This is a genomic window from Nitrosomonas sp. (genome assembly GCF_019635155.1).
In the GTDB taxonomy this organism is placed as follows: domain Bacteria; phylum Pseudomonadota; class Gammaproteobacteria; order Burkholderiales; family Nitrosomonadaceae; genus Nitrosomonas.
The window spans coordinates 230,685-288,355 of sequence record NZ_JAHBZY010000002.1 but is presented as its reverse complement, the minus strand read 5'-3'; the positions used below and the strand labels follow the sequence as shown (position 1 = coordinate 288,355).

General features: G+C 44.1%; 56 protein-coding genes (2 of these 56 cut by a window edge). 17 read left to right on the top strand and 39 right to left on the bottom strand.

Annotated elements, in window-relative coordinates:
• A protein-coding gene (gene ftsH, locus KF839_RS02900; protein ID WP_292916321.1) for an ATP-dependent zinc metalloprotease FtsH crosses the window boundary here: on the bottom strand, nt 1-1,319 show its 5' portion. It extends 535 nt beyond the left edge of the window; only the first 1,319 of its 1,854 coding nucleotides appear in the window; it begins with the start codon at nt 1,317-1,319; the stop codon falls past the left edge of the window.
• A gap of 415 nt (nt 1,320-1,734) precedes the next feature.
• On the opposite strand from ftsH, the gene KF839_RS02895 reads away from it, so the two are divergent.
• The gene (locus KF839_RS02895) at nt 1,735-4,110 is read left to right on the top strand and encodes an EAL domain-containing protein (RefSeq protein ID WP_292916320.1); all 2,376 of its coding nucleotides are present in this window, start codon (nt 1,735-1,737) and stop codon (nt 4,108-4,110) included.
• A gap of 125 nt (nt 4,111-4,235) precedes the next feature.
• Here KF839_RS02895 and KF839_RS02890 read toward each other — a convergent pair whose 3' ends face one another.
• From KF839_RS02890 to KF839_RS02860, 7 genes are all read right to left on the bottom strand, one after another.
• Nucleotides 4,236-5,033 (bottom strand): carbonic anhydrase, encoded by a 798-nt coding sequence (locus KF839_RS02890; protein ID WP_292916319.1) that lies wholly within the window; start codon nt 5,031-5,033, stop codon nt 4,236-4,238.
• 389 nt (nt 5,034-5,422) lie between these two features.
• Nucleotides 5,423-5,947 carry a GNAT family N-acetyltransferase gene (locus KF839_RS02885; RefSeq protein WP_292916318.1) on the bottom strand — a complete coding sequence of 175 codons (525 nt, stop codon included), beginning with the start codon at nt 5,945-5,947 and terminating at the stop codon, nt 5,423-5,425.
• A 7-nt stretch (nt 5,948-5,954) separates the two neighbouring features.
• Nucleotides 5,955-6,338, bottom strand: coding sequence for a SirB2 family protein (locus KF839_RS02880; protein WP_292916317.1), 384 nt, complete (start codon nt 6,336-6,338; stop codon nt 5,955-5,957).
• Nucleotides 6,339-6,340: 2 nt separating this feature from the next.
• Complete coding sequence (locus KF839_RS02875) at nt 6,341-6,832, bottom strand: hypothetical protein (RefSeq protein ID WP_292916316.1); 492 nt, start codon at nt 6,830-6,832, stop codon at nt 6,341-6,343.
• Nucleotides 6,833-6,952: 120 nt separating this feature from the next.
• Nucleotides 6,953-7,303 (bottom strand): SpoIIAA family protein, encoded by a 351-nt coding sequence (locus KF839_RS02870; protein WP_292916315.1) that lies wholly within the window; start codon nt 7,301-7,303, stop codon nt 6,953-6,955.
• A gap of 84 nt (nt 7,304-7,387) precedes the next feature.
• Nucleotides 7,388-8,233 (bottom strand): DMT family transporter, encoded by an 846-nt coding sequence (locus tag KF839_RS02865; RefSeq protein ID WP_292916330.1) that lies wholly within the window; start codon nt 8,231-8,233, stop codon nt 7,388-7,390.
• Nucleotides 8,234-8,288: 55 nt separating this feature from the next.
• A complete protein-coding gene (locus tag KF839_RS02860) occupies nt 8,289-9,401 on the bottom strand; it encodes an aromatic ring-hydroxylating oxygenase subunit alpha (protein ID WP_292916314.1) in 1,113 nt (370 codons plus the stop codon).
• Between the two features lie 210 nt (nt 9,402-9,611).
• Between KF839_RS02860 and KF839_RS02855 the strand changes: the two genes are divergently transcribed.
• From KF839_RS02855 to KF839_RS02845, 3 genes are all read left to right on the top strand, one after another.
• The gene (locus KF839_RS02855; protein ID WP_292916313.1) at nt 9,612-11,027 is read left to right on the top strand and encodes an adhesin; all 1,416 of its coding nucleotides are present in this window, start codon (nt 9,612-9,614) and stop codon (nt 11,025-11,027) included.
• Between the two features lie 89 nt (nt 11,028-11,116).
• Nucleotides 11,117-13,306, top strand: a complete 2,190-nt coding sequence (locus tag KF839_RS02850; RefSeq protein ID WP_292916312.1) for a primosomal protein N' — start codon at nt 11,117-11,119, stop codon at nt 13,304-13,306.
• A gap of 59 nt (nt 13,307-13,365) precedes the next feature.
• Nucleotides 13,366-14,361 (top strand): zinc-binding dehydrogenase, encoded by a 996-nt coding sequence (locus KF839_RS02845; protein WP_292916311.1) that lies wholly within the window; start codon nt 13,366-13,368, stop codon nt 14,359-14,361.
• A gap of 49 nt (nt 14,362-14,410) precedes the next feature.
• Here KF839_RS02845 and KF839_RS02840 read toward each other — a convergent pair whose 3' ends face one another.
• From KF839_RS02840 to KF839_RS02820, 5 genes are all read right to left on the bottom strand, one after another.
• Nucleotides 14,411-15,481 carry an HlyD family secretion protein gene (locus tag KF839_RS02840; protein ID WP_292916310.1) on the bottom strand — a complete coding sequence of 357 codons (1,071 nt, stop codon included), beginning with the start codon at nt 15,479-15,481 and terminating at the stop codon, nt 14,411-14,413.
• A complete protein-coding gene (locus KF839_RS02835; RefSeq protein WP_292916309.1) occupies nt 15,465-17,639 on the bottom strand; it encodes a TolC family protein in 2,175 nt (724 codons plus the stop codon). Before KF839_RS02835 ends, KF839_RS02840 begins: the two co-directional genes overlap by 17 nt.
• A complete protein-coding gene (locus tag KF839_RS02830; RefSeq protein ID WP_292916308.1) occupies nt 17,636-18,961 on the bottom strand; it encodes a glycosyltransferase family 2 protein in 1,326 nt (441 codons plus the stop codon). Before KF839_RS02830 ends, KF839_RS02835 begins: the two co-directional genes overlap by 4 nt.
• Before the next feature lie 3 nt (nt 18,962-18,964).
• Nucleotides 18,965-20,347, bottom strand: coding sequence for a TackOD1 domain-containing metal-binding protein (locus KF839_RS02825; RefSeq protein WP_292916307.1), 1,383 nt, complete (start codon nt 20,345-20,347; stop codon nt 18,965-18,967).
• A 400-nt stretch (nt 20,348-20,747) separates the two neighbouring features.
• Nucleotides 20,748-21,323 carry a DUF2780 domain-containing protein gene (locus tag KF839_RS02820; protein ID WP_292916306.1) on the bottom strand — a complete coding sequence of 192 codons (576 nt, stop codon included), beginning with the start codon at nt 21,321-21,323 and terminating at the stop codon, nt 20,748-20,750.
• Between the two features lie 144 nt (nt 21,324-21,467).
• On the opposite strand from KF839_RS02820, the gene KF839_RS02815 reads away from it, so the two are divergent.
• Together KF839_RS02815 and corA are read left to right on the top strand one after the other, a co-directional pair.
• Complete coding sequence (locus KF839_RS02815) at nt 21,468-21,644, top strand: hypothetical protein (RefSeq protein WP_292916305.1); 177 nt, start codon at nt 21,468-21,470, stop codon at nt 21,642-21,644.
• A 160-nt stretch (nt 21,645-21,804) separates the two neighbouring features.
• Nucleotides 21,805-22,917, top strand: a complete 1,113-nt coding sequence (gene corA / locus KF839_RS02810) for a magnesium/cobalt transporter CorA (RefSeq protein WP_292916304.1) — start codon at nt 21,805-21,807, stop codon at nt 22,915-22,917.
• Nucleotides 22,918-22,991: 74 nt separating this feature from the next.
• Here the strand turns inward: corA and KF839_RS02805 are convergent, their stop codons facing one another.
• The 5 genes from KF839_RS02805 to KF839_RS02785 form a co-directional block, all read right to left on the bottom strand.
• On the bottom strand, nt 22,992-23,675 hold the full coding sequence (locus tag KF839_RS02805; protein WP_292916303.1) for a PEP-CTERM sorting domain-containing protein: 684 nt from the start codon (nt 23,673-23,675) through the stop codon (nt 22,992-22,994).
• 379 nt (nt 23,676-24,054) lie between these two features.
• Entirely contained in the window at nt 24,055-25,152 is a 1,098-nt protein-coding gene (gene amrS / locus KF839_RS02800; RefSeq protein ID WP_292916302.1) for an AmmeMemoRadiSam system radical SAM enzyme, read from the bottom strand.
• On the bottom strand, nt 25,145-25,735 hold the full coding sequence (gene amrA / locus KF839_RS02795; protein WP_292916301.1) for an AmmeMemoRadiSam system protein A: 591 nt from the start codon (nt 25,733-25,735) through the stop codon (nt 25,145-25,147). Before amrA ends, amrS begins: the two co-directional genes overlap by 8 nt.
• A gap of 10 nt (nt 25,736-25,745) precedes the next feature.
• Entirely contained in the window at nt 25,746-26,531 is a 786-nt protein-coding gene (gene amrB, locus KF839_RS02790; RefSeq protein WP_292916300.1) for an AmmeMemoRadiSam system protein B, read from the bottom strand.
• Between the two features lie 347 nt (nt 26,532-26,878).
• Nucleotides 26,879-28,108 carry a Tle-like phospholipase domain-containing protein gene (locus tag KF839_RS02785; RefSeq protein WP_292916299.1) on the bottom strand — a complete coding sequence of 410 codons (1,230 nt, stop codon included), beginning with the start codon at nt 28,106-28,108 and terminating at the stop codon, nt 26,879-26,881.
• Between the two features lie 431 nt (nt 28,109-28,539).
• Between KF839_RS02785 and KF839_RS02780 the strand changes: the two genes are divergently transcribed.
• Complete coding sequence (locus tag KF839_RS02780; protein WP_292916298.1) at nt 28,540-28,986, top strand: hypothetical protein; 447 nt, start codon at nt 28,540-28,542, stop codon at nt 28,984-28,986.
• Between the two features lie 209 nt (nt 28,987-29,195).
• Here the strand turns inward: KF839_RS02780 and lpdA are convergent, their stop codons facing one another.
• From lpdA to rpoE, 14 genes are all read right to left on the bottom strand, one after another.
• Nucleotides 29,196-30,656, bottom strand: a complete 1,461-nt coding sequence (lpdA, locus tag KF839_RS02775; protein WP_292916297.1) for a dihydrolipoyl dehydrogenase — start codon at nt 30,654-30,656, stop codon at nt 29,196-29,198.
• A gap of 100 nt (nt 30,657-30,756) precedes the next feature.
• The gene (nagZ, locus tag KF839_RS02770) at nt 30,757-31,809 is read right to left on the bottom strand and encodes a beta-N-acetylhexosaminidase (protein WP_292916296.1); all 1,053 of its coding nucleotides are present in this window, start codon (nt 31,807-31,809) and stop codon (nt 30,757-30,759) included.
• Nucleotides 31,810-31,811: 2 nt separating this feature from the next.
• Complete coding sequence (gene acpS / locus KF839_RS02765; RefSeq protein ID WP_292916295.1) at nt 31,812-32,189, bottom strand: holo-ACP synthase; 378 nt, start codon at nt 32,187-32,189, stop codon at nt 31,812-31,814.
• The gene (gene pdxJ / locus KF839_RS02760) at nt 32,186-32,911 is read right to left on the bottom strand and encodes a pyridoxine 5'-phosphate synthase (protein ID WP_292916294.1); all 726 of its coding nucleotides are present in this window, start codon (nt 32,909-32,911) and stop codon (nt 32,186-32,188) included. Before pdxJ ends, acpS begins: the two co-directional genes overlap by 4 nt.
• 44 nt (nt 32,912-32,955) lie before the next feature.
• Nucleotides 32,956-33,849 carry a GTPase Era gene (gene era, locus KF839_RS02755; protein ID WP_292916293.1) on the bottom strand — a complete coding sequence of 298 codons (894 nt, stop codon included), beginning with the start codon at nt 33,847-33,849 and terminating at the stop codon, nt 32,956-32,958.
• A 51-nt stretch (nt 33,850-33,900) separates the two neighbouring features.
• Nucleotides 33,901-34,614, bottom strand: a complete 714-nt coding sequence (gene rnc / locus KF839_RS02750; protein WP_292916292.1) for a ribonuclease III — start codon at nt 34,612-34,614, stop codon at nt 33,901-33,903.
• 14 nt (nt 34,615-34,628) lie between these two features.
• A complete protein-coding gene (locus tag KF839_RS02745) occupies nt 34,629-35,000 on the bottom strand; it encodes a DUF4845 domain-containing protein (RefSeq protein ID WP_292916291.1) in 372 nt (123 codons plus the stop codon).
• A 33-nt stretch (nt 35,001-35,033) separates the two neighbouring features.
• The gene (lepB, locus tag KF839_RS02740) at nt 35,034-35,837 is read right to left on the bottom strand and encodes a signal peptidase I (RefSeq protein WP_292916290.1); all 804 of its coding nucleotides are present in this window, start codon (nt 35,835-35,837) and stop codon (nt 35,034-35,036) included.
• Between the two features lie 94 nt (nt 35,838-35,931).
• On the bottom strand, nt 35,932-37,725 hold the full coding sequence (lepA, locus tag KF839_RS02735; protein ID WP_292916289.1) for a translation elongation factor 4: 1,794 nt from the start codon (nt 37,723-37,725) through the stop codon (nt 35,932-35,934).
• Between the two features lie 101 nt (nt 37,726-37,826).
• The gene (locus tag KF839_RS02730; protein ID WP_292916288.1) at nt 37,827-38,117 is read right to left on the bottom strand and encodes a glutaredoxin family protein; all 291 of its coding nucleotides are present in this window, start codon (nt 38,115-38,117) and stop codon (nt 37,827-37,829) included.
• Nucleotides 38,101-39,516 carry a DegQ family serine endoprotease gene (locus KF839_RS02725; RefSeq protein ID WP_292916287.1) on the bottom strand — a complete coding sequence of 472 codons (1,416 nt, stop codon included), beginning with the start codon at nt 39,514-39,516 and terminating at the stop codon, nt 38,101-38,103. The genes KF839_RS02730 and KF839_RS02725 overlap by 17 nt, the downstream gene beginning before the upstream one ends.
• 112 nt (nt 39,517-39,628) lie before the next feature.
• Nucleotides 39,629-40,609, bottom strand: coding sequence for a MucB/RseB C-terminal domain-containing protein (locus KF839_RS02720; protein ID WP_292916286.1), 981 nt, complete (start codon nt 40,607-40,609; stop codon nt 39,629-39,631).
• Nucleotides 40,609-41,178, bottom strand: a complete 570-nt coding sequence (locus KF839_RS02715; protein WP_292916285.1) for a sigma-E factor negative regulatory protein — start codon at nt 41,176-41,178, stop codon at nt 40,609-40,611. The genes KF839_RS02720 and KF839_RS02715 overlap by 1 nt, the downstream gene beginning before the upstream one ends.
• A 1-nt stretch (nt 41,179) precedes the next feature.
• Nucleotides 41,180-41,779 (bottom strand): RNA polymerase sigma factor RpoE, encoded by a 600-nt coding sequence (gene rpoE, locus KF839_RS02710; protein ID WP_292916284.1) that lies wholly within the window; start codon nt 41,777-41,779, stop codon nt 41,180-41,182.
• Between the two features lie 465 nt (nt 41,780-42,244).
• Here rpoE and iscR point away from each other — a divergent pair, with 465 nt between their 5' ends.
• The 8 genes from iscR (at nt 42,245) to KF839_RS02670 (ending at nt 49,223) form a co-directional block, all read left to right on the top strand.
• Nucleotides 42,245-42,706 (top strand): Fe-S cluster assembly transcriptional regulator IscR, encoded by a 462-nt coding sequence (iscR, locus tag KF839_RS02705; RefSeq protein WP_292916283.1) that lies wholly within the window; start codon nt 42,245-42,247, stop codon nt 42,704-42,706.
• A gap of 163 nt (nt 42,707-42,869) precedes the next feature.
• Nucleotides 42,870-43,217: a HesB/IscA family protein gene (locus KF839_RS02700; RefSeq protein ID WP_292916282.1), complete on the top strand. Its 348-nt coding sequence runs from the start codon at nt 42,870-42,872 to the stop codon at nt 43,215-43,217.
• 102 nt (nt 43,218-43,319) lie between these two features.
• Complete coding sequence (gene sufB / locus KF839_RS02695) at nt 43,320-44,756, top strand: Fe-S cluster assembly protein SufB (protein WP_292916281.1); 1,437 nt, start codon at nt 43,320-43,322, stop codon at nt 44,754-44,756.
• Nucleotides 44,753-45,547: a Fe-S cluster assembly ATPase SufC gene (sufC, locus tag KF839_RS02690; protein WP_292916280.1), complete on the top strand. Its 795-nt coding sequence runs from the start codon at nt 44,753-44,755 to the stop codon at nt 45,545-45,547. Before sufB ends, sufC begins: the two co-directional genes overlap by 4 nt.
• Nucleotides 45,548-45,549: 2 nt before the next feature.
• Nucleotides 45,550-46,839: a Fe-S cluster assembly protein SufD gene (gene sufD / locus KF839_RS02685; protein WP_292916279.1), complete on the top strand. Its 1,290-nt coding sequence runs from the start codon at nt 45,550-45,552 to the stop codon at nt 46,837-46,839.
• Nucleotides 46,840-46,844: 5 nt separating this feature from the next.
• Nucleotides 46,845-48,104: a cysteine desulfurase gene (locus KF839_RS02680; RefSeq protein WP_292916278.1), complete on the top strand. Its 1,260-nt coding sequence runs from the start codon at nt 46,845-46,847 to the stop codon at nt 48,102-48,104.
• Entirely contained in the window at nt 48,104-48,586 is a 483-nt protein-coding gene (sufU, locus tag KF839_RS02675) for a Fe-S cluster assembly sulfur transfer protein SufU (RefSeq protein ID WP_292916277.1), read from the top strand. Before KF839_RS02680 ends, sufU begins: the two co-directional genes overlap by 1 nt.
• Nucleotides 48,587-48,662: 76 nt before the next feature.
• A complete protein-coding gene (locus KF839_RS02670; RefSeq protein ID WP_292916276.1) occupies nt 48,663-49,223 on the top strand; it encodes a NifU family protein in 561 nt (186 codons plus the stop codon).
• Between the two features lie 57 nt (nt 49,224-49,280).
• On the opposite strand, the gene KF839_RS02665 is transcribed toward KF839_RS02670, so the two are convergent.
• The 4 genes from KF839_RS02665 to KF839_RS02650 all read right to left on the bottom strand — a co-directional run bounded on the left by KF839_RS02665 (nt 49,281) and on the right by KF839_RS02650 (nt 52,425).
• The gene (locus KF839_RS02665) at nt 49,281-49,844 is read right to left on the bottom strand and encodes an elongation factor P (RefSeq protein WP_292916275.1); all 564 of its coding nucleotides are present in this window, start codon (nt 49,842-49,844) and stop codon (nt 49,281-49,283) included.
• Between the two features lie 82 nt (nt 49,845-49,926).
• Nucleotides 49,927-51,063, bottom strand: a complete 1,137-nt coding sequence (gene earP, locus KF839_RS02660; protein ID WP_292916274.1) for an elongation factor P maturation arginine rhamnosyltransferase EarP — start codon at nt 51,061-51,063, stop codon at nt 49,927-49,929.
• A gap of 80 nt (nt 51,064-51,143) precedes the next feature.
• Nucleotides 51,144-51,926 (bottom strand): DUF4126 family protein, encoded by a 783-nt coding sequence (locus KF839_RS02655; RefSeq protein ID WP_292916273.1) that lies wholly within the window; start codon nt 51,924-51,926, stop codon nt 51,144-51,146.
• Between the two features lie 58 nt (nt 51,927-51,984).
• Nucleotides 51,985-52,425 carry a universal stress protein gene (locus KF839_RS02650; RefSeq protein ID WP_292916272.1) on the bottom strand — a complete coding sequence of 147 codons (441 nt, stop codon included), beginning with the start codon at nt 52,423-52,425 and terminating at the stop codon, nt 51,985-51,987.
• A 297-nt stretch (nt 52,426-52,722) separates the two neighbouring features.
• On the opposite strand from KF839_RS02650, the gene KF839_RS02645 reads away from it, so the two are divergent.
• A complete protein-coding gene (locus tag KF839_RS02645; protein ID WP_292916271.1) occupies nt 52,723-53,502 on the top strand; it encodes an SH3 domain-containing protein in 780 nt (259 codons plus the stop codon).
• A gap of 14 nt (nt 53,503-53,516) precedes the next feature.
• On the opposite strand, the gene KF839_RS02640 is transcribed toward KF839_RS02645, so the two are convergent.
• Nucleotides 53,517-55,085 (bottom strand): sensor domain-containing diguanylate cyclase, encoded by a 1,569-nt coding sequence (locus KF839_RS02640; RefSeq protein ID WP_292916270.1) that lies wholly within the window; start codon nt 55,083-55,085, stop codon nt 53,517-53,519.
• 128 nt (nt 55,086-55,213) lie between these two features.
• A complete protein-coding gene (locus tag KF839_RS02635; RefSeq protein ID WP_292916269.1) occupies nt 55,214-55,642 on the bottom strand; it encodes a group III truncated hemoglobin in 429 nt (142 codons plus the stop codon).
• 228 nt (nt 55,643-55,870) lie between these two features.
• On the opposite strand from KF839_RS02635, the gene KF839_RS02630 reads away from it, so the two are divergent.
• Nucleotides 55,871-57,481, top strand: a complete 1,611-nt coding sequence (locus tag KF839_RS02630) for an NAD-dependent malic enzyme (RefSeq protein ID WP_292916268.1) — start codon at nt 55,871-55,873, stop codon at nt 57,479-57,481.
• Between the two features lie 77 nt (nt 57,482-57,558).
• On the opposite strand, the gene serB is transcribed toward KF839_RS02630, so the two are convergent.
• Nucleotides 57,559-57,671: the end of a phosphoserine phosphatase SerB gene (serB, locus tag KF839_RS02625; RefSeq protein ID WP_292916267.1), read on the bottom strand. Its footprint extends 724 nt past the window's final position; the window shows 113 of its 837 coding nt (coding positions 725-837); the start codon falls outside the window, past its right edge — the gene reads right to left on this strand; the stop codon is at nt 57,559-57,561.

Genomic DNA, 57,671 nt, shown 5'->3' with positions numbered 1-57,671 from the left:
ACTTTATGGACCTCATCACTACCGGGCAAAGCTAAAGCCACCATTGCATGGCCTAGTTCGTGAAATGCTACGACCCGCCGCTCATCGGGATTCAACAAACGATTCCGTTTTTCCAGACCGGCGACAATCCGCTCAATGGCATTATTAAAATCTTCCATAGTGACGGCTGAAGCGGCTCGGCGTGTTGCAAGCAATGCGGCCTCATTGACCAGATTCGCCAAATCCGCGCCGGTAAAACCCGGCGTTAATGCGGCAATCTGCTCGATTTTGACATCATTAAACAGTTTAACCTTTTTGATATGTACAGCAAGAATTTGCTCGCGTCCGATTTTGTCCGGACGATCCACCAAGACTTGCCGGTCAAACCGCCCCGCTCGCAGTAATGCCGGATCGAGAATTTCCGGGCGATTGGTCGCTGCCAGTAGCACGATGCCACTACTCGAATCAAAACCATCCAATTCCGCTAACAATTGATTCAGCGTTTGTTCTTTTTCATCATGCCCACCGCTTAATCCTCCGTAAGCACCGCGTGCACGACCCAAAGCATCCAACTCGTCGATAAATATGATCGCTGGTGCCATCTGCCGGGCTTGCTCAAATAAATCGCGGACCCTGGCGGCACCAACACCGACAAACATTTCCACAAACTCCGAGCCGGAAATGGAAAAAAATGGCACGCCTGCTTCGCCGGCGACAGCTCGCGCCAATAACGTTTTGCCGGTACCGGGCGGCCCCACCAATAAAATACCCTTCGGCACCCGTCCGCCCAGGCGTCCATAGTCTGCGGGATTCTTAAGGAAATTGATAATTTCCACTAATTCGTCTTTTGCTTCGTCGACGCCGGCAACATCGTCAAATGTTACTTTGGTTTCTTTCTCGACAAAAACCTTGGCGCGGCTTTTACCGATCGACATCAAACCACTGCCCATACCGCTACCCATCCGGCGAATGATAAACAACCAAATGCCAATGAAAATTGCTGTCGGAACAATCCAGGAAAGCAGATCACGCAGCCAAGTACTTTGCACCACGCCGGTATAAACCACATGATACTTGTCCAGCATCTCGGCAAACTCAGGATCTACCCTGGTGGTTACAAATTCTTTAAAACCATCAGCATGTTTTTCTTTCAGAGTGCCTATGATTTGATTCTCGGTAATAGCAATCTCAGCGACTTGCCCTTGCTCCAATAGATGCTGAAAGCGGCTATACGGTATGGGCTCAATCTGGGTATAACGTTGATAAAAACTTTGAATCAGCAACAAACTCAGTAACGCCACGATAACGAACCAGAAGTTAAGATGCGTTTTATTGTCCATTAATTAACCTCCAATTATGATCGGCAAGCATTATTGATGCATGTTCTCTATTTTCACGGCTCACTTGCATGAGATACCTCGAAGCTTAGTACTCATAAAAGCCCATCTTAATCTTAATCAAGTACTAAAGATTGTTTAACTTAAAAAAAGAATATTAAGTATAATTTTCCACCAGTACAAATAAGAATATTCTGACGTCATTTATGTAACTGATCTTTGCTTAATAAATGAGAATAACCCGTTCAAAGATAGATCGCATTCCAACTTCGGTAATCTCGAAGCATTAATATGCCGGATCAATTACAAAAAAATAACATACTGTAGATCTCTCGAGTTTATCTGATCAAACCTAAATAAATTGTATCTTTTCCCGTATTAAGTAAATCACATACAATTTAACCTCAATAACAATAATGTGAATCACCAGCCACCCTCTACCAATCATTCTCTCGCGCTGTTAACCGAACAAGTTAAACTGCTCTACCAGCAAGCTCCAAGAGCGCTGATTGTTACTTTAATCATCGCAGTTACTTTGGTATACGTTTATTGGAATTATGTCGCAAAAGAATGGCTTCTTAGTTGGCTTGCAGCTATTGTTCTACTTACCTCGGTCAGATTCCTGCTGGTCCGGTCATATTTTCGAATTAAACCACCAATGGTCGACTCAGCGCGCTGGGGGCGATGGTTTATGATCGGTGTAGCATTATCCGGTTTACTATGGGGTACTGCCGGCGGTATTCTTTTTGTGGATGATAGTGAAGCACATCAATTCTTTTTGGCGTACTTGCTGGGTGGCTTGGTTGCTGGTGCAATGGCGACCTTATCGTATTATAAAGGAGCTTTCCTAACCTTTTCCATACCAGCCGTTCTACCATTTTCTTTTCAAGTCATCACTCATGACACTGGAACTCAGATAGTTGTCGTGCTGACATTCTTGCTGTTTACCGCCGCGATGGGCAGCATCTCGCACCAGCTATATCAGACGATGGTTGCCTCATTGAAGCTTCGTTTTGACAATTTCGATCTCCTCAAACGCTTAATACAGACAAAAAATGATTTGGAACAGCGTGTTACAGAACGAACCGAAGCGCTCACCACCGCCAACAATATCCTGCATCAGGAAAAAGAATTGTTCCAAGTCACTTTGGCAAGCATCGGGGACGCAGTCATCACAACGGATGCCGCCGGAAAAATCACTTTCTTAAACCCTATTGCCGAAATTTTTACCGGCTGGAGTAACCGGGAAGCACAAAACACATTTTTGCAACAAATCTTGAATATCCTAGATCCATCTACACGAGAACCGATTGCCGATCCGCTGGCCGAGCATTTTAATGGTTCCGAAAATGGATATGTTCATCGCGAGTGTCTTCTGATCCGGCGCGATCAAAAGGAATGGATTATTGATTATTCCGTAGCACCAATCCGAAACAAAGAAAAGCAAATTATCGGCACAGTATTAACCTTCCGCGACGTGACGGAACAGCGCAAATTGACTCAGAAGCTTGCTTATCAAGCAGCACACGATTCTCTGACCGGCTTACTCAACCGTAAAGAATTCGAAAACCGACTGAGCAAGATTTTAAAATCGACCCGTAAAAATGACACTCATGCACTGCTATATCTCGATTTGGATCAATTCAAAATTATCAATGACACCTGCGGACACAGCGCAGGCGATGAGTTATTGCGTCAAATCACTGCATTACTGCATGCCAAGCTACGAACTAGAGATACACTTGCACGCTTAGGCGGAGACGAGTTCGGCATCATTCTGGAACATTGTCCGCAAACTGAAGCCATACAAGTAGCGAATATCCTGCGAGAGTTGGTACAGAATTTCCGCTTTCAGTGGCAAGGACAAACATTCACAATTGGTGTAAGCATCGGATTGTTTCCTATCGTACATACCAATCAAGGATTGACACAAGCGTTGAATGCCGCGGACAGTGCTTGCTATGCGGCAAAAGAACAGGGACGCAACCGTGTACATGTTTATCAAGCCACCACACCGCCGCAAGCATCCGTTGAAACACAATGGGTGCCGCGTATTCAACAGGCTCTGGCGGAACAACGTTTTTGCCTTTTTTATCAACCGATCCGGTTGATATCCACGAATGGAAATCACGAACAACATGGTGAAATATTGCTGCGGTTAAAGGATGAACATGGTCAATTTATAATACCCGGCGCATTCCTCCCCGCCGCTGACCGTCACGACCAAATGCTGCTGATTGATCGATGGGTCGTACAGCAATCGTTACAATTGATCAAAGTACACACTGACGTCCAATCCAACACGGTCTATACCATCAATATTTCAGCGCGTGCGCTTGAAGATGCGGAGTTTCTGGATTTCACGATCAACCATATCAAAACCAGCCGAGTCAATCCAGCGTCTATCTGTTTCGAAATTAGCGAGCAAGTCGCGCTAACCGATATCAATCATGTCGTACGATTTGTCACCGCTTTAAAGGATTTAGGATGCCGTTTTTCCATCGACGATTTTAGTGGCAACCTGTCAACGTTTAATTTTATAAAAGATATTCCATTAGACTACCTGAAAATTGACGGGCGGTTAATCAAGAATATTGCGGCAGACCCGGTTAATCAAGCTATGGTGGAATCGATCCATCATATCGGTCATGTGATGCGTTTAAAAACAATCGCTGTTTGGGTGGAAAACGGTCAAACGATGCAAGCTTTGGAAAATATCGGCGTTGATTATGCGCAAGGTTATTGGGTCGCCGAACCGAGCGCATTCAATACAAACTCATCGATACCGGAATGAATGAAAGCGAATCTAATTGCCTGCTGCAATAAAAATTCAATCCACGCCCATGCCTGTAACAGCTAAACGTGGATTGATCGCAATTAATTCAGACTACGTGAACTCAAACTTCACATTTCCATGAATCATTTTGTTGAAGAAACAGTCCTGCCGTTCAGATTCTGAGTTTTCCTTACGTTATTGCTGTAAAACCCTTTCATCTGATCAAGCTGTGCTGCGGAAATGGTTATCGGATCCAGCATCAGATACCACTGCACGCCCTCGCTGCAAGGTGGTGTTGTCAAAGAGCCGGCTAAAGATACATAATCAAATTTCTGATGACGAAGCGAAGGCAGTAGTGTTGTCGGATCAATCGCGATACCGGTATCGGGATTTTGTCCCCCTTCGGTAGTTGGCATATTGTTTAAAATCGTTTGCATGGTCGCATTTTCTGCGCCAAGATTTATCGCCACTCCCAGCACAATCAACCTTCCATCTTGTCCGACGTGTACGAAATGTAACTCAGCTGGAAACTTTTCCCCGCCAACCGCATGCTCGCTGGGTTCGTGAAAATGAAACTGAACCAAAGGAAACGATTCTTCACCTATCTTTAATTCACCTTTATAACCGGACGAAGTATTGACCTGTATTGCATGACCCGTATTAAAGAAAACAGGCTTGCTATCAACATCATACCAAATTTCAAGATTGTTCAACTTTCTGGTGTTATCAATTTTTGCTTCAGCAAAATCAACGGGGGACTGATGGGCGCCGATACTACATTCTGCGAAGGGGTAATTTAATGGAATAACGGTTTGAGACGAATCTTCAATCGCGCCCCAATGATCTTGTTCATCATGATTCCAAGGCGGTGCGGCAACGATTGTGGACGCATAGCATGTAACCATCATGGCGATCAAACTGCTGAGTGTTTTATTTATCATCGATAGCTCCTAGTTATATCAACCGTAATTCAACATGTATGTTTTTTGCAATAATCAACCATCGGAGGCTTTTTATCCGATTCCCCTGTTGGGGCAGGTTTGGAGCTTTCTTTGGTAGTCGATGTAGTCGACGGAGAGGTTGTAACTGTTGATTTGTCGCTAGTGGATGAATTCGCTCGATCACCGCCTGTTTCCGCTAAACAGGACACACTGCTAAACAAGATTGCGGCTATTAAAATTTTCAAAGACATGATTTCCTCATCGAAAAATTGATCTTTTCATTCATATTCGAACATCTGGTAAAAGCTGCTCAGCACGATTCTAGCCAAAATACAGAAGAATGATATACGTGCAAATACGTATATAGATCAAACAACAATCTTGATCAATTAAACAGATTTCTCAAGATATTCAATGGTTAAACCTGAAATTTTAGGAATACCAAGAAACGATGGATAAGCTTCGACACGACCGGTACCGCGATAGCCGCGGCGGTGATAAAACGCAATCAACTCAGGCCGCTGCGATATTACAAACATCACCAGCTTTCGCGCACCCAGTGATTGATAAGCAAATACTTCCGCCTGCATGAGCATGAATTTTCCGAGTCCATGCTGCTGGAGACTTGGATGAACCGAAAAAAAGCCGATATAGGCATGTTCTTTTTCTTGCGCGACATAAATACATGACGCCAGCAGCTGTGGCAACTGCGCGATCAGAAAGCATCCGTTCGGATTGATAAGTGTATTTTCAATTTCCTGACGATTGGTGCGATCGCCTTCAATAATAGCTGCCTCGGTCGTCCAGCCATCTGTACCACGATACGTCAAATTAATTAAATCACTGATAGCTTGTGCTTGATGAAAAGCGGCTTTAGCAACATGAATGGAGGATAGATTAATGTTACCCCTCAAATTTCTATCAGCCGATTCCCAATGTCGGACTCTTGGTCAGTGCGACCAGTACAATATAGATAAACACACACTGTGCAGCCACCCATGCACTGATCCTGCTGGCACGGGTTCTACCAAAGCGCATCGCCACCATACCCAATCCGATATACAACAACAAACCGCATACTTTGGCAGTCAACCATCCGTGTTCAAGCGGATTCTGTTGAATCGCCAGTGCCAGTAAGATTGCACTAGTCAGCAATAGCGTATCATTGATATGCGGAAGAATCTTGACCCAGCGTTGACGAAGATTCGCCGAATCCTGGATCAACCAAATACCGCGCAAGAAAAATAATGAAAAACTTAAAACCACGCTACTGACATGAACCATTTTCAGAAGTGCGTAATCCATGATCAAAATCCGATCAACCAACCATGGCTACCTGCCACAGCACCGGCAATAGTGAGCAAACTCAAGATCAATAGAAACAGGTGCTTGCGCTGAATCCTGATGAATGTTTCAGACGTCACCTCCAGTTGCCCCGACAATGGCGCTGACACAGCCACCCGCCGACGGTTGCGAGGCTCCAGCACAAACAGCATTACACTGAAAAATAACCAGATCAATACCATCGCATGCATCCACCAGTATTGCCACTGTGTAAACCGTTGCCAAGCATCCAATGCGTACACCATGTAAAAGCCGCTCACACCGACCAACAGCGTGGAAATTCGCGCCTGCATGGCAAACCGCTGGCGAAATCCGGAGAAAAACCTCATCGCCTCAGCCGCGGATTGCATGCGCGCAAGTGTCGGCAGCAACACGGTGGTCACCATCGCAACACCACCAATCCAAAAAACAACACCCAGCACATGCAATACTCTGGCAATCACCAATTCATCCATAATATTCTCTTGCCGCTTTTTTTAAACTTCCGGGACTCTTGAATCCGAATAACTCGCAATAATTACAAGCAGTGCTGTCATTCCGTTTAATGATTCACAAAAATACCAATCCAATAAACGTTATTCACTTGCCGAAGCCCAAGCTTCGGCTTCGTTATAATCATGAAATGCTGCTACATTGGCGTTTATAAACAGATTAAACACCCAGGCACCCCACGCTTGCCATTCATCATCGGTCACAATAGCAACCCGGCTAAATTCGCTACCATGATCGCGCATGAATTTAACCTCCTCCCAGGCGACATCCACCGTGTAACTCAGCATATCCCGCCAATCAAATAATAAGTTGGCTTTCCCATCGAAATGCGGCTTATATAACACTTGCTGTTCAAATTCGTGATAATCGGTCAGTGTGAATTCGCCGATGATCGCAACAATAACGAGATTGTCTTTCTTCTGAATTGTAATCATGACTCCCCCTTTTGTAGTAACAGCTTCATCATAGGCAATTAAACCGCACGGTGCAAATTTCGCGTACCAGAAACAGCAACAAAGTTACTTTTGCGCAACAACGGGTATTCGTTTCAAACCCCAAATTCCGCTGAGCAATCCGCCTAGAATGATCAATCCCATTCCAAGCCATGCCACAGGCGGCAAGATTTCATTCCAAAGCAAAATACCCCAAACACAAGCGAACAACACGGTGCTATATCCCAACGAAGATACCACCAACGTAGCGCCGCGGTGATAGGCGCGTGTCATAGCCAGCTGCGCCAGAGTAGCGGTAAGACCAGTGCCGAGTAACAACAAAAACCCATCCCAAGAAATCGGACTGAAATTGGTAAACAACAACCACACGCCGGTAATTAAAGTACTAATCAAAGTAAAGTAAAACACCACATGCCATTCGGATTCCCCTAAACGACCCAGTTGCTTAACGTGCATATAGGCTAATGCGCCAAAGAAGCCGGATGCGATGCCCATCAAACCGGCAAACCACTGATCTTCAGGCACGCTTGGCCGCAACAACAGAATGACACCGACAAAACCAAGCAAGATCGCCCAAACCAGAGGCCAGTGAATGTGCTCTTTCAGAACAAAAGTCGATAAGAATGCAGCAAAAAGAGGCCAGGTGTAATTGAGCGAAACAGCAGTTGCCAACGGCAACTGCGTTAAGCAGTAAAAAAACATCAATAAACTGACCAAACCTGTAATACTGCGGCGAAAATGCATGCGCCAATGAGGTGTCCGCACCGACAATCGATAGTACCGGATAATCCAGTACGTTATCCACACGCCGAACATGGAGCGATAGAATACCAGCTCGGTACTGGAAAAATAAGAAGCGCTCAATTTGACAAGCACCCCCATGCAAGCGAACATGAAAGCGGCCGCCAGCATCCACAAGGATGCACCTTGAGTCTCTTTTAAACGCAAAATTTGTTATTAGCCAGCTTCAAATATGAGGCTCGACCACCCGCCGCAAAAATTGATGAAAATGCTCCATGCCTGTTTCCATCGGAATTTGATAAGGCCCTGTTTCATTGAGATGCTGATCGTATAAAGCACGCCGTCCAGCAGTCATTAATTGACAGATTTCGTCATCTTCCAGAGCCGTTTCTTTGTAAGCCGCCTGTTCCGCTTCCACAAATTCACGTTCGAACAATGCTATTTCTTCCGGATAGTAAAATTCAACGATATTGATGCAACTTTCAACGCCCGTGGGCAATATCGTGCTGACTACCAGCGTCTGCGGATACCATTCCAGCATGATATTAGGATAATACAGCAACCATATCGCACCATGCGGCGGCATTTCACCTTCCGTTTGCTGCAATACTTGCTGATGCCATGCCGCATACACCGGACTACCCGGTTTCTGCAAGCGTGCGTCATCGATCGCTACGGTTTGTACGCTATACCAATCGCCGAATTCCCATTCCAGTTCCTTGGTATTCACGAATTGACCCAAACCTGGATGAAAAGAATCCACGTGATAATCTTCCAAGTACACTTCGATGAAAGTTTTCCAATTGCATTGATAATGTTCGACTTTAACTCGATCCAGCACATAACCGGAAAAGTTAAGATCCTTGAGCACCTGCTTACTCAAATTCGCTAAATCTTTAACAACATTACGCTGACCGCTAAACAGCAATCCGTTCCAGTTTTGTAATGGTGTTTTATTCAGATTCAAACAAGGATTACGATCAAAATGCGGTGCACCGAGCAATTTACCATCCAGTGCATACGTCCAACGATGAATCGGACATACAATATTCTTGGTATTACTTCTACCTTTCAGCAGTAATGCTTGCCGGTGACGGCAGATATTGGAAAGTAACTCTATTCCTTGCTCGTTACGCACCAGCACTTTCGCGTTATTCATCCATTCCGGCACATAATAATCCCCAACATTGGGTACCATCACTTCATGCCCCACGTAACCCGGTCCCTGGTCAAATAACAACTGCTTCTCGATTTCCAGAATTTTAGGATCCAAGTACCACTCAATGGGAAGCTGTACTGACATTTCTGTCAGTTGTGAGATCTCGGCCATGTTAGACATATAAAATACCTTACATCCCTCCAATAAAATTTAGCGGCGAAAATACACGAAAAGTCAGAAATTTAAAACCTATTTTTATAAGAACAGAACGAAAAGTGGATTGCTTGGCTATAATAGCAACCTTGTTAGTAGAATATTAATATTCATTGATACACTATACAAATTTATCAATTTCAATAAATTGAATAATCAACAGAAGAGAGTAGCTTAATGAAATCTATAAACCGATTAAGAAAGAAATCATGGGTAGCCTTATTATCCACAGTATTCATTGCCGGTCTAGCAGCTTGTGACAGCGGTGAAGAAAAAGCAGTAGACACATCATCGTCTTCTAATGCCGCAGCGGCCACAAAAAGAGTAATGCCTACCGGACCCGCAACCGGTATTCTGGTTGATTCTCCAGTAGCGGGGGTTAGTTTTAATGCTTCTTCTGGCAAATCCGGAACCACTGACGAAAAAGGAATTTTTAATTTCAACCATGGTGACAAAATCGAATTCAAATTGGGCGGTTTGACACTCGGAAATATTCCAGGTTCTCAAATCGTAACACCAATCGAGCTCGCCGGGGATAGTAGCGATAAATTACATAACTTATTAATCCTACTGCAATCACTGGATTCCGATAGCGATCTTTCGAACGGTATTTCCATTTCACCGGATACTGCCGCCGCTGTGAAAAACTCTATCAATCTGGATACCAATCCGGAAACATTCGCCGAATCCGCAAAATTAAAAGATATCATGGAAGCAGGAGGTATTAGCGGCGATGTCAGGACTGTAGAAGAAGCCCGTAATCATTTTATGTCACAAGGCGTTGCACTACTCAGCGCTCAAATCTGGGTGAGCTACAGCAATCAAACTGCCAGTGTGCTGAGAGTTGCTTCAGATAATTCTGGAGAATACCTGAATGGTGAGGCCAGACCGGATGATTCTTGTGACGAAAACCGGGTTTGCGGTGGCAGGACAGTCTTCCAGGCCGGTGTCGAATACGGTGTTGCTAAAGCAGTCGATTTCGATACCCGTGGATTTAAATTGGTCGGAACACCTTCTGTCGACACGAATATCAAAGCAGGTTTGTCAAATCCGGGGCCGACCCGGCGCTTGCGTACCGATGGTTTCGAGTTGATTCATTCCGATATCGTTACGGTGCAAAGAGCACGTGAACAAAGCAGTGTATTCGGCGAACTGTTCCATATCGCCAAACCGATTCAATTGAGCGATGAAAATGAAGTTGCCGAAAAAGAGATCAAAGAAACCCGCTATTCAAAAATCGATAATGAGGCAAACGGTATTGTAGGCGCCTGGGCTTACGATAGCGAGGCAATCAACACTCCAACCCTGGTGTTCTTTCCGAACGGTAAATTCCTGATGATCGATCCAACCGGCGAGACGCAACGGGAGGATCAAGCAAAATGCGGCAAACCCGGTGTTGAGTTTTCATCCTATACCTTTAACAAAGGCGGCAACAATTTGAAACTATCGAGTTTCACCTACAATACCAACGGTTGTGCCGGTTTTTCCGATGTTGATGGCAATATCGGTTTTTCAATCAGCTCGGATGGCAACACCGCGAAGCTTGATAAACCCGGTGAAACATCGGTCACACTATACCGTGTTTCCAAATAACGCGCCGTCAGGCTCTTAACCTATTACTCACCGGCATTTAAGCGGATTCCGGTGAGTAATTACATTCTAATTTGTTGCTTCAACCGCTGATGCCCATCATCCGTGTCGCAATTAATGTTCCGGTCGACACACTATTTGATTATCTGGCCGAGGATGCCAGTCCTAATGATATTGGCCTGCGCGTAAGCGTGCCTTTCGGCAAGAAAAAAATGATCGGTGTCATCGTTGCGATCAGTGCTTCCACATCGATCGATGCCGAGAAACTCAAAACGGCTTACTGCATCTTCAGAGAAACAAAACCGCTGCCAGCCAGCTTGCTGGAATTATTTCAATTTTGCAGCCAGTATTATCATCATCCGCTCGGTATGGTGATCCTGAATAGCCTGCCTGCGAAAATGCGTCACAATAAAACCATTCAAATAAAAAAACCGGCAAGCGATCAAAGCTTCGAGCTCACTCCCATCGGAAAACAAATCGATGTAGCAGTCATTCCGGCGCGAAACCGTGTCGCTCGGCGCTTGCTCAGCGCTTTCTTACAAACCCCGCTACTCACGGAAACGCAAATAAAGCAAATCTCCCCGCGCGCCAATCAATGGTTGCCGCAATGGATTCAGCAAGGATGGATCACCGTAAAACCGGCTTCCGCAAAAACAACGGCAACCGCCGTTACCTCTCCTCCCGTATTAACAACCGACCAGGAAGCGGCTGTCCAGGCAATTACCTCCCATCTTAAGAAATTCAACTGTTGGCTTCTGCATGGCGTAACCGGCAGCGGCAAGACCGAAGTCTATCTGCGCACTATCGAATCGGTATTGAAGCAAGGCAAGCAAACCTTGGTACTGATTCCGGAAATCAGTCTGACGCCGCAACTGGAGACAATCTTCCGATCACGTTTTGCGGCAACGCCGATGGTCAGCTTACATAGCGGATTAAATGATACCGAACGGCTCTCGGGTTGGTTACAGGCACAAAGCGGCGTTGCAAAAATTATCCTTGGAACCCGGCTGGCCGTATTTACACCGCTTCCCAATCTTGGGCTTATTATTGTCGATGAAGAGCAAGACAGCTCGTTCAAGCAGCAGGATGGACTGCGTTATTCCGCCCGCGACATGGCCATTTTCCGTGCCCGGCAACATTCGATTGCAGTTATATTGGGATCCGCAACACCCTCTTTGGAAAGTTATCACAATGCGCTCAGTGGTCGCTATCATACTTTGCGTCTCCAATCTCGCGCTATCAGAAACGCTGTATTGCCGCAAATTCATTTAATCGACACCCGCACCAGCAAGATTCAGGATGGCTTAACCGAACCGCTGATTCAAGCCATCCATCAATGTTTAATCGATAAAAACCAGTGCCTGATTTTTATCAATCGGCGCGGATATGCGCCGGTGTTGTTATGCAAATCCTGCGGCTGGTCGGCGGTTTGTCAACGTTGTTCCAGCCGATTGGTCGTTCATCTTCGTGACAAACAACTGAGTTGCCATCACTGTGGTCATCAAGAATCATTCCCTCGTGCTTGTCCTCAATGCGGCAACCAAGATTTAGCGCCATTCGGACAAGGCACGCAGCGAGTGGAAGAAGCTTTGGCGGCCTCTTTTCCAGCTGCACGGATTTTGCGCATCGATCGCGATAGCACGCGCCGCAAATACGCTTGGCGAGACATGCTGCAAGCCATCCATAAGCAACAAGTCGATATCCTGGTCGGCACCCAATTGCTCTCGAAAGGGCATGATTTTCCTAATCTCTCGCTGGTCGGAATATTGAACGCCGATAGCTCGCTGTATAGCACCGATTTCCGGGCGAGCGAACGCTTGTTCGCACAATTGATGCAAGTAGCGGGACGTGCCGGGCGCGCCCAAATTGCAGGGACTGTATTGATTCAAACTGAATTTCCCAGCCACCCGCTTTATCAAGCACTGCAACATCACGATTATGATGGCTTAGCGCATATCTTGCTGACGGAACGAAAGACCGCAGAATTCCCGCCTTATGTTTTCCAGGCTCTGCTGCGAGGGGAAGCCCATCACCTAAATCAAGTCCTGGATTTTCTCAATCAAGCACGCAAGCTCGCGAAACCGCCCAAAACCGTCGAATTATTCGATCCGGTACCGGCGCAAATGCACCGTCTCAAAGGTTTGGAACGCGCGCAGTTATTGATACAATCAACATCTCGCAAGCAATTGCAAGATTTCTTGACGAAATGGTGGATGCAAATTCAAGTCCTTACGAATCATAAAGTGCGATGGATGCTGGATGTTGATCCGCTGGAATTTTGATGCGCTTTGACAATACGATATTCTTATTTGTACAAAATTGAATACAACCGGAGTCAATCATGAAAGCCATATTTTTTCATAAAGGGGGAACAACGGATGTGTTGCAATACGACGATATTGCGCCGCCAGCCGATTGCAGTGATAACCAAGTACTGGTTCGCATCAAGGCGATCGGCATTAACCCGGTTGATTGTAAAATCCGTGCGACACCGGAGCGTTTTCCCGTAACTTTTCCGGTCATACCCGGTTGCGATGGCGCAGGCATCGTGGAAAAGATTGGTGCCAAGGTCAGCAATTTTAAACCTGACGATGAAGTTTATTTCTCGCAACCCGGCTTTAATCACCGCCAGGGCACCTACGCTGAATACGCGCTGGTTGATGCCAGCTTGCTGGCATTAAAACCGCGGTCGTTACCGTTCGAGCAAGCTGCCGCCGCGCCATTGGTCTTTATTACCGCTTGGGAAGCCTTGCATGATCGGGCGCACATCGCCCGGGATCAAGTAGTACTAATCCATGCCGGCGCCGGTGGCGTTGGCCATGCCGCCATTCAATTAGCTAAACACGCTGGTGCCAAGGTCATTACCACCATCAGCAGCGAAGAAAAAGCGCAATTTGTTAAAGCGCTGGGCACCGATTTGATTCTCAATTATTGCACCCAGGATATCGTCTCTGAAGTGCTTCGCTGGACCGGCGGGAAAGGCGTGGATATCGCACTTGACACGGTTGGACCGGCCGTGTTGCAAAGCTGTTTCCGCTGTGTCAAACCTTACGGTGATGTCGTAACCATACTGCAAGCTTCTGCGGACATCGACTGGAGCGAGGCGCGTAAACGCAATGTGCGATTTAGTCACGAACTGATGCTGTCACCGGTTTTACTCGAACTGGAACAAGCAAAACATCATCAAGCCGGAATATTGCGGCAATGCGCAGCGTTATTCGAGAAAGGAAAATTGGATGTGGCAATCGCGCGCAGCTTTCCACTGACGGAAGCGGCCGCAGCGCAACAGTATCTGGAACAACAACATCCGATTGGAAAGTTAGTGATGGTTGCTTAATTCCATCGTAATCCGCGAACTTAGTTCAAAGCGAAAAAATGACTGCGGATCAATCAAAATAAAGGGTAACCGGCATGCCGTTAATCAATCGTGTCTCGACGGCATCCACAAACTCCATCTGAGCCAGAATTGCGGACCGAACCACTTCCAGCGGATTAATTTCAGCGGCGGAAGTTTTCTGCATCACGCCCGGCACCGCAACAATTCTGGCTTTTGCAGTATCCCCGTTAGGAAATTTCACCCGGACCATTTGCCCCTCTTCCGCATAATTCTGATACTTCGGCGGAATAAATGCATCAATCATTACTTGATCCGGAAAAATCATTTCCAATAACGCTTGCCCGCGTGACAGATATTCACCCGGCTGTGCATATAACTCGGTAATCATTCCGGTTGCAAAAGTAAATAGATACAATTGCTTCAGCTGATCCTGAATTTTCTCAAACTCAAGTGTTAATTGACTGATTTGATTAGAAAGTTGACGCATTTCCGGCGTTATGCCTTGTTCCATATTGCGCACTCTCTCATATTCCATTCGCTCGGTTTTCTCCAGCATCGCCAAATTCTCAAGCGTAGATCGGTATTGACTGCGAACCGTCGCAATTTCGGCTTGTGTAGCGGCTCCCTGATCAAATAAAGTTTCATATTGGCGCACGCGATTTAATGCGAAATCTCTTTGTTCCTGAGCATATTTTAATAATCGCAGGGAACTGGCACGCGATTGTACGGCCTGAGTCAGCAATTTCTGTTTTTCTCTGGTTAGCAGATCAATTTCAATACCAATCCGATCGTGACTATCTTGTAGCGCAACGTTGACCATTTGCGCCAGCGGCACGCCTTCCGGGATCATTTCCAATGGTTTAAAAAATATCTGCTGAACATAACCTTCCACAGGCGCACGTACGATAAAATTTGTGACCTTGATCCGGCCATGCGCTTCAATACCCAAATTCTCCCAGACAATCTTTCCGATCAAATACACCAATGGCAAACTGGCAATAGCTAAAATCAAATACCAGCGCCACGGCCTGCCCGGCCGTTTGGCATCGCTGTATTGAATCTTTAACCCCCGATCATCGTTCGGGATTTTATTTTCGGGTTGATTAAAGCGAATTTTCATAGAGATAATTTTCCCAATCTTGCCATGATTGAATGATGAGACCACCAAAATTAGACCGTTGAAGTTGATCCTGCAATTGCTGCATCGCTTCACTGAAAATTCTTCGCGGTTTATGGGCATAGCTGTTTTCCGGCCCTAATTCGCGCTCCAGACTTTGCGCAAGACTGAATACAATCGCCGGATATTGCTGCATCGCCGACTGTAATGTAGTCACAATAGCCTGAATATTCATGGAATAATACATAACAGCAATTTCTTTGACGCCAATCTCTTCCAGCTTGCAGGGAATACATAAACCAAACGATGATTCCTGGTGCAAGTAACGAGGATGAATACTGACCCCCACCGGCCACGGCGATATCGCCTTCACTTGCCGGATGGTTTCAATCATTTCCGTAAGGCGCTTTTCACCCGTCAGTTCCGATTCAAGCTGATCGGGTTCAATATCCAAATGCAAACCATCAAAATCGATGTGTTTAAGGGCGCTAACATGACGGAGCAAGTTGGCGCGAAACTGCGGCAAAATCCAATCCGGATCGCCTAATAACAGCTCCACTTTTTTCTTACGTTGGCGTGCGTCTCTGATAAAGCTTGTCAATCGTGCAGGATTCGCGGATGCGGCGGAAATTTCCCGTGCATTCAGTGAAACCAGCAAGCGATTAATCGCATTGGATTGTTTTCTGCTCCAGAAATCGGTGTAATTGATCAATTGCCCGAAATTCCATACATACACTGCAAACTGACTGGAAACGACTTCGGTACGAATGGGTGCGGCCGCCATTAACGGTGCTGCCGCAATCGGTTTCTCTTCCTTGTTTCCTAAAAATTCGCCGGCCAAACGCAATGGCTCGAGTAACATTGTTGTTTCGACTACCGGGTAATAGTCCTTTTCCGGGGTATCCGCAACCATTAGAAATTGACGCAAACGAATATGCAATTTCCAGTGTTCCGATTCCGCTTCGACATTCTCGATGGCGACACGATAATAAGCATTAATCGCTTTGAAATATTTCTCAATCACATCGCCATCCATAACCCGCAACCGGAGTCCACTCTCGCGGACCAGTTCATACGCTGCTTCCAGCCTTGTCCGTTGAAACTTTATTTGTTGCACCAATTGCTGATAGCTATTCAATAAAGCGCGAAATTCGTGTTGCAACTCCTGATCACGGCGTGTGTAGTCCGCTCGGAAACTTATCAATTGACTGTTCAAGCGCGATTGCTCATTTTTCCGATAACTGACGATTTCAAGCGGCATCCTGAAATTTAACCCGACCGCCCCGCCGTATCCCCATTGCATCCCATCGCCTGGAGGGCTTGGATGCGGAATTGCCGGACCACCAAAAGCGGTCATCGAAATATCCGAGTCAATCCCTTGCCAATTCTCAATTTCTCTAATATTTTGGAGATTATCAATCCGGGCTTGCAGTATCCTGAGGTCCGGCTGCACGATATCGTGCTCGATTATATTCGGGATTTCCGCCAATGGCGGTTTAACCGCTTCAAAAGGTAAGATCGCGGAATTCGTCAAATGCGCTAATCGCATCAAAGCCTGACTCTTATTGTTGCTGAATTCGATATGGGTACGTTCGGCCCGATCAAAAGCTGAAAGAAATTCAAAATAATCTGATTTAAAAAGTAAACCCGCTTCCTGCCTTTTAAGCAGTAATCGATCAACGCCATCGTTCCGCAAGCGGGCATAAGCATCGGTTAACGCCAGCATTTTCTGTGCGCTCCAATAGGCTGCATAGTTTTCTTCGATAAATAACGCCGCCAAACGTTTACTCCAATCCAACCGAATGCCTTCGATCCGCACTTGCGTCGCAGCATCTTCAACGGCGCGCTGTCTTCTTTCAGCGCTGCCAAGTAATGGATAGCGCACTCCGATTCGCGCCATGGGATCGAAAAAATGTCCGAACGGCTCTCTAGCAAAAGGACTTCTTTGATAACCACCCGATACGCTGCCGAATACTTCCCAGCCTTTAAGCGATTCTTGAGCGAGCAAGTTGGAACGTTCCGCTTCTAAATCCGCTTGCGCTTTTAATACCGATGCGGCCTGATCCAAGTGTAAATAAAATTCTGCAAGCAGCCTGACTTCGGCTGCGGCGCTTTTCGATAAAGCGAGTAACAGTAGCAGCAAGAAAAGTAATATTTTCACTGTTTGCCTTTTTTTAGAACCCACAGAGGCGCCATCGCGGAATCCAAATGCCCTTTATTGAAAATTTGATTGGCAATGGCGAATGCGCTCCACACGCGAGCGATAAACTGAAAAAAGGGATAAAGCGGAAGAATTAAAAAAGCGGCGCAATCCCGCCACTTCCTATCGGAAATGATCATCAGATACGCGAGGAACTGAATCAACACCAAGCAGACATAAAATACATAAACCAGAGTCATGCTTAAGATAAATATATGCAGCGGCAACACGACTGCCATATAGATCGTATAAATCACAATGGCAAAAGGCATGATGATCTGAAATAAAATTCCGTACCACAGCAAAAAGATAAAATTCGCCCAACCCATATTGGCTACGGAAATACCGGATCTGTGCTTGTTCGAATAAATATACCAAAGATCGCCGTCCCATCGTAATCGTTGCTTAAAGAAATCTTTAAACGTTTCCGGCACATCCGTGTGCGAGACTGCAAGCGGCTCAAAACCAATTTGCAATTGCGGGTAACGGGCATGATATTTTTTAATGCGCAGCGTCAAATCGAGATCCTCGGCTGTTCCGGTATTCCAACCTCCGATTTTCTGCAAGAAAGCTCGCCTGAAAATTCCGAAAGCACCCGGGACATTATTAATCACATTCAATTTGGCAAAGCCCAGCTTGCCGATCTGCATGGTGAGCATATACTCGAGATCCTGCATTCTGGTGATTAGCGATTTTCTGGCATTGCGCACACGCATCGGCCCCGTCACCGCCACCACATTGGGATTCTGGAAGTGTAAGACTGCAGAATGAATCATTTGATTATCAAACGACGTATCACCATCCAATGCTAAGAAAATCTCACCTTGCGCTCGACTGAGCCCGGCATTCAATGAAGACACCCTGCCTCCGCGTTGAATTTTCGGGATAATAATCAACGATCGTTTGGAGTATCTTGGAATGACCGAATACAATTCTTTCAGCGCCCGGTATGTTGCGATATTTTTTTGAACACCATCGACCATTGCAATAATTTCAATATGCCCGGGGTATATCTGTTCCATTAATGAAATCACGGTATTCTGCACCGCTTTCCCTTCCGCATAACAAGTAATCGCGCAAGTCACTCGCGGATAGTAGGGAAGAGTAAGCGGCGCTTCCACGGCGTCTTTAATGACAAAGCGGAAAACACCCATCCAATTGACAAAATAAAGCGGTAACTCAAAAAACAACACAAATGGAATGAGCATGAGCACATATTGCACATCCGGGTATTGTGAAAATGTGACGCGAAAAACATACCAAGCTTGGAGTAGCGATTCCATCGGTTATAGCAATTCACCAAAAAGACGGGCCAGTAGCAGCTCAGCATTCTCCTTATTTGATAATTTCTGAGAATTAACGCTGACAAAGCGGCAATCCAATTTATAATCACTCTCTTCTAACAGCTTATCCATACTCTTTTCGATACGTTTTTGAAAACCGAACAACCCTTGCTCGTCGGTATTTGGCAACAATAGCCAGAGCATATTTTCCGATGTGCGTGTGGAGAGATCGGGGGTTCGCAATAAGTTTCTCAATCGTTGCGCAAAAGATTCGAGCATTTGCAGTAAACGGCTGTGATTGAAGAGCTCCACCAAATCCGGCAAGTTTGCGAAATAAATTCCGAACAAGCTGAAATTGATGTTCGGATAACGGCGAGCCATTACCATCAGCCAGTCCAAGTCATGGATAAACAATTCCCTGGAAATAAAATCGAGTTGATTGAATCCGGAGGATAGATCGAATACCTCTCCGCGAAATGCGATTGTTCTACCTTTATCGCTCAGACGCCATGAATGTATTTCATTCAAGATGAGCTCATTCGGATCCATCTCTTTTTCACAAATTGCGCAACGCACCTGTACGTCGCCTTCGATAAATGAATGGTGGCATGCCTGACAGGAATAATTCTCCAATGGGCGATCATAGTCGCTGCCAATGTGTCGCAAATGCGTATGACACTTAGGGCAAACCAGTATGCCGCTATGCATGAATTTGTCTTGCGCATCGACGCAACCGCACGTAAAACAGTGCAAAGACGGCTGTAATTTAATATCAATGGCGGAACAATTGGGACAAGTATCGATGAAACTTAAATGCGAAGACCGGCAATACATGCATTCCCGTTGCCGGTCCATCAGTGATATCGTTTCCAGAATTTTGGAGTTGGCAAGGTTCCTCAACCATTCAAATGAATCCGATTGGTCCAGACTCATGGCTTCCAGCAGTGGATATCGGTAAAAACGCGAATTCTTCCACTCATGGTAAGGCTGTAGAACATAATTCGGACGCAACCACAAGTAGTTGATTAATCGTCCCTGGTGCGTCAAATAAGCGTCTTTTCCCTTTAAAGACCTTAATAAATCTTGTGTAGCATCAATTTGTTTCTGTAATTCCAAGGCCGATGGCAGCAGGCCATCCAATAAGCTGCTGTCCGGGGAAGTCAGCAATGCTGTCGAGAAACAAAGCGAAGCAAAAACTTCACTGTCTCTACGAATTTTTCCAAGTATGGACGCTACGTATTGCTGGTTGCTTCCTTCGATAACAAAAGCCGATGGAACAATCCTGTCTTTTTCCCACTCGGAAAAATCGCTCAGTTGCTGAACGTTGAAAGAAATCTTATATTGTTCTAAGAGATGACTGGTTTCTTGTGAAAAAAATATAAGCATACAGTTATGACTAAACTTCTTCCCGATAATTGGTGACGGACTGTATCAATTCTTTTGATTTCGTAATAACAAATTATATCTATTTAGTCAGTTATGGATATTAATTAATTCTCTAAATTAAATTGATATGAGAATTATACTACAAGATTATATAAAGTTATCTGACAAAATAGTCATCCAGTATCGAACACGCAATACAAAAACAAAAACCCGAAGATCTCGTGTTATTTTGACTTTAATAACTGATGCATTGGATGCAATAACTCTTGCGTAGCAAGCGGATTATGTGCCGCAATCCGGAGCGTAACCTACTACGATTGATAACAAAGCACGGATTAGCGTGGACGATGGAGCGGATTTCCGTGGATTACGCTCCATCGTTTCACCCGCCGGCTATTCGTTAGCGTGCGGTCAATGCTGTTTGCAGTAAGTTAGCAGTCATTTGCCCGCTGGTTTGACTGACATAATTGGTAATGATCGGAATAAATTGACCGACCAAATTCGGAGACAGGTTTAATTGTTGAAAAGAAGCGGCCAACGCAGCCATATTACCCAGCGTATTGCCGCCACCTCCCATCAGGGATGACAAGCCGCCAGCAGCAGGTGACGCCGGTGCGGCACCCAACATGGTATTCATCCCGGGAATTGATTGTGACAATGTCGCAAAAGCCTGCGGATTCATGCTTCCCTGAGCCACTTGAAAAATAGCTCCGGCACCACCCAGTGCTTGCTGTTGCGATACCCCAAGCTGGCGCACCAGAATATCAACCAATCCTATCTGATTAGTTGACACCGTACTGGCTGCAGCCGTACCGGTATCGATTATCTGCTTGCCACTTTGCGCGGCGCTCTCAATCGTTGACAAGCCCTGACCAACCGCATTCAGCGGATTCTCCTGTGGTGCCGTGCTGGCGCAACCGGCAATTAATACCACCGTTCCTATCAGATTAAATTTTAAGCATTGGGTCTTATTCATCATTTTCTCCTTCAGTAAAAATTAATATTGCCCGGCAGTCGTATTCAATCATACAGCATTGCGCATAATTCATGATATTTCTGTCATAAAAGCTTCATATTGCACAGGTATACTTCACACAACAATCAATAAAGGAGAAAAATAATGCAATGTTTAATTAAAGAATGGCCTAACAAAATGGCAACTTTGATGACCACCGATGGTACTGTTCTTTGGACCTTCAATAACGTGGAAGAAGCTCGTAAGGTATGGCAGGATTGGCACTCACTGAATAGCAAGCAATCCTCGATACCCATGGGTGATCTTAGCGAATCGGTTTAATCACTGCTAAGAGTAGCGCCAATAACTATCCCGGCAAACTGCCGCTCTGCTTTTGCCGATCCGTTGCTATCGTACAACATGCAATTCTCCACCCGCTTATCTCCCTCAAGCGCCCACAAAACTCTTAAAATAAACAGTTTCTATTCGCCAGGAAACTTTTATGAATTCGCCCGCACCCACTCCTCGCCAAAGCCAATCCATCACCGATGAAGCTGAATATACCAGTCCTGCGGACAAATCCGGATTTCCGGCCGGAACACTGGTGCATATCGGTGAAAAACTCGAATCGCGTTGCCGGATCACAGTCACTCAATACAATGCCAGTACTTTAATACGCCGCGAAATCAATTCCATTGCCGAACTGCAGCAACTCAAAAGTGCCGAGCTGATAACCTGGATTCATGTGGATGGACTCAGCAACACAAAAATCATTGAAAACATCGGCCAGGAGTTGAATATCCACCCGTTAGTTCTGGAAGATATTTTAAGCACTCACCAGCGGCCCAAACTGGAAGAATACGATAACTTTCTTTATATGGTGATTAAGGGTATCAGTTCTGATTACGAAAAAAATTTTTGTTTACAGTACGAACAAATCAGTATTCTTCTATTGAACAATTGCGTGGTTACGTTCAAAGAAAAAGCCGATGACACATTCAATCCGATTCTTGCTCATTTGCAAAACAACAATGCGCGTTTGCGTCAATTCGGCAGCGATTATCTGGCCTATGTCATTCTCGATACCATCGTTGATGAATATTTTGTCGTAGAAGACAAACTCGATGATGTCATGGATCCTCTGGAAGACAATATCTTGTTCAATTCCGACAAAGAAATGCTGCAAACCGTTCAGCAAATCCGCCGTGGTTTGATTTCAATGAAACGCAATATATCGCCGCTTCGTGAATTACTCGCCACCATTCAGCGCATCGATTCACCATTACTGCAGCAAAAAACATTACGCTACTACGGAGATGTCTACGATCATATCCTGCGCGTAAGCGATGCACTCGAATCGTACCGGGAAAGAATTTCTGCCATGCACGATCTCTACTTGTCGAGTATCAGCAACAAAATGAATGAAACCATGAAGTTTCTAACCATTTTTGCGACCATATTCATCCCGTTGACATTTATCGCGGGCATTTACGGTATGAATTTTGAATATATGCCGGAATTAAAATGGCGCTGGGCTTATCCTGCCATCTGGGGCGTGTTTATTACGATCAGTATCGGCTTACTGATCTATTTTCGAAAGAAAAAATGGATGTAAAAAAGAGGGATTCTGTATCGAACAAAATCCCTCTTTGAATGTTTTCTTACTAAAAAAGCAAGAAAAAGTTTTTATTATGCTTTTTTGTTACGCAATGTGAAACCTAATAATCCTAAACCAACCAGTAACATGGCGTAAGTTTCCGGTTCCGGAACTGGCGATGTAACCCAATTTGATGGAGTAGGATGCAGATCTGTTAGAGCGTATGGATCTACAGAAATGATGCCGGAAATCGGATCTGGTTTCCCAGCTGTATGATGTGCTAAGGTACCGGTAAAGTCTGTAATATCGACGCCTGCGCCGGATATCGTCCAAATGCTGTTTGCATAATCCCCGTCAAACCGCTGAGCTTGATTAGGCTTAAACCAATCAATCGAAATATACTGGGCGTCGGATTTATAGCCGCTGTCCATATTTGGATTGGTATGGTATGCAAATGAATCAATATCCGCGCCGTGAACCAATGGTTGCGCGAATGTTGGTGAAGCAGGTCCCTGGTAAACAAATTCCAAGTGATTTACAGTCGAATCAGAAGGGTCCGCAAAACCGGGTGATGACCAGTTTGGTGTCAACTCAAAAGTAACAACACCACTGGCTGTTTCCGTTAATTTCAGTTCTGCAACTGTAGGATATCCTGAACCAAATGATGCTGTAGCAGGTAAATCAAACTTAAAGGTTACTGTATCACCGATGCTAGCAAATGCAGGCGCAGCACCAACACTCACTAACAAGGCTGTAGCAACTGTTATTTTTCTCATTTTTAACTCCTTTGTGCTGAGAATTTGAATGCAATCAGAAAAAATCTGATCTCCATCGAGTTTTCTTAATTTATGAAAACTTATAAAAAGCCTAAAAAATAAAAGACGAAGGTAAAGATGCTTTATTGTTATTATTACAGGGTAAATATACTACTTAATCAATCAAGCACAATAGTTCATCGCACCTGAATTTATTAGTATATTTGTCCCAATTTGAATAAATAACTCTTAGTATTATGCACTCAACAAAACAATCCGCTTCCGTGCTCCTCGATTATAACTCACTATCGATCTATCCTTTTGTTTTTTTTAATAATTTCTTAATGTTATTTATAAAACAAAATCGATATCCAAATGAAAATGAACAATAAATCCGAAGTCATGCCGATGCTCCGATGCGTACTGGAATACGCTGTCTGCCAAACTGGCCGGTAAACCGCTCGTATCGACCGGCGATTACGGCGTTGCAATGATTGCAATGACCATCCGCGGTCAATCGATACTGCTTGATTTCATACCAATCGCGCACGATTAATTCACTACCGCATGAAGGGCAATAAGTGGTATCGCCTTCCGTATGATGCGCGTTTCCGATATACACGTAACGCAATCCGGCATCCAATGCGATCTGGCGTGCCCGGATCAGCGTTTCAATCGGTGTCGGCGGTATATCGGTCAATTTATAATCCGGATGAAAAGCACTAAAATGCAAAGGTACATCAGGCCCTAATTCTTTGATGATCCAATCACTCATCGCACTGATTTCCTGACTCGAGTCGTTCAATCCAGGAATTAAGAGGGTTGTCAGTTCCAACCATACATCGGTTTCATGCTTCAAATAACGCAAGGTGTCGAGCACAGGCTGCAAGTGTGAACCGGTTTGTTTAATATAGAATTCTTCGGTAAATGCCTTCAGGTCGACATTCGCCGCATCCATTTTAGAAAAAAACTCGCGCCGCGGTTGCGCATGAATATAACCCGCCGTTACCGCGACCGTTTTAAGGCCGCGCGCATGACAAGCATCCGCCACATCCATCGCATATTCGGCAAATATCACCGGGTCGTTATAAGTAAATGCCACGCTCTTACAGCCATATTTTTGAGCACTGCAAGCAATCGCTTCCGGATTCGCCTGATCCATCAGCTTATCGAAACTACGTGATTTGGAAATATCCCAGTTTTGGCAGAATCTGCAAGCCAGGTTACAACCAGCGGTGCCAAACGATAGGATGCTGCTGCCGGGATAAAATTGGTTAAGCGGCTTCTTTTCAATCGGATCAATGCAAAAACCGGATGAGCGCCCATAGGTTGTCAATACCATCGCATCCCCCACCCGCCCACGCACGAAACAAGCGCCGCGCTGCCCGTCGTGTAATTTGCAATCACGCGGACACAAATCACATTGGATTCGGCCATCGTCGAGTTTGTGCCAGTATTTTGCCGGATGGCGTTGTGCGGCACCAATCAATTCATCCATGGATAAACTCCTCCGGAAAATCAGCCTCACACCATTTGGTTACGGTATAACGGGATAGCTGAACGTTATCCGCCCAGAAATCTTCCGCCAGTCTGGCTTTTAATTTCAATTGCGCAAGAAACTGCCGCGGTTGCGGCAGGCTTTCCCATACTTGCGGTAGAAATGTGCTGCGATAAGGGCCGCATTCGAGCACCACACCGTCGACAGCCGGACGCAATTGCCGCAGCGCATCCGCTTCCGTTGTAAAATTCAGCGGCTCCAATTCGGAAAGTAACGATACTTCGATTTCGACAGCTCCGAGTTCATCGACCGTTAAAGGCATGAATCGAGGGTCACGCAATGCCGCCGACACGGCATTGTTAGTCACATCATCAATGAGTGGATACAGCGCTTGTAAAGAGCCGATGCAGCCGCGCAATTCCCCTTGATGCGTTAATGTAACAAACGTTGCGCCCGGTTTTGATAACCAAGCAATATGCGTATCGACTGCTGCGGATTCGGCTGGCAAACGCAGTGCACGAGCGATCGCCGTACGGGCGATTTTAAGCAATACCTTTCCTTGCTCGTTTTTATCAAGTGTCATCGCCACCCCCTCAGCAAGAAAATGCAATCGCGGCATAACCCACCACATGATCGCGCGAACCAGCGGTGTCCCCGGAATTTCTTAAATCCAGTAACCGGGGCTTTAAATGATGTTTCTGTGCCGCCAACATCAAGCCATTGATTGGAATATTGCCGCATGCCTGCGCTTGTTCAATCGGTAGTTTTAATTGCAAAATCGATTGCACCGTTCCCGTATCCATCCGCTGTGCTGTGGTGTAGGGCAAATAATGCGACAAATCGGAACTGATAACGATTAAAGTTTCCTCTCCGCCCCACACATGATCCAGGACTTCCGCCACCGCTTCCGCCGAAGTCATGCCAACTGCCAGCGGCAGCAATGCAAACTCACCCAACACACTCTGTAAAAATGGCAGTTGCACTTCCAGCGAATGTTCCAATGTATGCGCTTCGTCACTGACCATTACTTGCGGCAAGTGCGCAATCTCTTTAATTAAGTCTGTATCCAGTCGTACAGAACCTAGCGGTGTTGCAAATACATCCACGTTTGGCAATGCCAAACCCTGTACCGCAACCCGATGAGCCGGTCCCAATAATACAACTCGCCGAATCCGGGTCGCGATTGGGTTCAGACAGGCATAAGCCGTTGCTGCGATAGCGCCGGAATAAATATATCCCGCATGTGGAACGATTAATGCCTTGGGTTTAATATCTGGAAACTTTGCGTGTGCCAGCAGTTGCCGCACATCGTGCTGCAACTGCTGAATTTCTGCGGGATAAAACAAACCTGCGACAGCAGGTGATCGAACCATTGCCATAGAACCTCCACAAAACTCAAATTCCGAAATAAACTTCCAGGTACAAACGATTCACATACAACCCGGAGTCTCTTTTGTACTGATACATGCCTCGTTTTGTTACGAACTTTGAATTGTGGAGGCCCTTACTGATATTAATTTGCTTAATATGGGCGTGATACTCAGAAATCAAGAAGCAAGAAGCAAGAAGCAAGAAGCAAGAAGAAACGTTCTTTTAATTCGTTTACCCCATGATCAACTGTTAAAAATACTATAGGTTAAATTTAAACAAAGACCTCCCTATGTAAAGAAAATAATATCCTGAACAATCTTAGGCAGTACGATTCCTGCTAAAAGTTTGCGGGCGATTACCAACCATCGCGGTATAAATTCATCAATTGCGTGGCATTATTGGCCAGCCGGGTAATACTATGCCGGTCGATACGCAAATCTTCCAGATCCACTTTGCGATTGGACAGCATTTCCTTCAAATCGAAGTTGAATTGAATCAGTGGCGTCACATGATGGGAATTCAAATAGATAGCGCCGGTTTCATTGGTATTCGATACCGGATCATGCACATCGGCAATCACATAAATCAAATCTTCAAGCGCTTCATAAGGAAGAGTAATTCTGTAAGTATCAAAGAAATGATCTGGAACCGGCGAAGAATTTAATGCAAATGTTTCCAGACCCAATGTAGCACCGACCGCTTGCGCTAATCCACCGCCCAATGAATGACCGGCTACTGTAATTTTCGCGTCCGGATATTTGCGAATCATGCTTTGCGCAAAATTAAAGGCGTCTTTAAATTGATCGCTGACCCTGCCAATTCCGATCGCGGCATCCGCCAAGGCATCGCGAGTCGTGTCTTCGATCTCTTTAAAAGAACAAGGAAAATCACACGTTTCGGTACCGCGGAATACCAGCGCCAACTCATTGGTTTCACGGTTTCTATAAACACCGGCATCCATTCCGGAGCTTTTTCCGTTGGATTCAATCAAATCCCAAGAACCTACCTTCACATTATCAAAATCATAGATTGCATCGGCAAGCTGCGCGAACGGAATCGACCTAATCAATAAATCCACAGCCCGGCGCTCATCGGAAAGCAGCATTCCGTAAGGTTTCCAAGTGACATTGGGCACATAGCCGGGATTGGTGTACAGCGCCACATTGCTCAGCTCAAACACTGAAACCAAATCATCATCCACATCCTTTATCCAATTCAGGCTGACGTCAAAACGCTCGGTTCCATAAAGCCTGGGAATGTCAATCTTAGGCAACCTGAGTACACCGTTTATCATTGAGAAAACGGGATTGTCCGTATTGGAACTCTCATCAAAAGCAACGCTGAGCAGCTTGAATTGATTAGGATTTTCGGCACCCAGCCACTGTAACGCCGCTTTATAGAACAATTCGCCCGATGAATCCGTCACACGGATATTTTGCAAACAGACTAGTCCATCGGATTCAAAAAAAATCGCTGGCGCCGCCACATCGGCACAATCCTCCGGCATTGCCCGAGCAGTCGTTACGACAATTAGAAAAAAAACAAAAATATTTAATCTTGATAAATGTAAAAACCAATTTCTCATAAATGCGCCCGATAAGCTTAAAGTTACACCATGCAGGAATAAAATCATGATCAAAAAGTAAAAAAACATTCCATTTAAAAGTACATCAAATCAATATGAAACTAATTACTTATAAAACAATATTTTACCTGCCATAAATATATCTTCGGAAATGAATGATCGTTTCCAATCAAACCGATTTTCGGATTCCTTGCCACGAATGAATCCTCTACCAATGTCCTCAATACGGCTATCTGGTTTCACGTTCTCGACTCGACATATTCATTCAATTGTTTCCAAAGTTTTTTCTAACACCGGACAATAATGTCCAAACGCTGATTTTCGAGTATACTGCCCGGCTGTCAGCACCATCCGGATAGTAGGATAATCTGGGCATAAAATACAAGATACTGAATTAACTAATTTTAATTGAAAATTATCAAGGAGAATTTATGCGCAAACTTGTAACCAGCATATTTTTAATTTTAGCCTTTGCTATACCATACAACGCTTCAGCCCATGAAGGAGAAGATCATGAGCACGATGAGCCTTCGGCCGATACCGCGTCCCCGCAACTGGAGAGTGGAATCGGATGGCAACTTATCCGTTCCCTTGAAATGGGTAACTCTGGAAAATTTGTGCACATGGTACTCATTGATCATGCCGTCTACACCGACAAAACCGTTTACAGCGCAGCTATCAACAGGCTCTGCCGTGCTGATGATGAATTTTGCCGGATCCGATTTTGGAGTCAAGAAAAGTATATTCCTGAAAAAGCTGCATTGACGACTGAGCAAAACAAACACTTAAGAGCCGATTACTTGGTCAATAAATCTGCGGGCATGCATCATCTGCGCTGGTCTTGCAGTGTTGATCCGGATAAAGCCAAGTGTTTCTAAGCTAAAACCGATTAACTTGATGTGTGCAAGCGTAAGTCGTCCGGAACACCGCAACCCGACTATATCAATCCGATAAAACAAGGCTGCGAGTTCCGCACAAATACGGCAATTCGTTCGAGTAGTTTATAAACAAAGCATTCCACCAGCTTTCCAGCATCGTCACATTGTTAAGCTTTGACAAATAAGTGTTGAAGCTGTGCGGCAGTACACTAAATATGTAAAGCACGCTTGTCCACACTAAGAACAGCTTCATGAAAGACTTCGGATAACGACGGATGCGCGTGTACGATACAAGCAATATCCTGACTGCTGGCTGAGAACCTCATTGCCACGACTGCTTCCGAAATAAGCTCCGAAACATGTGGACCGATCATATGGACACCTAAAATCCGATCGGTCTTTTCATCCGCCAATACTTTTATAAATCCACCCGCCTCACCCATTGCCCGGGCACGGCCATTGGCCATAAAAGGGAATTGCCCCGTTTTATAAGAAACACCCGCTGCGCGTAGCTCTTGTTCATTCTTTCCAACCCAAGCTATTTCCGGTGCGGTATATATCACCCAGGGAATGGTATTAAAATCGACAGCTTCATGCGGATCTGCATGACCTTGCTCAACCTGCATAATCATTTCAGCGACCGCCACGCCTTCTTCCGATGCCTTGTGCGCCAGCATCGGTCCACGCACCACATCGCCCACCGCATAAACATTCGTCAAATTAGTACGACAATAAGCATCGACTACAACAAAACCCCGCTCATCCAAAGCCAATCCAACCTCTTGAGCGCCTAGCCCGGCGGTATTCGGAATCCGACCAATCGCGACAATTAATTTATCCACTTCCAAGTGTTGTTCTTTATTATTGGCGTCACTATAGCTGACCACCACTGAATCCTCGGAAAGCTTGACCGAATTAATGTTGATACCGGTATTAATCTGCAACCCCGGCTCTTTAGCAAACATGCTTTTGGCTTCCTTGGCAATTTGCTCGTCAGCAGCCATCAAGAAACCCGGCATTGCTTCCAAAATTGTCACTTCCGAACCAAGGCGGCGCCATACGCTGCCCATTTCCAGGCCGATCACACCCGCTCCGATAACACCCAATCGCTTTGGTATTTCCGTCAAGGCAAGAGCACCCGCATTATCCAGAATCATGGCATTGTCGATAGGCGCAAAAGGTAGCGGTCTGGGTGCCGAACCGGTCGCCACAATCACGTACTTCGCCTGTATCGTTTCCACCGTACCATTATCTTCAACCTTAATCGCCCATAAATTAGCCGATTCTTCACGTTTTAATAACGTTCCTCGCCCATGCATCGATTTCACTTTATTTTTTTTAAATAGCGAAGCGATACCTGTAGTAAATGTTGCAACAATCTTGTCTTTGCGCGCAACCATCGCAGGAATATCCACTGCAACTTGTTGCACGGTAATCCCATGTGCGGAAACCTTATGCTGAATTTGAAAAAATTTTTCCGATGACTCTAATAGTGCTTTTGAAGGAATGCAGCCAACATTCAGGCAAGTACCACCGAGACTCGCTTTGCCCTTCGGGTTTTTCCATTCATCAATACATACGGTATTCAAACCAAGTTGCGCAGCGCGGATAGCCGCAACATAACCGCCGGGTCCCGCACCAATAACCGCCACATCAAATGTCTCTGACATAATTAATCCTGCCTAAATATCTTATAAAAGAGTAATTCTAAAATAAAAAGCCTTATCGTTATTAATATTCGACTCTTTTAATCGTTTCCTGTGACGAATCTTACTGCAAGGGTAATTCGCCACTTTCGCACCCGACGACGCTGATTTCCCGCACTGCTTGCACATAATCTCCCCGCTCGCGCAGTTTCGTCAGGGAACCGGCTTGATTCTTTGAATGCAAACGAGCCAATCGAGCCAAACTCGCCGCCGACATCTCCCAACGCAATCCTCCCAATACCTCGTCTGCTCCCAAAGGATTATTACACACCAATATCATGTCGCATCCTGCAGTCAAAGCAGCTTGCGCTCTCGCCAGCATCGAATCAAGATGCATTCCGGCGCCACGCATGTTGAGATCGTCGCTAAAAATACACCCATCAAATTGCAATGCCGTCCGCAAAATTTTTTGTAACCATATTTTAGAAAATCCGGCCGGATTGGAATCGATGTCCGCATAAATCACGTGAGCCGGCATGATACCGGCAATCCCGGAATCAATCATATGTTGAAACGGAATCAAATCGTTTGTTTCAATGTCGCTATAACAACGGTGATCGATCGCTTTTTCGAGATGCGTGTCGGTACGGATATAACCATGCCCCGGAAAATGTTTACCGACCGCCAACATACCCCCTTGTCTAAGTCCCTGCATCAACTGAAGCGCAAGATCCGATACGACATGAGGATTACTGTGAAAAGCGCGATCCCCAATCACGCTGCTATGACCATGATCGATATCCAGTACCGGGGTAAAACTGAAGTCGACACCACACGCATTTAGCTCGGCGGCCAATACATAACCAACTTGTTTGGCGAGATGACGGGCTCTGGCAGGTTGTTTATCCCATAATCTTCCTAACTCGCGCATGGCTGGCAATTGTGTAAAATCCTGCTGGAAACGCTGAACACGCCCGCCTTCATGATCAACTGCAATCAATAGATGAGGGCTGCGTAACGCATGAATCTGCCGGGTTAATTCGGTCAACTGCCGATGGTTGACGTAATTACGTGTAAAAAGTATTACGCCGCCCGTGAGCGGATGAGTCAATCTTTTAATATCATCCTCGGCCAATTCCGTACCGGCAATATCAAGCATTACTGGTCCGAGTGTCACAACTACTTCTCCAATACTACGAATGCACAAACCATATTCATCTCATCACTGATCGACAGATGATGCTGGATAATGCCCTTAGCGCTAATCAATTGATAGAGTTCCGGATGGAATTGAAAAAAAGGTTTTCCCAAATCATCATGACTGATCGTGATATAAGTCAGACTAACCGGATGGCGTAATCCAGTACCCATTGCCTTGGACAATGCTTCCTTGGCGGCGAACCGGCTGGCCAGAAACGATATCGGCTTACTACTGATATGATATTCCCGCCACTCACTATCAGTTAATATGCGCCGGGCAAAGCGATCTCCAAAACGTTCCAGTGACTGAGCAATCCGGGCAGACTCGACAATATCTGTCCCGATCCCGTAGATCATTGCCTTGCCTCAATCATTCGCTGCTTCATTTCCTGGACGGCACTCTTGAAACCAACAAAAATTGCCCTGGCAACAATTGCATGACCAATATTCAGCTCGGAAATCCCGGAAATAGCAGCAATCGCTTGCACGTTCTCATAGTGCAATCCATGCCCGGCATTGACTTTCAAACCTAGATCGATACCTATTGCAACTGCCTTCTGCACCGCGGAAAATTGCAGTCGCTGCATCTCAGCAGTGGGTGCATCGGCGTAACTGCCAGTGTGAATTTCAATCACTGGCGCGCCTGCCCGGGCAGCCGCTTCGATTTGCCGCTGATCCGCATTGATGAATAACGAGACTCTGATTCCTGCTTCCCCTAATTGCCGACATGCTCGCCTGACTTGATCAAAATGCCGGATCACATCAAGTCCACCTTCCGTCGTTAGCTCTTCCCGCCTTTCCGGCACCAGGCAGATATCGTGAGGCTTTATTCTTAATGCAATAGCAATCATTTCATCGGTTACAGCGCTCTCTAAATTCATCCGGGTTGTCAGTTGACCTCGTAATATCTCCACATCACGATCCTGAATGTGTCGCCGATCTTCGCGTAAATGCAGCGTAATAGCATCTGCACCCGCAGACTCGGCAATCAGCGCTGCTGCAATCGGATCCGGATATGTCGTTCCACGCGCCTGCCGCAACGTTGCGACATGATCAATATTGACTCCCAGTTCAATCATGATTTTGCGATTCTCGAAATGCCAGTGATCACAATTCTATATCCTCACTCGTACCCTAGACTTTTAAGCGCAGCTTCGCTATCAGCCCAGCCGTTTCTAACTTTCACCCAAACTTCCAGATAAACTTTTCCACTGAACAATTGTTCCATATCGATACGCGCTTCTGTTGCTATTCGCTTCAATTTCTCACCTTTTTTCCCAATCAGAATTGCTTTCTGATTGGGTTTCTCAACAAGAATAGTGGCATAAATTTTGTGCAAATGATTTTCCACACTAAATTGATTAATCACAACACTGGTCGAATATGGAATTTCATCACCCACCAAGCGAAACAACTTTTCTCGGATGAATTCGCTGGCTAAAAACCGCTCACTGCGATCCGTTACGTCATCCTTTTCATAGATGGGTGGATTTACCGGTAAGTAACCGCGGATCGTATCGAGCAATTCCGGTAATTGCGTTTTTTGCATGGCACTTACCGGAATGATATTGGAAAAATCAAAGGCTTCCGCCATGCTGCTTAAAAAAGGCAACAACAAATTTTTATCAGTGAGCTGATCGATTTTATTAATTACAAGAATGACTGGAATATTTTTAGGTATGACTCTGAGCGCATCGATATCTCTTTGATCAAAGCGCATCGCTTCGATAACAAACAGTATTACATCGACTTCCCGCGCACTTTGTGTCACCACCCGGTTCATGAATTTATTCAACCGGTTAGTGTACTGGGTCTGGAATCCCGGCGTATCCACAAAAATGAATTGCGCTTGCTGATCCGTCAAAATGCCATTAATCCTAAAACGAGTCGTTTGCGCTTTTTTAGATGTAATGCTAATTTTCTGTTGCAGCAAATTGTTTAATAAGGTTGATTTTCCAACATTTGGCCGACCGATAATCGCAATGTAGCCCGCACGGAACTCAATATCATTAGTCATCGAAGAGAAATTGTTTTTAGTGTGATGCATTCCAAATTGCAACTTCTATCTTTATTTGCAATCATCAGGTAAGCAAATTTTCTCATACGCCATCTTGGCCGCAGCCTGCTCTGCACCCCGCCTATTGGCACCTTCCCCAATTGTACGGATGCCAAGCGATGGAATCATGCATTCAACTTGAAATTTCTGTTTATGCGCTTTACCCGTCGTTGTCACAACGTTATATTCCGGCAAAGTCAATTTCCGGCCCTGCAGAAACTCTTGCAGCAATGTTTTAGGATCTTTTCCCTGTGTTTCCAGATCAATATTCTGGAAAAGAGGTAGATACAACGCACCAATGACCTGTTCAGCATGCACGAAGCCGCTATCTAAATAGATGGCACCTAAGACAGCTTCAAATGCATTTGCCAATATAGAAGGCCTGTGAGCGCCTCCGCTCCTTAGTTCCCCTTCTCCCAGTTTAATCAGCTTATCAAGCTGCAAATTAAGAGCAATATTTGATAGCGCCGCTTGATTAACAAAATTTGCACGTAGCCGCGATAAATGACCTTCCGGCAAATCCGGAAAGTTTTTATAAATTAAACCGGCCATCGCACAATTCAATACTGCATCACCAAGAAACTCAAGCCGTTCGTTATGAGGAACGCTGTGACTTCGATGCGTTAGGGCTTCCTGCAATAATCTAGGATCGGCAAAGGAATAACCAAGACGTTTACAAAATGCAACCAAAAATTGATTACCGGTCTGAGCGGTTCCATTTGTCATGGTGTTTCCAAATATCAATCACTATCGGCTTCAAAATCAATATGCAATGAGATATTAGAAGCCAGTGGAATTTTCACGGTATATTTTGTACTCAAGATAAATCGCCCATTTTCTTTTCTCATATGAATATCCTGGGCATTGATCGATTTAATATTATCGATTGAAGCGCGTTTACCAAAGGACGTTCTGATTTGATGTAAGTCTGGAGTTTGCAAACTTGTTTCTTTAATAATGGCATTGAAATTTTTCTTGATCGAGAAATATTCGAGATAGACAGGTGCAACTTTTAAAGTAAAAACAGCGAGTATTACGATGATCGCTCCCCACAACAACAGACCTGATAAACTGATACCTTTCTGCTTTTTCAGTGTTGCGTAATACTTCATGCATACCCCTTCCTGATGAGAGTTCCTAAAATATTAATCGATAGAAAGTCCGATACGGCTAAGATCGCTGAAATTCCACCAAATCATGAAAGCTTTTCCGACAATGTTTTCTTCCGGAACAAATCCCCAATAGCGGCTATCGCTACTACTGTCACGGTTGTCACCGAGTGTGAAATAACTTCCGGAAGGGACCTCACAAGTAAACCCCGAGCGTCGATATTTGCAGTTCTCACGAAACTCGAACTGCCTCACATTCGCATATTGCATTCCTTTAACATCTTGATTAATCAAAATAGAGTGATTTTTATCAGAAAGATATTCCGTGAATTGATCGGCATAAATATAACCTAACCCCGATTCGACATATTTATAATCCCCTTCATACTCCATCCTCACCACTTCGCCATTAATGATTAATTGCTTATTATGATAAGTGATCGTATCTCCGGGAATTCCTATCACTCGCTTAATATAATCAATTGATGGATCTTCCGGATAACGAAAAACCAGAACATCGCCACGCTGCGGCTCATTGACATCCATGATTTTCTTATTAATCACTGGCAACCTGATCCCATAGGTGTATTTATTGACCAATATAAAATCACCAACCAGCAATGTGGGAATCATGGATCCGGATGGAATTTTAAACGGCTCGATCACAAAAGACCGTAAACTGAAAACTATCAGAATAATCGGAAAGAAACTTTTCGGATACTCAATCCACCAAGGCTCACTATCCCCCTCAGCACGTGATTTACTCCAAAACAAATAGTCCAATAAATAGATAATGCCTGTCACGACAAGCAGTACAAACAGAATTAAGGGAAAATTCATAATAATTCCCTTGATTTCAGCTGAATCAGTATCTTACTGACGCGCACCGTTCCCTGATCAGTGCTGGAGATCGGTTCAATAGTATTAATCGCCATTATTTATTATCAACCTGCAAAATTGCTAGAAATGCTTCCTGCGGAATTTCGACATTACCTACTCGCTTCATTCTCTTTTTACCTGCTTTTTGTTTCTCCAGCAACTTTCGTTTACGGGTTATATCGCCACCGTAACATTTTGCCAACACATTCTTACGTAACGCTTTAACTGTTTCACGCGCTACGATGTGCGCTCCAATTGCAGCCTGCACGGCAATATCGAACATCTGCCTCGGGATTAATTCGCGCATTTTTTGCACCAACTCGCGCCCTCGATATTGACTATTGCTTCGATGAATAATCAACGACAGCGCATCAACCTTATCCCCGTTGATCAATACATCCAATTTCACAAGATCGGAAGCCCGAAACTCTTTGAATTCATAGTCCAATGATGCATAACCACGACTCGTGGATTTCAATCGATCAAAAAAATCCATTACGACTTCGTTGAGTGGCATTTCATAAGTCAACATTACTTGCTTACCCATGTATTGCATGTTGGTTTGATTACCGCGCTTGCTGACACACAATTTGATCACGGCGCCAACATATTCTTCCGGTACGATAATGGTTGAGGTGATGATCGGTTCACGAATTTCAGCAATTTTCGAAAGATCCGGAATCTTAGATGGATTCTCAATTTCGATTATCGATCCATCCCGCATCAGCACTTGATAAATCACTGTTGGTGCAGTGGTAATCAAATCCATGTCGTATTCTCTTTCCAGCCGCTCTTGCACGATATCCATATGCAACAACCCCAGAAAACCGCAACGAAAACCAAATCCCAATGCCTGTGAAACTTCCGGTTCGAAATGCAATGATGAATCATTGAGCCGCAGCTTTTCAAGAGCGGAACGCAGTGCATCGTATTGATTGGACTCAACCGGATACAGCCCGGCAAACACTTGCGGTTTGATCTCTTTGAAACCCTGAAGCGGTTTATCTGCCGGGCGGATAGCGGAAGTTATCGTATCACCTACTTTCGCCGCATCAAGTTCTTTAATCCCGGAAATGATAAACCCCACTTCACCAGCACTGAGTGCATCACGTTGAACCGATTTGGGAACAAACACGCCTACTTGTTCGCACAAATGCTCCGCTTTTGTCGCCATCAGCAACATCTTATCACCCGGTTTAAGAGTTCCTTCCATCACTCTGACCAGAACCACGACACCTACATAATTATCAAACCAAGAATCAATAATCAGTGCTTTCAGTGGCGCATTCGGATCACCGGTTGGCGCGGGAATCTTTTCAATCAAGGCTTCCAGAACATCTTCCACTCCCAATCCTGTCTTTGCACTGACCCGCACAGCATCTTGCGCATCAATCCCAATGACTTCTTCAATATTTTGAATCACGCGTTCAGGATCAGCAGCCGGCAAATCAATTTTATTCAGAACTGGAATAACTTCGACGCCTTGCTCAATTGCGGTATAGCAATTAGCAACCGTCTGAGCCTCCACGCCTTGTGATGCGTCAACAACCAGCAGTGCGCCTTCGCACGCCGCTAACGAACGTGAGACTTCATAGGAGAAATCAACATGTCCAGGCGTGTCGATCAAATTTAACAAATAAACTTTACCGTTTCTTGCTTTGTAGTGCAGCGCAGCAGTCTGAGCCTTAATGGTAATCCCTCTTTCACGCTCCAAGTCCATGGAATCCAGTACCTGCTCTTCCATCTCGCGATCCGATAGACCGCCGCACAAATGAATAATGCGATCCGCCAATGTGGATTTACCATGATCAATATGGGCAATGATGGAGAAATTGCGAATATGCTGCATCGGGATATGAAATAATTAAAATTAACTTCCAGAACAATCAAAAATACAAATATCAACCCGGAAATTAAAATATTGTATCGACTGATAAAAGAGGCAGCATTCTAACTAAATTTAGCAAGATAATCATCTAATGCCGTTAAATTCAGAAAGTGATGGCAGATTTCTTGATTAGTAACAGGTGACATGAGCACTGGGATTTTCTCTCCATACAAAGCGATCAGTGCCGGATCGCTATCGATATCAATGACTTGAAAATTAAATGATACTTGCTCTTGCAACTTCCGCAGTGCAAGTATCATGTCCTGACAAAGATGACACTCCTCACGACCATACAATATCAACATGTTTGCAGACCGAGAAACATTCAATCCCTGCTCATTGCTTGTCGTCATCGTCTGTGAGTTTCATCGTGATAAAAGTCGTCATCTCCCCTCGTTTAATCAACAAGGCAATATTTTTTCCGCTCTTCACTTGATTAAGCAGTTCATTAAATTGTTCAGTGGTTTTCACATCTTTACTATTCAAACCCATAATAATATCTCCACTGCGAATTCCTGTACGACTGGCGATTCCAGATTGTACTTCCTCGACCAACAATCCATTTGCAATTTCCAGTTGTTTCTTTTGCTCAGCCGTAATTTCACTTAAAATTAATCCCAAGCGATTAGGGTCTTCAGTTTTTACATCCGGTTTTTGCTTACGTTTTTCCGCAGTTTGATCAGAAGGAGTGTCCCCAACCTCAACTTTAATTTTTTTCAAGGCACCATCCCGCCAAACTTGCAGGAACACTTTCGAACCCGGTTTAGTATTGCCAACTATCCGTGGCAAATCTGAAGACGTTGCAATTTGTTTCTCGTCAAACGATAAAATAATATCGCGCGCTTTTATACCAGCTCGATCAGCAGGGCTACCTTTCTCAACTGACACAACCAACGCCCCCTTGCTTTCCGCCAAACCGAAAGACTCTGCCAATTCTTTGGTAACCTCCTGAATCATAACACCGATTCTTCCACGACTTACTTTACCACTTACTTTTAATTGATCAGCAATTTCTGTCGCCACATTGATCGGTATAGCAAATGACAATCCCATGAACCCGCCCGTGCGACTGTATATCTGAGAGTTAATTCCGACCACTTCTCCTTTCATATTAAACAATGGTCCACCAGAGTTTCCGGGATTAATGGCCACATCGGTTTGAATAAATGGAACATAGTTCTCTTGCGCTAATGAACGCCCCTTTGCGCTCACGATACCCGCCGTTACACTGTGCTCAAAACCAAACGGAGAACCTATGGCTACCACCCATTCGCCGACTTTTAGATTTTCCGGATTACCCTGCGTTACCTTGGGCAGATCAGTCGCATTAATTTTGAGTAAAGCAATATCGGTCTTCCGGTCGGCCCCGACAATCTCAGCTGCATATTCTCGCTTATCGTTCAATTTTACCGTAATCTTATCCGCAGTCTCTATTACGTGCGCATTGGTCAGAATATAGCCGTCAGAGCTAATAATGAAACCCGATCCTAACGATTTTGGTTCCGATTTTCTCGGCCCCGAGAATGGCTGCATATGCCGCCTAAAAAAATCATAGAAAGGAGAGTTTTCCGGAATTCCCGGAAATTCTGGAATTGCTTGATTATTCAAAGTACTCGCATTCTGTACGGCGCTAATATTAACTACTGCGGCGCCATGTTTTTCAACCAACCCCGTAAAATCAGGAAGTCCGTTGGTCTGCCCAAACACAAGCGTTGAGCATAATAGTAATGGAAAAAATAAAAACTGAAACATGGCGTCGATCCTTGCAATACTTTATAAATAATTATTCTTTATAATTTTTATTAAACTAAACAGCACTTTAATTCACAACTACAGAAATCTAAATCAATCATGCCGAGAAACATTATTTTTGCTTAATAACAGCATCACCAATTAATTTAATTGTTTCCAGAGGAACTTCGCCAATCGTCGTTATTTTATTAGCCTCGACAGTTCTCACATAAATATTAATTGCGCCGCGACTCGAGAATAACCCCGCCATTGGTGATTCATTCTTGTCAATGGGCTCAATAAAAATTGAAACTGTTGCGAGACCGTCAGTCAAAGCAATATGATCGACTAACGTTGGCTTCTCTGTAAGATTTCGTTTCATTTCCACCAATTTTCTGAAGCCGACGGGGAGACTTGTGATTTCCCATTTCAACTCGCCTTTGTTTAAAAGGGATGCGGTCAGATTGGTAATTTTCCAATCATTCGAAATCATCGACACATCGGGGTTTACTTGCTCAGAAGAAATTTCCGAATCAATCTCCAGTTGTGCAAACGCAAATTGCTCAATGACTTCATTCCCATGCGTGACAGTCACTTTCAGAAGCAAACCTGATTCGCTATCAATCCAGAATTGATACCCAAAACGTAAGGAATCTCTCGGTATTAGTGATAAAACCTGACTCTCACGGCCCGCCACTCGCTCTCGTCTGGCTTCTGTTATATGATAATTTTTATCAATACCGTCAGCCGGATACAGAATATAATCGGGGAAAAATTTTCGGAACCAACGCCTTTCTGTATAAACTTTTTTGCTTTCCGGTAGATAGCATCTCATTTCATCATTATGGCGAAAAACAATGCGTGGCATTCCATCTAAAACTTCGATTTTTTCATGCTCACCTGATTTATCAATTTTGTGAACAATGCGCGAGGTCTCTATTTGGCTATCAGCATAATAAACGAATGTTCCTGAAAAATTGTGCTGACGAGGCGCATCGGTCATTTTTTTTATCCAAGCCAATGCACTTTCCGACGAGAGTGATAATTCTTGTGCCCACGCTGTTTGTAAACAAATAACAAGCAACAAAAACAGCGCAACAATTCTACAACTCATCATCTCCCATATCTTTCGTGATATTCGGTAGCACTATTAATATTAACATTGGTTACTTGTCCCCGCAGAGTTACGCCTGGAGAGAATTCTCGGTGAACAAATAAATAATCATTCATTTCAATGGGAGGGTGCGAGAAATTATATATAGATGGCGGTGTTGCGACCATAACGGGAGGGGCATTTAAGTTATTGTCACGATTGGTTTGTTCAGCAACAATTATCGTTCTCGGTTCATATAAATTTTGCATAATCAGCCATCCAGAGACCATTGCAAAAACGGAAGCTGCAATTGAAAAAGCAAACACTTTATATTTTTGTTTATTAGTGCTGCTCGTTGATGTCACTGAAACAATTGGGGAAAGGATCGTAGGCTCGGATTTTAATTTATGACTAACTCCAGGAGAAATATTCATCGATAGCCGTGATGATTGTCGCAAGGTATCTCCAATTAAATGATAAACCTTCCATTCTTCCCGCAACTCTTCCTCTCTTTTGATCGCCGCAATAACATCCGACACATTTTCACGCTCAAGTTCACCATCCATCAATGAAGATAATTTATTTTTCACATTACCACCTCTTGTCTTTACTTGTCCCCAGCAAAGGACGTAATTGTTCAGATATCGCTTCACGTGCACGAAAAATGCGTGAACGTACGGTCCCAATAGGACAATTCATAATATTTGCAATTTCTTCATAGCTTAATCCATCAATTTCCCTCAAAACAATCGCAGTTCTTAATTCTTCAGGCAATGAATCCAACGTTAGATTAACCGTTTGAGCAATCTGTTGGCTCATCAGTTCACTTTCGGGAGTATTCATTTCCTTTAGTAAGCTACTTCCCTCAAAATCATCACCATCCTCGTTTTCGAAGCCTTGCAGAGTAGGTAGCTTACGGCCTTGAGATACCAGAAAATTCTTTGCAGTATTAATGCCGATTCGATACAACCAAGTATAAAAAGCACTATCCCCACGAAATGAAGGCAACGCCCTATACGCTTTAATAAAGGCTTCTTGAGTAACATCCTCAACTTCAGCCGAGTCACGTATAAATTGCGACAGCAAACGTGCGAGCTTACGTTGATACTTAATGACTAGTAGATCAAATGCATGCTTGTCTCCGGCTTGAACTCTTTCTACTAACTGCTGATCGATCTCCCGATCACCCATACAACTTGATCCCTGAGCATTTTGAATGAATGTAGATTAATACTTGTGTGCATTATAGGTCATATCATAATGACGCAATAGATGAAGTATACCTATCCAATTCAATCTCGGGAACTATGTCACCGTACGTTACTCGCAATAAAGACAATTTGCCTTATCGATAAGTTCATAATTAATCGCCCTTCTTAGTAAAGGAAAATTTTCATTCCAAAACAACAAATGCTTAAGTGTAAGAAATCAAGCAGACCACCTCATCCCAGCACTTAAGTGCCTAGCCCTTCCCAATCAAATCTTCATAAAAATCTCTATCTTTCCTATAGTTAATATAAATTATCTTCCTAATAATAAAAAAATAAGCAGGATAGTTGACTAAATTAATCAAGTATCGTATAGTTGACTAAATCAATCGGGTATTTTTGAGAAATAATTTATCTTCAACCCGTTCGTTTTTTATAGGAGCAAGACATGAGACTAACAACAAAAGGTAGATTTGCAGTAACGGCACTCCTTGACCTAGCTTTGCAACAAAGCAATCAGCCTGTGACTTTGGCAGACATCAGTCAACGGCAAAAAATTTCACTATCATATTTAGAGCAGTTATTCGCGAAGTTACGTCAATCAGAGCTAGTCGACAGTGTACGTGGGCCAGGCGGCGGCTATTGTCTCGCAAAAGACTTAGATAAAGTATCCGTAGCTGATATTATCCTCGCTGTTGACGAACCCATTGATGCGACGCAATGCGGTGGTAAGGAAAATTGTCACAATGATGGTAAATGCATGACTCATGATTTGTGGGCAAAATTGAATGATCTGATTTTTGAATATCTTGGTGCTGTAACGCTGAAAGAATTAGTTGACAATCAAATCACTCAGCAAAACGAAGCGATTGTACCGCTTCTCGACATGCGAGAATCAACCGCTGCATGAATTGGATAATTGCTGTCTAATGTATATGCAAAGTTGCTACAGAACAAATTAATTCAAGTAATGTCGAATTTATCGCTGTTTCTTCAGTATTGATATACAGTTCCAAAAAATCAATATGAAAATCAGTGATATTGCAGTGAATTGAATTTCTTGGATAAACCATATGCCAATTACATTGACAGAAAATGCCGCAAAGCATATTCAGCAACAACTTGCGAAGCGTGGTAAGGGGTTGGCTTTTCGCATCGGAGTAAAAAAATCAGGGTGTTCCGGTTTTTCTTACACTTTCGATTATGCTGATCAAATTAACCCGGATGATCAATTGTTCGAATCCAACAACATCAGGGTTGTTGTCGATCGTATAAGTCTTCCATACATTGATGGCTCTCATATTGACTTTACGAAAGACGGTCTCAACAGTGTTTTTAAGTTTATCAATCCAAACATTGATAATACCTGCGGGTGTGGAGATAGTTTCAGCATTAAAGAATCAAACGCAATTACCTTATAATTAAAAATAAGATTTTTCTTTTTATTGGAAAATCACAAAAACTATCTGGCAATTCATGCTTTCTTTTGAAAGTATGAATTAGAAAATAAAGGAAGAAACCAAATGAGTGCAGTACTGCAAAGTCTGGTTAATCAACCATATAAGCATGGCTTCGTTACCGAAATTGAATCCGATGTTGCCCCCAAAGGGTTAAACGAAGATATTATCCGGTTAATTTCGGCCAAAAAAAATGAACCGGAATGGCTTCTAACATTCCGACTGGAAGCTTATAAAACATGGCTGACAATGACCGAGCCTAAATGGCAGAATGTCCATTATCCATCGATCGATTTTCAGGATATCAGCTATTATTCGGCTCCCAAGCCTAAAAAAAAGCTATCCAGCATGGATGAAGTGGATCCTGAGTTACTGAGAACGTTCGAGAAACTCGGCGTACCGATGCATGAACGTGCCGCATTGGCGGGCGTCGCAGTCGATGTAATCTTCGACAGCGTATCGGTCGCAACCACCTACAAACAGAAGCTTGCTGATGTTGGCATTATTTTTTGTTCCATATCGGAAGCCGTACATAATCATCCCGAATTAATCCAGAAATACCTTGGATCGGTTGTTCCCGTCGGAGATAACTACTTTGCCGCATTAAATTCTGCGGTATTTACGGATGGCTCATTTTGTTTTATCCCGAAAGGCGTGAAATGCCCGATGGATCTATCAACCTATTTCCGTATAAATACCGAAGGATCCGGGCAATTTGAACGCACCTTAATCATTGCAGAAGAAGGTGCATCCGTTTCATATCTTGAAGGTTGCACCGCACCCAGATTCGATACCAACCAATTGCATGCCGCAGTGGTTGAGCTCATTGCTTTGGATGATGCAGATATCAAATATTCAACGGTGCAAAACTGGTATGCAGGCGACGAAAACGGGGTTGGTGGCATATACAATTTCGTCACTAAACGTGGGCTGGCTAAAGGCAGGAATTCCCGGATATCTTGGACTCAAGTTGAAACAGGTTCCGCGATCACATGGAAATATCCTTCCTGCATCCTGCGTGGAGACAACTCTGTAGGCGAATTCTATTCAGTAGCTGTTACAAACAATTATCAGCAGGCTGATACGGGGACAAAAATGATACATCTCGGTAAAAATACTCGTAGCACGATAGTTAGCAAAGGTATTTCAGCCGGTCACTCAAATAGCAGCTATCGCGGCCTGGTAAGAATCTCTCCGACTGCGGAAGGTGCGCGGAACTACTCGCAGTGCGATTCTATGCTGATAGGCGACCAATGCGGCGCTCATACATTTCCGTATATTCAAGTACACAACAATACTGCCAAAGTAGAACATGAAGCCTCAACATCAAAAATAGGTGAAGATCAGCTTTTTTACTTTTCCCAACGTGGTATTGACGCGGAAGAAGCCGTCTCGATGATTATTAATGGCTTCTGCAAAGACGTGTTTCAACAATTGCCAATGGAATTTGCTGTTGAAGCGACGAAACTTCTCAGCTTTAAACTGGAAGGAAGTGTAGGATGATTGTTAGTAATAGTAAAACCATTCTTGCTGTACAGGGGTTGCACGCCAGCATCAATGGCAAGGAAATTCTGAAAGGAATTGATCTGACAGTTAAGCGCGGTGAAATCCATGCCATTATGGGATTAAATGGCTCTGGCAAAAGCACCTTCGCGAAAGTACTGGCCGGTCATTCAGCTTATGAGATAACAGCGGGCTCCATCCAATTTGAAAACAAAAACTTACTTGATTTACCTCCCGAGGAGCGAGCGCATGCCGGATTGTTTTTAGCATTCCAGTATCCCGTTGAAATCCCTGGCGTTGCGAATATACAGTTTCTGCGCCTTGCGTATAACACCATTCAATCCCAACGTGGAAAAGAAGAACTGGATCCGCTCGAGTTTGATGATTTCGTTCGAGAAAAAATGAAATTATTAAATATGAAGCCGGATTTTCTGGATCGCAGTGTAAATGAAGGTTTCTCAGGTGGTGAAAAAAAACGGAATGAAATCTTGCAAATGGCTTTGCTAGAGCCTCGGCTAAGCATTCTGGATGAAATGGATTCCGGACTAGATATTGATGCACTCAAAACGGTGGCTAACGGCGTAAATCAAATTATGAATAAAGATAATGCCACCATTTTAGTCACGCATTATCAACGCCTATTAGATTATATTGTGCCGGACTTTGTCCATGTAATGCATGCTGGCCGTATCGTTTTGACGGGAGGAAAAGAGCTGGCGCTGGAATTAGAAACACGAGGTTACGATTGGGTAATCAATCATAGCGAATCCACAAACAAGGTAACTGCCTGATCATGGTTATTAATACTGACTATCTTGAACGCTCTCTGGAATTATGGCCATTCACAAATACAAAACCATCGTCGTGGCTTAATCAATTGCGTGCCAATGCAATCGATCAAGCCAGTATGCTGAGATTACCCACCAAACGCGACGAAGAGTGGCGATTCACTGATATCTCCGCGTTAACTCATCTCCCTTTCCGGCCTTCGCAACCTGAGAATATTATCCATATAGGGGATGTTGAGCATTTGTTCCTAAAGGAAGCAAAAATCCGTTTGGTATTTATTGACGGGTATTTTTCTTCCAGTTTGTCAATTTTTGATCCAACTTCATTAACGGTTGGCAATTTACCGATGTTTTTGTCTTCAAACTCTGCATATTTGGAATCTCATCTCGGCAGGCTTGCCAAATATGAGGATAATGTATTTACAGCGCTAAACACAGCTTTTCTCAGTGACGCAGCAGTCGTTTCAATTCCAAAAAATGCCGCCGTTCGAGACCCTATTCATTTATTGTTTATCGCCACTCAAAATGAAGTGACAAGTTACCCGCGCTGCCTCCTGGTTTGCGAAGAAGGTAGCAATATTACTCTCGTAGAAGAATACATTGCTCATAACAACGCGAAATATATTACCAATTCTGTGAGTGAATTTTTTCTTGCACCGCATGCAAATGTGAAGCATATCAGGATTCAGCGCGAGAATCTGGAAGCTTTCCATTTGGCTAACTGCGCGGTTTCACTGGATCGGGCAAGTCAGTATCAATCAATCAGTATTTCAACAGGCGCCCGGATTTCCCGCTATAACCAGAATGTTTTTTTAAATGATGAAGCAGCGGAATGTACAATTGATGGACTCACCATGATTTCTAATCAGCAACTCGCCGATACACATTCATGCATCGATCACATCAAGCCTCATGGAACGAGCTATCAACAACATAAATGCATTGTTAATGAAAAAGCGCACGCCGTCTTTAATGGAAGAATCGTTGTCCGCCCTCATGCACAACAAACAAACTCCTCACAATCCAGCCGCAATCTGTTGCTCAGTAAAACTGCTCAAGTAAACACAAAGCCGCAACTGGAAATTTTTGCGGATGATGTTAAATGTGCGCACGGCGCAACAGTCGGACAATTGGACGAAGAAGAATTGTTCTACCTGGGTAGCAGAGGTCTATCCCCAGCCACTGCACGTAGCTTATTAACCTATGCTTTTGCTGCAGAGGTTATCAACCGCATTCCGGTAACATCGCTCAGACAGCGACTGGAACAAGCTATCCTTTATCAGAAATCAGAATAATAACAATGAATATCACTCAAGTATCTCTGAAGTCTGACTTTATCAGCAATCCAGATTGGGAAAAGATCCGTGCGGATTTTCCAATACTTAAGTTGAAAGTCGATGGCAAACCATTGGTTTATCTTGACAATGCAGCATCCAGCCAAATGCCGCAATTCGTCATTGACCGCTTAGTGCGTTATCAAACCACGCAGCACGCCAATATCAATCGTGCCGTCCATTATCTATCGGAAATTGCAACGATGGAATTCCATAATGCGCGGTGCAAATTGCAACAATTCATCAATGCTCGTGAAGATCGGGAAGTTATTTTTACCAGTGGCACCACCGATTCGATCAATCTTGTCATGCATGGATATGGCCGTAAGTTTATCAAAGCGGGCGATGAAATCATTCTTACAACCATGGAACATCACTCGAATATTGTCCCCTGGCAAATGCTAGCTGAAGAAAAGGGTGCAAAAATTCGTGTAGTACCTATCACTGATACTGGTGAACTGGAAATTAACGAATATGAAAAATTATTTAACGAGCGAACCAAATTCGTTGGCTTGATCCATGTTTCCAATGCGCTTGGGACCATCAATCCGATCAAGAAAATGATCGATTTTGCTCATCGACACGGTGTTCCGGTATTGATTGATGGTGCACAAGCTGCCCCCCATCTTGCAATTGATGTACAAGCGCTCGATTGCGATTTCTATGCTTTTTCAGCGCACAAATTGTGTGGACCAACCGGCATCGGGATTCTTTATGGAAAGGCAGCATTGCTTGAATCCATGCAACCTTTTAAAGGCGGCGGTGACATGATTGCCTCGGTCACCTTTGAAGAAACACTCTACAATACGATTCCGCACAAATTTGAAGCCGGCACGCCACCCATCGCTGCTGCCATTGGATTTGGCGCTGCGATTGATTATTTAACCGCGATCGGCATTGAAAATATCGCGGCGTATGAATCCACATTACTGGATTATGCAACCGAAAGCCTTGCCGAAATCCCAGGTGTCAGAATTATTGGCACGGCCCCCCAAAAAGCCGCGGTCATTTCATTCACCATTGATGGCATCCATCCACACGATATCGGTACCATTCTGAACCAAGATGGTATTGCCGTGCGAACTGGTCATCATTGCGCTCAACCGGTTATGCAGCGATTTAATATTCCAGCCACTTCACGCGCTTCTTTTGCTTTTTACAATAAAAAATCTGAAATTGATGCTTTAGCTGCTGGCATCAGAACTGTTCAAAAGGTTTTTTTATAATGCATTCCAATTCCCTATATCAAGAAGTCATTCTGGATCACAACCGGAAGCCGCGAAATTACGGCAAGTTAAATCCAGCCAGTCACCACGCCATCGGTCATAACCCATTATGCGGTGATCGTCTCGATATCACTTTGCAAGTTGAAGATGAGCGGATCAGTGCCGTTGCATTTGAGGGAGAGTCCTGCGCTATCTGCAAAGCCTCCGCTTCGATGATGACAACGGCAATCAAAGGAAAAACACGTTCAGATGCGGAAATGTTGATTGCTGAATTCCGCGAATTGGCTACCGGAAAATTAGATATCAATCAACCCCATCACTTGGGGCGATTAACGGTTTTCTCGGGAATCCGGGATTTACCCACACGCGTTAAATGCGCAATTCTGCCGTGGCATACCCTGCAAGCAGCACTCAATTCAGTCAGTAATGTGTCAACTGAAGATACTTCAAACGATCTTCAGGCGGTATCAAGCCAATCCTAATCATAAAAATTTTTATAAATGTTTGAGTTTGAAATGCAAAAACTCCGATTTAATATTCATTTTTCCTGATAATAAAATGCCCAAAATAGCTGATATTGAAGGAACCCCTAACAAGAATGCATTAAAATTTATTCTTAAAGAACCGCTCACCTGGGGAATTGCCCGTTCCTACGATAATGCCGAGTCTGCAAAAGATGATCCACTGGCGTCGGCATTGTTTGATATTGATCACGTCACCAATGTTTTTTATATTGATCATTGGATCACTGTGACTCAGGATGGTGATGCCAACTGGCAGGATTTGGCTAGGGAAATTGCTGATCCTATCCGTGCAGCACCCGCCGCCTCGGCGCAATCCGCTGAAGCCGTTGCTAACGCCAATCAGGCATTTGCCAATTTAACCCCGGAAGATCAATTGCGCTTGGAAAAAATCAATATCCTTCTGGACGAAGAAGTAAGACCTTACTTGCAGCATGATGGCGGTGATTTGCATATACTGGGACTCGAAGGAAATATTCTTCGCATTCATTACCAAGGTGCTTGCGGCACATGTCCAAGTTCAATTTCCGGCACTTTAAGAGGAATTGAAAATATGCTTAAAACTATCGAACCCGATATTCAGGTAATCGCGAGTTGATAATCAAAAAAATAGGTGGCGATGCCACCTATTTTTTTGATTCAATACATATTATTATCAAACACGTTTTCTAAATTCATGATTGTGCGGATCGATCTCAATCTTATCACCGATTCCAACAAAAGCCGCCACCTGAATCTCATACCCAGTACCTGCCAAACGAGCCGGTTTCATAATTTTCCCTGTAGTATCTCCACGAACTGCAGGTTCGGTATACTCAACCTCGCGCACAATCGTTGATGGCAATTCGACTGAAATGGCCTTTCCATCATAGAAGGTTACTTGACAAACATCTTCCATACCGTCGATCAAATAGTTCAAAACATCGGACATGTTATCCGCTTCGACTTCAATCTGATTATAATCAGCATCCATAAAAACGTAGAGCGGATCGGCATAATAGCTGTAAGTGCATTCTTTTTTATCCAAAACCACCAGATCAAATTTTTCATCCGCTTTATAAACCGTTTCAGTGGTTGTAGCGGAAAACAAATTTTTTAGTTTCATCTTTACCACAGATGCGTTACGACCAGATTTGGTAAATTCCGCTCGCTGCACAACCATAGGATCATTACCAATTAAAATGACATTGCCTGAACGTAGTTCCATTGCGGTCTTCATATTTCCAGTTCCAAAATAATAGAGTTATAAACAATATTGATGCGATACTAAGCCAATAGACTTTACTAATAAAAGTTGCGGATTATAGCCGATTTTCAACAAATTGCACTAGGTTAGCACCCAGATCCTCTTGTGCCATTAGTTGATTAATCCAATCTTCATTATGCTGCATCAGTGACTCACGAAAAGCCAAGAAGTTCATCCAAGCTTCAGCATGTAATTCACCACGGCCATTCCAGCAACTCCACATTTCCTTTACTGCAATCGCCATGGGAACTGGCATACTTGCGGTATATAATTCGAGAAATGCATCCATTTTTTTCAAATGCGCTCGCTCCTGCTGCCGGTAAATATTCCAAACAAACAACTTTGCAGCCCATTGTGCACGCACAAAAGAATCTTCACCTCTTACAAAATTGATGTCGCAACACCACAATAGATGATCATAATCCGCTTGTTCCAGAAACGGAATAATCTGTATGGATAATCGTTTGTGTACTATCAATTTAGCCGTTAAGGCTGACGCATCTTTAAGAATCACCAGAATACGATTCGCTATGTTTCCTTCCGGTACGATTAACAGCGTAGACCTTGGAGATTCTGACAATACATGTATCAATTTCTCTAAGGGTGCAGTTTCATAACAAAAAAGCGAGATCCATAGACTCCCTGATTCTCTCTCAAGCAAACCACTGCGCTTTATAAACGCTTGTTTAGCTGTTTTATCAAATTCATATTGTCGTACTTTCAATGTCCTCTCCCGTAACAATCCTCCTGTGCCTTTCACAAAACCAGGAAAAAAAAAGAACTTGATAAGAGGCAGTCGTGGGTGAGGAGACGGTAATAAATGATAGCGAGCAACCCATGGTTCCGCGCTCAGATATTCCAGATTAATCCATACTGGTTGTTTTTTATTCTGCAACATCGCCGTTATATAAAAATCCGGCAAATCACATGCAAATGCTTCGATCACGATATCAGCGCAAACAACTTCAGCTTGTACTGCTTGCCAATGGCATATTGTCACGCCTTGAACTTCTTGATATAAAAGATTGCGATTCAGCCTCGATGTGAGGTAGCCCAAAGTATCCAGATCATCAATCCAAAGACGCACCTCTTGATGGAAATCCGTCACTAGCTGCCTAGCAAGCCGCCAGCATACACCGGCATCACCAAAGTTATCGATAACTTTGCAAAAAATATCCCAGCGATATCGCATAAAAACTTGTTTAAATGAGAGAAGAAAAAATCAGAGCTATGTATTACTCTCAATCACCTGAATGATATTTGCAAAGCATTTCAGCGGGAATTTTTATCCAAGATAATATTTTTCTGACGTTCAAACTCTTGCTCGGTGAGCGCGCCTTTCTCTTTTAATTGATGCAATCGTTCTAAAGCTGTCAATGAATCTTGCACTTGTAGTTCAATTGCAGAATCGGGCATTTCTGTTTCAGCAGCATTTTCGGAATGTGCTTTGCCAAGTCCTAGGAAATTAAGCATTCGGTTTAGCAACTGTTTTATCAAACACCACAATTTTGGTAATAACCAGATCGCTATACCAAGAAAGATAACCAGCAACCCAATGAAAATGAGCGGGTAATTTAAAGCTGTCCACAATCCTGAGAGCACCAGCAAATCCCCGGTAATGGAAGCAGACCAATTGGTAACAGGCTCGGGCGATGCATTGATTAATAATCGAGTACCAGTTTTGGTCGCATGACTGGTTGCCGCTAAACCGCCCCCAAGAATGCCCGCGGCAATTTCAAGCGCCGGTGTGACATCACCGACCGCGCCGGCTGCCAGCATTGCACCAGCAGGGATTCGTATAAACGTTTGAATAGCATCCCATACAGAATCCATCCCGGGGATCTTGTCCATGAAGAATTCAATAAAATACATAATCCCGGCTGCAAAAATAACTAACGGATCTTCCAAAACCGACAACTCAGCAGGCAAATCAATATGACCGCTCGATCCGCCTACTCCAAGCACCAACAGTACGGCATATAAATTGATGCCGCTGGCCCACGATGCCCCCATCGTCAGAGCTATCGTTGCCAGAAGCGCTTCATAGTTTTCCATATTTCAAGAACCTGACAAATAAACTCAAATTATTAGAATAACACCGTCTTTGCCTTTACTAACCGCCACGAATCAGAAGCGTTGGAATATGCGTTGTCCGAACGACTCCTTCCGCAACACTGCCAAGTAAGATACGACTAAAACCCGTTCGACCATGGGTTCCGATAATAATTAAATCTGCCGAATTACTCTTGGCTTCATTGATAATCACATCCACTATTCTTTCACCCTGTGCAACCATCAATTTCGTTTCATGTTCGATTCCGGCCTGGCGTAATTTCTTTTGCGCCTGCAAAAGTATTTTCTCGCCACCAGTACGAAGCGAGCGCACAAACTCTGCGTAATTAATAAAATCATCATTCTCAGAAAATAATAGATCTTCAACGACATATAAGACTTCAATATGCGCCTTTTGCTGCTGAGCAAATTTTATCGCTTCATTCAATGCGGACTCAGAAGTTGCACTGCCATCTATCGGTACCAAAATTCGTTGATACATCGTATCTTCTCCTCATGAATATCTTCGTCAATAATTCCGCCGCCGCTATTAGTTATCTGTTTCAAATGTTGGTATCATTAAGTGGACGAAATTTCTTGGAATTATCAATTCCTTATTGGGTATACCACTTGATTTCTTAAAGTATAAAAGATCCAATAATTATTAATTGTAATTTTTCAGTAGGTTCGACTCACTTTAACTAAAGATTTGTTCCAACTTTCCTTCAAAGGGATACAAATCTTTAACAAGTTTCAAAATTCACGGCGCAGTCTTTTGAAGTAATAAAGGAACGATATGATGAGAGTCTTGTTACAAACAGAATCATTCTACTCATTAAGCACCGATCACACACGAACTCTTCTATTCGCATCTCTCATACTATTCATCCTTGGCAGTTGTGCAACTCAAGAACCTATTCCCGCGCCTATCGTTGAACCGGCACCTGTCATTACCTCACAGGATGAAAAACTACGTAAGGAAATTGCACACCTCAAAAAACTTTTAGCAGAGAAGGATCAATTAATAAAAAACCAACAAATCCGACAGCAGAACCAAGCGCGAGCACTACAGGAAGTCAACAAAGAAGCTACGCGCGCGCAAGTAAAGTTACATCGATTAGCCACTAAACCAAGTACTGCTTCTGCTATTGCCGAAACCGAAGTAGCCTTAGAGCATCTGAAGCAAGTTAAAATCCCGGTATCGGATCAAATTTTATTGACCCAAGCACAGCAACTGACGGAAACAGCCTCGGCGCTTTTCTCGAAAGATCAATATGCATCCGCAATGAATTATGTTGCGCAAGCTAAGCATCTGATCGAGCTCATTACGAATCCGAATCGCAAAAAGGAATCCAATGATAATGGGATGTTACTTGAATTTCATACACCGATAAAATTACATACCAAAGCCAATGTTAATTTGCGCAATGCACCTAATACGCAATCAAAAATCATCAGCACTTTAAAAAGATCTACGGCAGTCACTGCCAACGCAAGCCAAGGGACATGGTTGCGTGTGCAAGTGGACCAAAAACAAGGTTGGATTCTTAATACAGGTCTTGAAGCGGAAAAAAATTAATCGCAGCGAAGCAATTAAGATGTGACATCCGGTGTATTCGGAGAGATACAATACACTTGATCCCTGCCCGCACGCTTCGCTTCATACAACGCACTATCAACTCGAGATAATAGGATCGTTAACGAAATATCATCCGGCTCACTTTGTATGACACCGATACTTAAAGTTACATGCAGATCTTTATCGATCGTGTCACAATGAATATCCGCCACTTGCGCTCTTATTCGCTCAGCGGTTTTTTCTGCTTCCTTAGCGGTTGTTTCAGCCAAAATAATAATAAACTCATCGCCCCCGAACCGGGCAGCAAAATCCACATTTCGAATACACTGTGAAATTTTTTTCGCTACCACCGCTAAAATTTCATCGCCTACTACATGACCGAGGCTATCATTTAACGTTTTGAAGTAATCGACATCAATCATCAGCACAGCAAATGGTCGCTTGTTTCTTTCGAATCGCGCCAGTTGATCGCTGATAATTGCGTTCAGTTTATTGCGATTGTAAAGTCCGGTGAGATTATCGGTTACAGACAGCGTCTCAAGGAGCTGATTCTTTTGTTGCATCGCGATTGCGGCAGCATTTATTTCAGCTTGATTTTGCCGCAATTTGTCGGTCATCTGATTAAACGTATGCGTTAATTGACCTATTTCATCCCGTTGACTATTAACCAATTTAACATCCAAATCGCCTTTGACTATTTTCTCAGTCGCATCGATTAAACGTTGCAATGGCTTCACGATGGCATGGCTTAATCGAAAAGCGATCGCTGTTACGATCAGAATAATGACGCTGACCAAGCCAAAAAACATGTTCCGTTGCTGCTCCCATGCTGAATAGATCAATTGATAGTCTCTACTTGCGATGATGGTAACAGGCATTTTTCCCGATAAATAAGCCAAACCGGCGACTTTCTGCTGTTTCGCCCCTAGAAATACATCATATTCCCCAGGATTATCTCGTAAACGGGACAACACATTTGATTCGGATGAAAGTGGTTTATTGATAAGGGAAGTATCACTGGCAAGCATTACACGCCCTTCTTTATCCAATAAAAGGACGTCACCTGGCGGGGATTTGATTTTATCTTTTAAATTAGGCTGTAAGCTTTGCATATCAAATGTCACTATCAGCGCACCCAGAATATAATCATCAATGGACAATATCGGAACTGCAATACTTAATATGGCCGTCTTGTAATTCTCATTCCATTGAGGCGGAACTACTAAATCTCCTTGAATGGATGCATTCTCAGGCCAGTTTTGAGCTAATAATATCGGAAACGGCTCACTCACATTACTGGCAATAATTTCACCTTCCACATCCACAATTGTTAACTCCAGCACTGTTTCCAATCGCTTGTGTACCGACTTCAAGTAAAGTTCCGTTGCTTTCGGTAGCGTGATGGATTGGTTTTTAGAAAACTGGTTCTCTACCGAAAGACCTTCGATAAGAATCTTGGATGTTGAAATGGATGCAGCCAGATCCCTCACTGCGAGAATTTGCTCTTTAATCCACAAATCCAATTCACGGCTCGTGTTGCGCGCCAGGGTACGCAGCTCTCGCGTCAAATTTTCATTAATCATCGTCTCATTTCGCTGAAATGAGGATATGCCCAAACCCAACGATGGAATCAGAGTCGCCAGTATAGAAAAAACAATAATTTTGCTTCTAATACTTCTCAGCATAGTTTCCGGTCAGGATACGGACATGACTAGACGATTTGAAGTGCAACAGGACGTCGATCTGGATAATTACTCATTTGATAGCCTTGCCACAATCGACCGGCAATAAAGTTTGCGATCGCATTGGCATGCTGTTCTAGCTGCGGATTTCCCAGTTCACTGGTTGTTTGATGAAAAAGTTGCAGCCATCGCTCAAATAACGCGGCGGAAAGCTCTGGTAAGGCAATATGTTTTGGCATGGGCGCACCGCGAAACCGGCTGGTTCCACGAAGCTGTGCAGACCAGAAATTGATCATTTGCACAAAATGTGCATCCCAATCAATCACATGCCCTTCAAAAATAGGTCCTAGAGAGGGATCTTTCCTAGCCTTCGCATAGAAGGTATGAACTAATTGAGCAATTTCTTCTTCGCTATAGAGATCGGGATCGGGTATGGGAAAAGATGGTGATTGACTCATAATTTTATAAATTTTCTCAAAAAAAACAGTACGGGTTATTAAAGAGTTTATTAATATAGCTTAAAAACCGATATGCTTGCACCTAGACTACAATTTTAATTTTTAAGATATATAGAAGGACTAAGTTTATCGCCGGTTGCTGAGATTGTCCAACCGCCCAAACAGTTCACGCACCGCAGTTATAATGTTGAGTATAGGCTCCCTTTTCCAGCAGAAGTAACAGTTAATATGAAAAACTTATACGGCAAATCATTACTCACCAATCCGGCATTGACGAAATCGACTGCATTCTCACGCGAAGAACGTGAACACTACGGCTTACGAGGCTTATTACCCTATGAAGTTGCAAGTATCGAAAAGCAAGTCGATCGCGTTCTAGATAGCTTGCGCAGCAAAACCAGCGCAATTGAAAAATATATTTTTCTAAATGGATTACTTGAAAGCAATCAAAGGCTTTTTTACCGAACGCTCATTGACCACATTGAAGAAATTTTACCCCTGGTTTATACCCCGACCGTAGGCGAAGCATGTAAGGAATTCGCGCACATTTTCAGGAAACCGCAGGGATTCTATATTACACCGGATGATCACGGAAACATTGCAACCATATTAAAAAACTGGCCTGAAGAAGATGTAAGAGTTATCGTTGTAACTGACGGAGAAAGAATATTGGGGCTGGGAGACTTGGGTGCCAATGGTATGGGAATCCCCATTGGAAAAGTCGCTTTATATGTGGCTTGCGCCGGAATACATCCAGCACAGTGCATGCCGGTTATGCTGGATGTCGGTACCAATAATACCTCTTTACGCGAAGATCCTCTGTATCTCGGTTATCCTTTCCCTCGCATTAGCGGTGATCGCTACCGTTCCATAGTCGAGGAATTTATCAACGCGGTGCAAATACGCTATCCAAATGCAATCATTCAATTTGAAGACTTCCTGACGCCCCATGCATTTGAATTTTTAGACCGCTATAGCCCTCGAATCCGTTGCTTCAATGATGACATCCAAGGAACTGCGGCTGTTACATTGGCGGGAATTTATTCGTCTTGCCGCATCACCGGGAAAAAATTTACCGATCTAAACATCATGTTTCTGGGAACCGGCTCCGCTGCAGGTGGAACTGCTGAATTAGTAGCCGATGCACTCTGCGCGGACGGATTAAGCCGAGCACAAGCCCAGCAACGTTTATGGTTTATCGATCGGAAAGGTCTCGTCACCGCAACCAATGAAAACATTAAACCGCGCATCCAGCCTTTTGCTCACGCACACGACGCATTAAGTTTTGCCGACGCCATCAGTGTCATCAAGCCCGATGTCCTGATTGGTGCCACCGGAGTAGCCGGAACATTTACCGAAACGATTGTGCGGCGAATGGCGACCGTCAATGAACGACCGGTAATTATCGCATTGTCAAATCCGACCTCGCATACCGAATGCACCGCAGAGCAGGCTTATCAATGGAGCGAGGGGCGGGCGATATTTGCCAGTGGTAGCCCTTTCAACGCCGTGCAATATCGCAATCAATGCTACAAGCCAGCCCAAGGCAATAACGCCTATATTTTTCCCGGTATTGGATTAGGTATTTATGCCAGCTCTGCGCGATTGATCACCCAAAGTATGTTTCTAGCCGCTGCCCGGGAATTAGCACGCAACGTTACCGATCAAGAACTGCGCGATGGAGCGGTGTACCCTACCCTCACACGCGTCCGGGAAGTGTCTCATGCCATTGCTCTCGCGGTATGCCGGGTCGCGATCGATGAAGGATTAACCGATACCCGCTTACCTCAGGATTTAAGCAATTACATTAGATCGCTGATGTACGAACCGAACTATTGAGGAAGCGCTCAGAAAAATAGCGAACGATAGCCGAAAAAGACAGAAGCGGATGGAAAAGCGCGGATTACTCCAGCCTATCAATTTTGGTGAAACAAGTTAGTAACGCCATCCAATCCGACATAGTTAATCGAATAAGTCGCATGTTGTTGAACAATAGGTTTTGCACGATAAGCGATGCTGACACCTGACT

Coding starts and splice junctions, on each gene's coding strand:
- KF839_RS02880 (WP_292916317.1), bottom strand. CDS start 6,338: ATGGATTACGCACTTCTGAAAATGGTTCATGTCAGTAGCGTGGTTTTA.
- KF839_RS02850 (WP_292916312.1), top strand. CDS start 11,117: ATGCCCATCATCCGTGTCGCAATTAATGTTCCGGTCGACACACTATTT.
- KF839_RS02820 (WP_292916306.1), bottom strand. CDS start 21,323: ATGAATAAGACCCAATGCTTAAAATTTAATCTGATAGGAACGGTGGTA.
- KF839_RS02805 (WP_292916303.1), bottom strand. CDS start 23,675: ATGAGAAAAATAACAGTTGCTACAGCCTTGTTAGTGAGTGTTGGTGCT.
- KF839_RS02730 (WP_292916288.1), bottom strand. CDS start 38,117: ATGACGACAAGCAATGAGCAGGGATTGAATGTTTCTCGGTCTGCAAAC.
- KF839_RS02640 (WP_292916270.1), bottom strand. CDS start 55,085: ATGATTAATGAAAATTTGACGCGAGAGCTGCGTACCCTGGCGCGCAAC.
- KF839_RS02680 (WP_292916278.1), top strand. CDS start 46,845: ATGAATATCACTCAAGTATCTCTGAAGTCTGACTTTATCAGCAATCCA.
- KF839_RS02780 (WP_292916298.1), top strand. CDS start 28,540: ATGCGCAAACTTGTAACCAGCATATTTTTAATTTTAGCCTTTGCTATA.
- sufU (WP_292916277.1), top strand. CDS start 48,104: ATGCATTCCAATTCCCTATATCAAGAAGTCATTCTGGATCACAACCGG.
- KF839_RS02635 (WP_292916269.1), bottom strand. CDS start 55,642: ATGAGTCAATCACCATCTTTTCCCATACCCGATCCCGATCTCTATAGC.
- KF839_RS02825 (WP_292916307.1), bottom strand. CDS start 20,347: ATGCTTATATTTTTTTCACAAGAAACCAGTCATCTCTTAGAACAATAT.
- KF839_RS02870 (WP_292916315.1), bottom strand. CDS start 7,303: ATGATTACAATTCAGAAGAAAGACAATCTCGTTATTGTTGCGATCATC.
- lpdA (WP_292916297.1), bottom strand. CDS start 30,656: ATGTCAGAGACATTTGATGTGGCGGTTATTGGTGCGGGACCCGGCGGT.
- KF839_RS02875 (WP_292916316.1), bottom strand. CDS start 6,832: ATGGATGAATTGGTGATTGCCAGAGTATTGCATGTGCTGGGTGTTGTT.
- KF839_RS02725 (WP_292916287.1), bottom strand. CDS start 39,516: ATGTTTCAGTTTTTATTTTTTCCATTACTATTATGCTCAACGCTTGTG.
- rnc (WP_292916292.1), bottom strand. CDS start 34,614: ATGACAAATGGAACCGCTCAGACCGGTAATCAATTTTTGGTTGCATTT.
- KF839_RS02860 (WP_292916314.1), bottom strand. CDS start 9,401: ATGTCTAACATGGCCGAGATCTCACAACTGACAGAAATGTCAGTACAG.
- KF839_RS02815 (WP_292916305.1), top strand. CDS start 21,468: ATGCAATGTTTAATTAAAGAATGGCCTAACAAAATGGCAACTTTGATG.
- iscR (WP_292916283.1), top strand. CDS start 42,245: ATGAGACTAACAACAAAAGGTAGATTTGCAGTAACGGCACTCCTTGAC.
- KF839_RS02785 (WP_292916299.1), bottom strand. CDS start 28,108: ATGAGAAATTGGTTTTTACATTTATCAAGATTAAATATTTTTGTTTTT.
- KF839_RS02845 (WP_292916311.1), top strand. CDS start 13,366: ATGAAAGCCATATTTTTTCATAAAGGGGGAACAACGGATGTGTTGCAA.
- KF839_RS02700 (WP_292916282.1), top strand. CDS start 42,870: ATGCCAATTACATTGACAGAAAATGCCGCAAAGCATATTCAGCAACAA.
- amrB (WP_292916300.1), bottom strand. CDS start 26,531: ATGGCAATGGTTCGATCACCTGCTGTCGCAGGTTTGTTTTATCCCGCA.
- KF839_RS02720 (WP_292916286.1), bottom strand. CDS start 40,609: ATGAGTTGTAGAATTGTTGCGCTGTTTTTGTTGCTTGTTATTTGTTTA.
- KF839_RS02650 (WP_292916272.1), bottom strand. CDS start 52,425: ATGTATCAACGAATTTTGGTACCGATAGATGGCAGTGCAACTTCTGAG.
- lepB (WP_292916290.1), bottom strand. CDS start 35,837: ATGAATTTTCCCTTAATTCTGTTTGTACTGCTTGTCGTGACAGGCATT.
- KF839_RS02855 (WP_292916313.1), top strand. CDS start 9,612: ATGAAATCTATAAACCGATTAAGAAAGAAATCATGGGTAGCCTTATTA.
- corA (WP_292916304.1), top strand. CDS start 21,805: ATGAATTCGCCCGCACCCACTCCTCGCCAAAGCCAATCCATCACCGAT.
- KF839_RS02670 (WP_292916276.1), top strand. CDS start 48,663: ATGCCCAAAATAGCTGATATTGAAGGAACCCCTAACAAGAATGCATTA.
- era (WP_292916293.1), bottom strand. CDS start 33,849: ATGACTAATGATATTGAGTTCCGTGCGGGCTACATTGCGATTATCGGT.
- KF839_RS02865 (WP_292916330.1), bottom strand. CDS start 8,233: ATGCTGGCGGCCGCTTTCATGTTCGCTTGCATGGGGGTGCTTGTCAAA.
- KF839_RS02665 (WP_292916275.1), bottom strand. CDS start 49,844: ATGAAGACCGCAATGGAACTACGTTCAGGCAATGTCATTTTAATTGGT.
- KF839_RS02745 (WP_292916291.1), bottom strand. CDS start 35,000: ATGAAGTATTACGCAACACTGAAAAAGCAGAAAGGTATCAGTTTATCA.
- KF839_RS02630 (WP_292916268.1), top strand. CDS start 55,871: ATGAAAAACTTATACGGCAAATCATTACTCACCAATCCGGCATTGACG.
- pdxJ (WP_292916294.1), bottom strand. CDS start 32,911: ATGATTGAACTGGGAGTCAATATTGATCATGTCGCAACGTTGCGGCAG.
- KF839_RS02655 (WP_292916273.1), bottom strand. CDS start 51,926: ATGGAAAACTATGAAGCGCTTCTGGCAACGATAGCTCTGACGATGGGG.
- amrS (WP_292916302.1), bottom strand. CDS start 25,152: ATGGATGAATTGATTGGTGCCGCACAACGCCATCCGGCAAAATACTGG.
- amrA (WP_292916301.1), bottom strand. CDS start 25,735: ATGACACTTGATAAAAACGAGCAAGGAAAGGTATTGCTTAAAATCGCC.
- sufD (WP_292916279.1), top strand. CDS start 45,550: ATGGTTATTAATACTGACTATCTTGAACGCTCTCTGGAATTATGGCCA.
- KF839_RS02840 (WP_292916310.1), bottom strand. CDS start 15,481: ATGAAAATTCGCTTTAATCAACCCGAAAATAAAATCCCGAACGATGAT.
- KF839_RS02645 (WP_292916271.1), top strand. CDS start 52,723: ATGAGAGTCTTGTTACAAACAGAATCATTCTACTCATTAAGCACCGAT.
- lepA (WP_292916289.1), bottom strand. CDS start 37,725: ATGCAGCATATTCGCAATTTCTCCATCATTGCCCATATTGATCATGGT.
- sufB (WP_292916281.1), top strand. CDS start 43,320: ATGAGTGCAGTACTGCAAAGTCTGGTTAATCAACCATATAAGCATGGC.
- KF839_RS02830 (WP_292916308.1), bottom strand. CDS start 18,961: ATGGAATCGCTACTCCAAGCTTGGTATGTTTTTCGCGTCACATTTTCA.
- acpS (WP_292916295.1), bottom strand. CDS start 32,189: ATGATCTACGGGATCGGGACAGATATTGTCGAGTCTGCCCGGATTGCT.
- rpoE (WP_292916284.1), bottom strand. CDS start 41,779: ATGGGTGATCGGGAGATCGATCAGCAGTTAGTAGAAAGAGTTCAAGCC.
- sufC (WP_292916280.1), top strand. CDS start 44,753: ATGATTGTTAGTAATAGTAAAACCATTCTTGCTGTACAGGGGTTGCAC.
- earP (WP_292916274.1), bottom strand. CDS start 51,063: ATGCGATATCGCTGGGATATTTTTTGCAAAGTTATCGATAACTTTGGT.
- KF839_RS02890 (WP_292916319.1), bottom strand. CDS start 5,033: ATGATAAATAAAACACTCAGCAGTTTGATCGCCATGATGGTTACATGC.